This window comes from Pseudomonas sp. MWU12-3103b (genome assembly GCF_023100615.1).
In the GTDB taxonomy this organism is placed as follows: domain Bacteria; phylum Pseudomonadota; class Gammaproteobacteria; order Pseudomonadales; family Pseudomonadaceae; genus Aquipseudomonas; species Aquipseudomonas putida_A.
The window spans coordinates 1-57,671 of record NZ_JALMEY010000024.1; the positions used below are offsets into that span (position 1 = coordinate 1).

The 57,671-nt window shown below is 61.0% G+C and carries 45 protein-coding genes and 1 pseudogene (1 of these 46 running past the window's edge); 23 read left to right on the forward strand and 23 right to left on the reverse strand.

Going from position 1 to position 57,671, the window contains the following annotated elements; genetic code table 11:
• A partial coding sequence (locus M0808_RS26865) for a DUF6531 domain-containing protein (protein WP_247843049.1) occupies window positions 1-2,291 on the reverse strand: 2,291 nt, incomplete at its 3' end.
• A gap of 246 nt (window positions 2,292-2,537) precedes the next feature.
• Here M0808_RS26865 and M0808_RS26870 point away from each other — a divergent pair.
• Window positions 2,538-3,233, forward strand: a complete 696-nt coding sequence (locus tag M0808_RS26870; protein ID WP_027613306.1) for an HAD-IA family hydrolase — start codon at window positions 2,538-2,540, stop codon at window positions 3,231-3,233.
• A 78-nt stretch (window positions 3,234-3,311) separates the two neighbouring features.
• Here the strand turns inward: M0808_RS26870 and M0808_RS26875 are convergent, their stop codons facing one another.
• Window positions 3,312-4,058, reverse strand: coding sequence for a 3-oxoacyl-ACP reductase family protein (locus tag M0808_RS26875; protein ID WP_027613305.1), 747 nt, complete (start codon window positions 4,056-4,058; stop codon window positions 3,312-3,314).
• Between the two features lie 126 nt (window positions 4,059-4,184).
• On the opposite strand from M0808_RS26875, the gene M0808_RS26880 reads away from it, so the two are divergent.
• Window positions 4,185-5,111, forward strand: coding sequence for a LysR family transcriptional regulator (locus tag M0808_RS26880; RefSeq protein ID WP_247843050.1), 927 nt, complete (start codon window positions 4,185-4,187; stop codon window positions 5,109-5,111).
• A gap of 129 nt (window positions 5,112-5,240) precedes the next feature.
• On the opposite strand, the gene M0808_RS26885 is transcribed toward M0808_RS26880, so the two are convergent.
• Entirely contained in the window at window positions 5,241-5,969 is a 729-nt protein-coding gene (locus M0808_RS26885; RefSeq protein WP_139055651.1) for an aspartate/glutamate racemase family protein, read from the reverse strand.
• A 53-nt stretch (window positions 5,970-6,022) separates the two neighbouring features.
• A complete protein-coding gene (locus M0808_RS26890; protein ID WP_247843051.1) occupies window positions 6,023-7,561 on the reverse strand; it encodes an NCS1 family nucleobase:cation symporter-1 in 1,539 nt (512 codons plus the stop codon).
• Between the two features lie 440 nt (window positions 7,562-8,001).
• Between M0808_RS26890 and M0808_RS28615 the strand changes: the two are divergent.
• Window positions 8,002-8,118 (forward strand): annotated as a pseudogene (locus tag M0808_RS28615) (DUF4381 domain-containing protein); the annotation flags it as partial.
• A 23-nt stretch (window positions 8,119-8,141) separates the two neighbouring features.
• Here M0808_RS28615 and M0808_RS26900 read toward each other — a convergent pair.
• Window positions 8,142-8,876, reverse strand: a complete 735-nt coding sequence (locus M0808_RS26900; RefSeq protein WP_003223260.1) for a phosphoadenylyl-sulfate reductase — start codon at window positions 8,874-8,876, stop codon at window positions 8,142-8,144.
• 163 nt (window positions 8,877-9,039) lie between these two features.
• Between M0808_RS26900 and thrH the strand changes: the two genes are divergently transcribed.
• Window positions 9,040-9,657 (forward strand): bifunctional phosphoserine phosphatase/homoserine phosphotransferase ThrH, encoded by a 618-nt coding sequence (gene thrH, locus M0808_RS26905; protein WP_247843052.1) that lies wholly within the window; start codon window positions 9,040-9,042, stop codon window positions 9,655-9,657.
• A gap of 109 nt (window positions 9,658-9,766) precedes the next feature.
• Here thrH and pabB read toward each other — a convergent pair whose 3' ends face one another.
• The 4 genes from pabB to M0808_RS26925 all read right to left on the reverse strand — a co-directional run bounded on the left by pabB (window position 9,767) and on the right by M0808_RS26925 (window position 14,429).
• Complete coding sequence (gene pabB / locus M0808_RS26910) at window positions 9,767-11,110, reverse strand: aminodeoxychorismate synthase component I (RefSeq protein ID WP_247843053.1); 1,344 nt, start codon at window positions 11,108-11,110, stop codon at window positions 9,767-9,769.
• A 255-nt stretch (window positions 11,111-11,365) separates the two neighbouring features.
• Complete coding sequence (locus M0808_RS26915) at window positions 11,366-12,352, reverse strand: alpha-L-glutamate ligase-like protein (RefSeq protein ID WP_098967945.1); 987 nt, start codon at window positions 12,350-12,352, stop codon at window positions 11,366-11,368.
• Entirely contained in the window at window positions 12,352-13,887 is a 1,536-nt protein-coding gene (locus M0808_RS26920) for an inactive transglutaminase family protein (RefSeq protein WP_007960894.1), read from the reverse strand. Before M0808_RS26920 ends, M0808_RS26915 begins: the two co-directional genes overlap by 1 nt.
• Before the next feature lie 5 nt (window positions 13,888-13,892).
• A complete protein-coding gene (locus M0808_RS26925) occupies window positions 13,893-14,429 on the reverse strand; it encodes an ATP-dependent zinc protease (protein WP_025110318.1) in 537 nt (178 codons plus the stop codon).
• A 290-nt stretch (window positions 14,430-14,719) separates the two neighbouring features.
• Here M0808_RS26925 and M0808_RS26930 point away from each other — a divergent pair, with 290 nt between their 5' ends.
• From M0808_RS26930 to prpD, 6 genes are all read left to right on the forward strand, one after another.
• Window positions 14,720-15,442, forward strand: a complete 723-nt coding sequence (locus M0808_RS26930; RefSeq protein WP_174377155.1) for a GntR family transcriptional regulator — start codon at window positions 14,720-14,722, stop codon at window positions 15,440-15,442.
• A complete protein-coding gene (gene prpB, locus M0808_RS26935; protein WP_007960897.1) occupies window positions 15,439-16,332 on the forward strand; it encodes a methylisocitrate lyase in 894 nt (297 codons plus the stop codon). Before M0808_RS26930 ends, prpB begins: the two co-directional genes overlap by 4 nt.
• Window positions 16,333-16,468: 136 nt before the next feature.
• Window positions 16,469-17,596 carry a 2-methylcitrate synthase gene (prpC, locus tag M0808_RS26940; protein WP_134785841.1) on the forward strand — a complete coding sequence of 376 codons (1,128 nt, stop codon included), beginning with the start codon at window positions 16,469-16,471 and terminating at the stop codon, window positions 17,594-17,596.
• A 206-nt stretch (window positions 17,597-17,802) separates the two neighbouring features.
• A complete protein-coding gene (gene acnD, locus M0808_RS26945; protein WP_247843054.1) occupies window positions 17,803-20,397 on the forward strand; it encodes a Fe/S-dependent 2-methylisocitrate dehydratase AcnD in 2,595 nt (864 codons plus the stop codon).
• 54 nt (window positions 20,398-20,451) lie between these two features.
• Entirely contained in the window at window positions 20,452-21,654 is a 1,203-nt protein-coding gene (prpF, locus tag M0808_RS26950) for a 2-methylaconitate cis-trans isomerase PrpF (RefSeq protein WP_247843055.1), read from the forward strand.
• A 681-nt stretch (window positions 21,655-22,335) separates the two neighbouring features.
• Complete coding sequence (gene prpD, locus M0808_RS26955) at window positions 22,336-23,820, forward strand: 2-methylcitrate dehydratase (protein ID WP_247843056.1); 1,485 nt, start codon at window positions 22,336-22,338, stop codon at window positions 23,818-23,820.
• Between the two features lie 9 nt (window positions 23,821-23,829).
• Here prpD and M0808_RS26960 read toward each other — a convergent pair whose 3' ends face one another.
• Window positions 23,830-24,564, reverse strand: coding sequence for an alanyl-tRNA editing protein (locus M0808_RS26960; RefSeq protein ID WP_247843057.1), 735 nt, complete (start codon window positions 24,562-24,564; stop codon window positions 23,830-23,832).
• Window positions 24,565-24,630: 66 nt separating this feature from the next.
• Window positions 24,631-25,551, reverse strand: coding sequence for an EamA family transporter (locus M0808_RS26965; RefSeq protein WP_247843058.1), 921 nt, complete (start codon window positions 25,549-25,551; stop codon window positions 24,631-24,633).
• Window positions 25,552-25,642: 91 nt separating this feature from the next.
• On the opposite strand from M0808_RS26965, the gene M0808_RS26970 reads away from it, so the two are divergent.
• Window positions 25,643-27,052, forward strand: a complete 1,410-nt coding sequence (locus M0808_RS26970) for a PLP-dependent aminotransferase family protein (RefSeq protein WP_247843059.1) — start codon at window positions 25,643-25,645, stop codon at window positions 27,050-27,052.
• Window positions 27,053-27,164: 112 nt separating this feature from the next.
• Here the strand turns inward: M0808_RS26970 and M0808_RS26975 are convergent, their stop codons facing one another.
• Window positions 27,165-27,983 (reverse strand): pyruvate, water dikinase regulatory protein, encoded by an 819-nt coding sequence (locus M0808_RS26975; protein ID WP_007960912.1) that lies wholly within the window; start codon window positions 27,981-27,983, stop codon window positions 27,165-27,167.
• Between the two features lie 174 nt (window positions 27,984-28,157).
• Here M0808_RS26975 and ppsA point away from each other — a divergent pair, with 174 nt between their 5' ends.
• The 8 genes from ppsA to M0808_RS27015 all read left to right on the forward strand — a co-directional run bounded on the left by ppsA (window position 28,158) and on the right by M0808_RS27015 (window position 36,420).
• Window positions 28,158-30,533, forward strand: a complete 2,376-nt coding sequence (gene ppsA, locus M0808_RS26980) for a phosphoenolpyruvate synthase (RefSeq protein WP_096797095.1) — start codon at window positions 28,158-28,160, stop codon at window positions 30,531-30,533.
• A gap of 187 nt (window positions 30,534-30,720) precedes the next feature.
• Window positions 30,721-31,710: an alpha/beta fold hydrolase gene (locus tag M0808_RS26985; RefSeq protein ID WP_027613293.1), complete on the forward strand. Its 990-nt coding sequence runs from the start codon at window positions 30,721-30,723 to the stop codon at window positions 31,708-31,710.
• A 226-nt stretch (window positions 31,711-31,936) separates the two neighbouring features.
• On the forward strand, window positions 31,937-32,428 hold the full coding sequence (gene rraA / locus M0808_RS26990; RefSeq protein WP_047599043.1) for a ribonuclease E activity regulator RraA: 492 nt from the start codon (window positions 31,937-31,939) through the stop codon (window positions 32,426-32,428).
• A gap of 22 nt (window positions 32,429-32,450) precedes the next feature.
• The gene (locus M0808_RS26995) at window positions 32,451-33,446 is read left to right on the forward strand and encodes a zinc transporter ZntB (RefSeq protein ID WP_027613291.1); all 996 of its coding nucleotides are present in this window, start codon (window positions 32,451-32,453) and stop codon (window positions 33,444-33,446) included.
• Between the two features lie 63 nt (window positions 33,447-33,509).
• Window positions 33,510-33,758, forward strand: coding sequence for a hypothetical protein (locus M0808_RS27000; RefSeq protein WP_003223293.1), 249 nt, complete (start codon window positions 33,510-33,512; stop codon window positions 33,756-33,758).
• 2 nt (window positions 33,759-33,760) lie between these two features.
• Entirely contained in the window at window positions 33,761-34,585 is an 825-nt protein-coding gene (locus M0808_RS27005; protein ID WP_007916401.1) for a mechanosensitive ion channel domain-containing protein, read from the forward strand.
• Window positions 34,586-34,672: 87 nt separating this feature from the next.
• The gene (gene sigX, locus M0808_RS27010; protein ID WP_011333251.1) at window positions 34,673-35,263 is read left to right on the forward strand and encodes an RNA polymerase sigma factor SigX; all 591 of its coding nucleotides are present in this window, start codon (window positions 34,673-34,675) and stop codon (window positions 35,261-35,263) included.
• Between the two features lie 107 nt (window positions 35,264-35,370).
• Window positions 35,371-36,420 (forward strand): OmpA family protein, encoded by a 1,050-nt coding sequence (locus tag M0808_RS27015; protein ID WP_027613290.1) that lies wholly within the window; start codon window positions 35,371-35,373, stop codon window positions 36,418-36,420.
• 62 nt (window positions 36,421-36,482) lie between these two features.
• On the opposite strand, the gene cobA is transcribed toward M0808_RS27015, so the two are convergent.
• The 8 genes from cobA to M0808_RS27055 all read right to left on the reverse strand — a co-directional run bounded on the left by cobA (window position 36,483) and on the right by M0808_RS27055 (window position 48,216).
• Window positions 36,483-37,247 carry a uroporphyrinogen-III C-methyltransferase gene (cobA, locus tag M0808_RS27020; RefSeq protein WP_096797092.1) on the reverse strand — a complete coding sequence of 255 codons (765 nt, stop codon included), beginning with the start codon at window positions 37,245-37,247 and terminating at the stop codon, window positions 36,483-36,485.
• Between the two features lie 13 nt (window positions 37,248-37,260).
• A complete protein-coding gene (locus M0808_RS27025; RefSeq protein ID WP_247843060.1) occupies window positions 37,261-39,972 on the reverse strand; it encodes a nitrate reductase in 2,712 nt (903 codons plus the stop codon).
• Window positions 39,972-40,289, reverse strand: coding sequence for a nitrite reductase small subunit NirD (nirD, locus tag M0808_RS27030; RefSeq protein ID WP_027613287.1), 318 nt, complete (start codon window positions 40,287-40,289; stop codon window positions 39,972-39,974). Before nirD ends, M0808_RS27025 begins: the two co-directional genes overlap by 1 nt.
• Window positions 40,286-42,739: a nitrite reductase large subunit NirB gene (gene nirB / locus M0808_RS27035; RefSeq protein ID WP_223009198.1), complete on the reverse strand. Its 2,454-nt coding sequence runs from the start codon at window positions 42,737-42,739 to the stop codon at window positions 40,286-40,288. Before nirB ends, nirD begins: the two co-directional genes overlap by 4 nt.
• Window positions 42,740-43,158: 419 nt before the next feature.
• Window positions 43,159-44,829 carry a bifunctional protein-serine/threonine kinase/phosphatase gene (locus tag M0808_RS27040; protein WP_247843061.1) on the reverse strand — a complete coding sequence of 557 codons (1,671 nt, stop codon included), beginning with the start codon at window positions 44,827-44,829 and terminating at the stop codon, window positions 43,159-43,161.
• Between the two features lie 7 nt (window positions 44,830-44,836).
• Entirely contained in the window at window positions 44,837-46,048 is a 1,212-nt protein-coding gene (locus M0808_RS27045) for a nitrate/nitrite transporter (RefSeq protein ID WP_027613284.1), read from the reverse strand.
• 365 nt (window positions 46,049-46,413) lie between these two features.
• Window positions 46,414-46,989: an ANTAR domain-containing protein gene (locus M0808_RS27050; RefSeq protein WP_115985797.1), complete on the reverse strand. Its 576-nt coding sequence runs from the start codon at window positions 46,987-46,989 to the stop codon at window positions 46,414-46,416.
• A 15-nt stretch (window positions 46,990-47,004) separates the two neighbouring features.
• Complete coding sequence (locus M0808_RS27055; RefSeq protein WP_247843062.1) at window positions 47,005-48,216, reverse strand: CmpA/NrtA family ABC transporter substrate-binding protein; 1,212 nt, start codon at window positions 48,214-48,216, stop codon at window positions 47,005-47,007.
• A 222-nt stretch (window positions 48,217-48,438) separates the two neighbouring features.
• Here M0808_RS27055 and M0808_RS27060 point away from each other — a divergent pair, with 222 nt between their 5' ends.
• Window positions 48,439-49,458: a quinone-dependent dihydroorotate dehydrogenase gene (locus M0808_RS27060; protein ID WP_123587775.1), complete on the forward strand. Its 1,020-nt coding sequence runs from the start codon at window positions 48,439-48,441 to the stop codon at window positions 49,456-49,458.
• Between the two features lie 286 nt (window positions 49,459-49,744).
• Here the strand turns inward: M0808_RS27060 and M0808_RS27065 are convergent, their stop codons facing one another.
• The gene (locus M0808_RS27065; RefSeq protein ID WP_003223300.1) at window positions 49,745-49,960 is read right to left on the reverse strand and encodes a ribosome modulation factor; all 216 of its coding nucleotides are present in this window, start codon (window positions 49,958-49,960) and stop codon (window positions 49,745-49,747) included.
• Between the two features lie 532 nt (window positions 49,961-50,492).
• On the opposite strand from M0808_RS27065, the gene rlmKL reads away from it, so the two are divergent.
• The gene (gene rlmKL / locus M0808_RS27070; protein WP_097087615.1) at window positions 50,493-52,763 is read left to right on the forward strand and encodes a bifunctional 23S rRNA (guanine(2069)-N(7))-methyltransferase RlmK/23S rRNA (guanine(2445)-N(2))-methyltransferase RlmL; all 2,271 of its coding nucleotides are present in this window, start codon (window positions 50,493-50,495) and stop codon (window positions 52,761-52,763) included.
• Between the two features lie 148 nt (window positions 52,764-52,911).
• Window positions 52,912-55,299 (forward strand): diguanylate cyclase, encoded by a 2,388-nt coding sequence (locus M0808_RS27075; protein WP_135295308.1) that lies wholly within the window; start codon window positions 52,912-52,914, stop codon window positions 55,297-55,299.
• 37 nt (window positions 55,300-55,336) lie between these two features.
• Here the strand turns inward: M0808_RS27075 and dacB are convergent, their stop codons facing one another.
• Window positions 55,337-56,797 carry a D-alanyl-D-alanine carboxypeptidase/D-alanyl-D-alanine-endopeptidase gene (dacB, locus tag M0808_RS27080; protein WP_139055672.1) on the reverse strand — a complete coding sequence of 487 codons (1,461 nt, stop codon included), beginning with the start codon at window positions 56,795-56,797 and terminating at the stop codon, window positions 55,337-55,339.
• Between the two features lie 235 nt (window positions 56,798-57,032).
• Between dacB and M0808_RS27085 the strand changes: the two genes are divergently transcribed.
• On the forward strand, window positions 57,033-57,377 hold the full coding sequence (locus M0808_RS27085) for a YggL family protein (protein WP_007952029.1): 345 nt from the start codon (window positions 57,033-57,035) through the stop codon (window positions 57,375-57,377).
• Window positions 57,378-57,414: 37 nt separating this feature from the next.
• On the opposite strand, the gene M0808_RS27090 is transcribed toward M0808_RS27085, so the two are convergent.
• A protein-coding gene (locus M0808_RS27090) for a benzoate/H(+) symporter BenE family transporter (protein ID WP_098967966.1) crosses the window boundary here: on the reverse strand, window positions 57,415-57,671 show its end. The gene runs 940 nt beyond the window's last position; the window shows 257 of its 1,197 coding nt (coding positions 941-1,197); its start codon lies off the right edge, out of view; the stop codon is at window positions 57,415-57,417.

The following is a 57,671-nucleotide window of genomic DNA, read 5'->3' on the forward strand; positions in this document are numbered from 1 at the left end:
GCGTCGTCGTAGCGGTATTCGGTGACCGCGCCCAGCGGATCCTGCTCGGCGATCAGCCGGCCCTGATCGTCATAAGCCTTGAGGTGCTCACCGCCATCGGCCTCGACCTTGCGCACCAGCCGTGCGCTGTCATCGTGGACGTAGGTTTCTTCGCTGCCATCGACGTAGTGCACCGCGACGCTGCCGTCATCGGCCCAGACGTAACGGGTGTCCATCTGCGCGAACGACGCCCAGTGCCGCATGCAGCGCGCCGCCTTGCCCGAGCGCTCCCACTCCCAGAAAAAGCTCGCGCCACCAGTCAACTGCCGCTGCAGGATGACGTGCTGATCGTCGTAGTCGTAACGCTCACTGTCACCGACCGCATTGGTCGCGGCCAACAACCGCTGACGCGCGTCGTAGCAATAACTGACCAGCGTTTGCTCGGTGCGCCAGCCATCAACCTCAAGCACCTGGTAATCAACCGCCACCAGATGCGCCCGGTCATAGCGCAAAAGCAGCGACCGACCCGCGCCATTGTCCAGGCGGACAATCCGCTGCTGATGATCGCGAGAAACGCTCAGACGATTGCCATACGCATCACTGACCGTCACCAACCGCCCGGCACGAAAGTGATAAAACCGCGCCGCATCCCCGGCCAGCGCGAGGATCAGTTCCTCCGGCTCATCGCCGAGAAAAATCGCCGCCCGCGACAGGCTGTTGTGAATCGCCGGGCGCTCAACGCTGGGCAACGGAAAACGCGTGCGGCGGTTCTCGTGATCGACCCAGATCACCGCCTCGCCATCGAACTCCAGCCGATGCGCCAGCGAATGACTCCAGCCAAACCCCAGCCCGACATCGATCTCCACCGCGCTGGTGCGGTACAGCCGGGTGAATTCGAACGGCAACACCCCATCGAGCGTGCCGTCGGTCAGGGTCAGCAATTCTTCACCGGTGACCATCGACACCGGACAGCCATTGGTGCAGGTCAGCGGTGCGCAATCGGCGCTGTCGCCGTTGGGGTTTTTGGCCTGGTTCGAAGCATCGTCGCGGGGTTCGTGACGCTCCATCCGGGTGGTGTTCCGCGACTTTTCCCGCGCCATCGGCGCCGGATTCGGCACACTCAGCACGACCGAGTCGGCCTGGCGAATGTTTAGAGGGATCGCTGGTGTCGGCTTCAAAGACACATTGCGTGCATTGACCATCAATGGCTTCAACGCGCCCGCGTGCTTGCTCAGATCCGCAGTGGAGGTCAGTTCGCTCAGGCGCAACGCCGATGCGGCCAGCCATTGCCGCGCCCGGGGCGACTTGATCTTGCTCAGCACCTTGCTGCTCAGTCGCACGGGCACGCCAACGCCGCCGGAAACCCGCATCAGCAGAAAACTGATCAACAACTCGACCCGGACTTCGGCCACTACTTCTGCCAGATACTGCGGCGGCAGCATCTTCAGCCAACTGGTGAACGCTGCCAGATGGATAAACAGCAACGGCTCGTCACTAAGGATCAGCAAGCCATTGGCGATAGCCTCGCTGGAGGCGTCGAGTAGCGCTTGCAGCTCGACATCGCTCAGGTACTGCAACAGTTTTTCGCTGTTGGCCTGCAGGTCGGCGAGCAGGGCAAACAGCTGTTTAACGTCATCCCAGATGTCGTGCAGGGCTTTCTCGAAACCGCGCCAGTCGGCCTGTTGCAACTGCTGGTAACGATCAGCCAAACCGGCGCCGGAAAACTCCGCCCACAGCGGCTGAAACCCGTCCCACTCCTGGCGAAGCCAGACCTCCATCCCGTCCAGAATCTCTTCATAGGAGGCGTACAGCGCTTGGATATGGTCGGTGGAAACATCAGGAAAGAAGGTGATGCGATAACGCTGGCCCCGGTCGCAGTCGCTGACTTCCAGAATGCCGCTCGGGCCGATGGTATGGCGCAGTGGTTCACCGAAACTCAATACCCCGTCGACCTCGCCGATTACTGGCTCGAGCATCACCGGCGTATCGCCGATCGGTACGAAGCGCGCCGCCTCGAACAGGTGCACCAGGGTCAACGGGCCGCTCGCGGGGCACATGACCACCGAGGTCTGGATCGGCTGGCGGGATTTGACCGGATCGCTGAGGTGCACGTCGTCGCCGACCTTGAACACCTGCTCGACATCCAGTGCCGTACCCGTCCAGAGCTGCTCGGCCCAGGCCTCGTAGTTGTTCAGGCACAGGCGGAACTCGCGGATCAGCGTTTCGAAGTCCGGGTGTTGCGGGTTCAGGGCGGCAACCACCAGCAGGCCGATGCTGTTGTTCAGGGCCAGGAGCCGATCGGTTTGGAACATTCGCAAGCACTCGCGCACATGAAAGAGGTGCGCGGACTTTGCGGGGGATCAACATGGAAAGAAGTCGGGAAAGTAGGCGTTATCTGTAGGGCATTTCGCTAAATGTCAGCGAGTCATTCCACCGCCCGTAAACATTGCCCGTTGCTCAATGTCCGCTGGCCTCGCTATGCTGCTGAACCCATTAATCAGATCCGTGTAGCGGCGCCGTTTGGGCCGCCCGGGATGTTTTTGATAACGGATCCGATGATGAATGCACCGATGAAGACGTTTGGCCCGATCAAGGCCGTGATTTTCGATATGGACGGTTTGCTGCTGGACACCGAAGGCATCTACACCGAGGTCACCTCGCTCATTGCCGAGCGCTACGGGCGGACCTTCGACTGGAGTGTTAAACAGAACATCATCGGGCGTGGCGCCAATGATCTGGCGAACTACGTGGTGCAGGCGCTGGATCTGCCGATCAGCGCCGAAGAGTTTCTGCTGATCCGCGAACCGCTGATGCGTGAACGCTTCCCCAAGGCCCAGGCCATGCCGGGTGCGGAGGAGCTGATTCGTCACCTCAAGGCGCACAACATTCCGATCGCCGTGGGCACCAGTTCGTCGCGGCAGTCGTTCGGCCAGAAAACCACCTTGCACCGCGACTGGTTTGCCCTGTTCGATTTCATCGTCACCGCCGATGACCCGGAAGTTGGCGCAGCGAAGCCGGCGCCGGACATCTTTCTCACCGCCGCCCGGCGTCTGGGTGTAGCGCCTGAAGACTGTCTGGTGTTCGAGGATTCGCCGTTTGGCGTCACCGCCGCGAAAGCGGCGGGAATGACTGCCATTGCGATTCCCGACGCGGCCATGGCCGATGAAAAATACGCGCATGCCGACGGGATTTTGCGCACGCTCAAGGCGTTTACCCCGAGTGCCTGCGGTTTGCCGGCGCTGGAGTGGGCTTGATCAGCCAATAAGCGCCGATAAAAAACGCCGCCCTCTGCAAAGAGGTGCGGCGTTTTTTGTATCCGGGATTCAGCGCAATCAGGCGCCAAAACCACCGTCGATGGTCAGGCTGGCACCGGTGATGTAACCGGCTTCCGGGCCGACCAGATAAGCGACGAAACCGGCGATTTCATCGGCGGTGCCGTAACGACCGACGGCCATCAGCGGGATCAGGCTCTCGGCGAAATCGCCATGGGCCGGGTTCATGTCAGTGTCGACCGGGCCGGGCTGCACGTTGTTGATGGTGATGCCGCGCGGGCCCAGATCACGGGCCAGGCCTTTGGTCAGGCCGACCAGTGCCGATTTGCTCATCGCATACACACCGCCACCGCCGAAGGGCATGCGGTCGGCGTTGGTGCTGCCGATGTTGACGATGCGCGACCCTTCGCCCATGTGCTTGGCGGCTTCCTGAGACGCGATGAACACGCTGCGCACGTTGATCGCCAGGGTCTGGTCGAAGTCTTCCAGTTTGAAGTCTTCCAGCGGCGCGATGGCCAGGACGCCGGCGTTGTTAACCAGAATATCCAGGCGGCCAAAGGCTTCGACAGTGGCGCTGACAGCATTGCGGATTGCGGCTTCATCGGCGCTGTCGGCCTTGATCGCCAAGGCTTTGCCGCCGCTGGCGGTGATGCTGTTCTGCAACTCTTCGGCCTTGGCGGTGGAGCTGACGTAGGTGAATGCGACAGCGGCGCCTTCGGCGGCCAGGCGTTTGACGATGGCGGCGCCGATACCACGGGAACCGCCTTGAATCAGAGCGACTTTGCCGCTGAGGTGTTGAGTGGTCATGTTCGATCTCCAGAAAATTCAAGGCAGGGTGCCTTGTTGTTGGAGCCGAGTATCGGCCTCGCATCGACAACCGTGTAGACCATGATTGCTATAGTCTGTGTAAACCAGAAGTTTATAGTGGCGATCATGGAAACTTTCAGCAGCATCGAATGCTTCGTGCGCAGCGCCGAAGTCGGCAGCTTTGCCGAAGCCGCCCGGCGCTTGAGCCTGACCCCGGCCGCCGTCGGCAAGAGTGTGGCGAAGCTCGAGGTGCGGCTCGGTGTACGGCTGTTCCAGCGTAGTACACGCAGCCTGACCCTGACCGAGGCCGGTCAGCTGTTTTTGAGTCAGGTCAGTGGCAGTCTGACGACGATTCAGAATGCGGTGGCCAATCTGGCGAGTGTGGAAGGGCTGCCGGCGGGGACGTTGAAAGTCAGCATGGGCACGGTATTCGGGCGCTTGTACATCGTGCCATTGCTGCAAGAATTTTTACGTCGGTTTCCGGCGATCAACCCTGATTGGCATTTTGATAACCGTCAGGTCGATTTGATAGGGCAGGGTTTCGATGCGGCGATTGGCGGGGGCTTTGAATTGCCCCAAGGCGTGGTCGCACGCAAGTTGACACCCGCACATCGCGTGTTGGTGGCGTCTGCTGACTATCTGCAAAGGCACGAAGCGATCGCCGAACCTGATGACCTGCAACGTCACGATGGCATCCTGATTCGTTCGCCGCAGACCGGTCGAGTGCGCTCCTGGCAGTTGATCAGTGGCCGCAGTCAGCTCTGTCAGCCCTTGAGCCTCAAGACGCGAATGACCATGAGCGACTCCGAAGCCGCCTGCGCTACGGCAGCACAAGGGCTGGGCATCGCGCTGGTCAGCATGCCGTTTGCCGTGGGTTACCTCGAGGCGGGCACCTTGCAGCGCGTGCTGCCGGACTGGTACATCGATGACGGCAACATTTCGATCTACTACGCCGAGCATAAATTGTTGCCGGGCAAGACTCGGGCGTTTGTCGATTTTGTGATTGAGCAGTTTGCGCAGCAGGGGTTGGCTCGGCGGTTCAGTGCTTTCTGAGCAAGACGTGGCACCGAGTTGACCCATTCGCGAGCAAGCCCGCTCCCACATTGGATCTGTGGCGTTCACAAATCCAATGTGGGAGCGGGCTTGCTCGCGAAGGATACGACTCGGTATTCGTCTGTGAACTCAGCGAGCAAACCGCTCCGCCCAGCCAATGATCTGTTTCGGTCGTGGCGTCGCATAGGTCCGCACCTTGGACGTCGACAACCCCAGCCGCACCAGCGATTCAGCAATGGTCACCGCCGCCGTCACGCCATCCACCACCGGCACCCCGGTGCGGCGACGAATCTGTTCATCCAGCCCGGCCATGCCGCCGCAGCCCAGGCAAATCACCTCGGCCTTGTCCTGAGTCACCGCCAGCTCCGCCTGCTGCACGATGGCTTCCAGTGCGCGCTGTGGTTCGTGCTCCAACTCCAGCACCGCAAGACCACTGGCCCGCACCGAGGCACAGCGATCCCACAGGCCCGAGAGTTTCAGTCGATCCTCGATCAGCGGCACGGTGCGATCCAGCGTGGTCACCACCGAATAGGCGTGGCCGAGAAACATCGCGGTACTGGCGGCGGCGTCGGTGATGTCCACTACCGGCACGTTGAGCAGTTCCTGCAAACCTTCGCGACCGTGTTCGCCGTAACCGGCCTGAATCACCGCGTCGAACGGTTGATCGTAGGACATCACCCGGTCCATCACGGCGATGGCCGCCAGGTAACTTTCGAAATTGCCTTCCACCGAGTCGGCGCCGAAGAACGGTGTCAGGCCGACGATCTCCGTACCGGCAGACGCGACGGCCTGCGCCGAGCGGGCGATGGCCTGGGTGATGGATTCGGTGGTGTTGACGTTGACCACAAGAATACGCATGGGAAGTCCTTATTGCGGGCAGTTCAGCGGCCCAAACCCGGGCCGCAAGGAAGTTAATGGCTGACGTTGTCGACGGCGATCGATTCGCCGCTGACGTCGGCGTAGTGCGGCTGACGTTTGGCGATGATCAGGTAGAGCATCGCGGCAATGCCGGCGCCCACCAGCCAGGAGAACGGCGAGATGCTGTGGAAGCCCGGCACCAGCGCTAGGACGATGGCGATCAGCGCTGCCGGAATGAACGCCGCCACCGCGCGGAAATTCACTCCACGGCTGTAGTAATAGGCGCCGTTGGGGTCTTCGCTGTACAACTGCGGGACGTTGATCCTGCCTTTGCGGATCAGCCAGTAGTCGACCATGATCACCCCGTACAGCGGGCCGAGCAGGGCGCCGAGGCCGGAGAGGAAATACACGATCACCAGCGGGCTGTTGTAGAGGTTCCACGGCAGGATCAGCACGGCGATGGTCGCGCTGATCAGCCCGGCGCGGCGGAAGGTCAGGTACTTCGGCGCCAGGTTGCTGAGGACGAACGCCGGGGCGACGAAGTTGGCCATGATGTTCACCGCCACGGTGACGATCAGGAACGCCAGGCAACCCAGTACCAAGAAAAACGTGTTGGGGATCGAAGCGATGATTTCGGTCGGGCTTTCGATGATCCGCCCGTTGATCTGAAATTGCGCACCGCAGAGCAGGACGGTGATGGCGGCGAATACCAGTATGTTCACCGGCAGGCCCCAGAAATTGCCGACCTTGATGGTGTTGCGGCACGGCGAAGAACGGGCGAAGTCGCAGAAATTCAGGATCAGCGTGCCGTAGATCGCCAGCCACAAGGCGCCGCCGGCAAAGATGTTGCGCCACATTTCGCCACCGCTCAGCGGTTCGCGGATCGACCAGGCGATGGTTGCGTTGGCCTGGGTGTACATCCACGCGGCGAGGGCGGCGACGGTCAGCAGAATCACCGGGCCGGCAAAAGCCTCGTAACGGCGAACCATTTCCATGCCGTAGGCGAGAATCGCCAGCTGCACGAACCAGATCGCTACGAAGCACACCCAGCCCAGCGTCGACAGGCCGAGAATCGAGTTGTGGTCGTAATCGGCGAAACCGGGGTGAATCGCTGTCAGCAGCACGCGAAACACCACCGACGCCAGATACGTCTGAATCCCGAACCAGGCGATGGCGATCACCGCGCGAATCAACGCCGGAATCTGCGCGCCGTGGATGCCGAAACTGATCCGGCTGATCACCGGAAACGGCACCCCGGTTTTCTGCCCCATGTAGCCGGACAGGTTCATGAAAAAGTACACCAGCGCCGCGCCGATCCCCAGCGACAGCAGAATCTGCCAGCCCCCCAGGCCCAACGCATACAGCCCGATGGCGAACGAGTAGTTGGCGATGTTGTGCACATCGTTGGTCCACAAGGCGAAGATGCTGTATTTGCCCCAGCGCCGACCTTCGGCGCGGGTCGGTGCCAGGTCGCTGTTGTGCAGGCGCGGGCTGAGTTGTAACGGTTGAGCCAGACCCGCGTCGGGCAATGGCTGGTCGAGGGCAGAGGCGGGCAGATTCAGCGCGATGTTGTTGGAGAGACTTGTACGCATTCCGGCAGGCTCCTGATGGGCGGGGCCGCGATGACTGTGCATGAGCTCAGTGCTCGACAAATCTTCGTCGCGGCCAGCAGACATCACTGGTTACGGGGCATCTGCAGCCTGTACGGGATAGGACGCTTCAGGCTTGCGGATCGAAAGTGTGGATTGATGTTTTGCAGTTTTGTATACAAAACATGTATGCACCAAAGCCAGATCTGTGCCAGTCAGCGATCTATGGAGCGCTGTGCTCATTTCGAAAAGTTATCGATGAGCGCTAAGTGTTTGAAAATAATTGGTTATAAATTGACCGATTGAACAGGTATTTATTTTTTGCGGGGGATTTTGCGGAGGTGGCAGAGCGCAGGGGAATTCAGCAGGGATGTAACTTTTCAGGGCGTGAAAGCAAAAAGTGCACACATAAATGGCACCGATGGTGACATTCGTGTGTACACATTTTTTCATGGCACCACGAAGCAAATGTGGGAGCGAGCTTGCTCGCGAAGGCATCTTCCCAGTCAACAAATTCGCTGACTGACAGACCGCTTTCGCGAGCAAGCCCGCTCCCACAGGGGGGACATCATTGGGGCGATATTTACGCCTTGCTGATGATATTCCCCGCATGCAGCCCGCACTCTTTCTGCGTCGCTTCTTCCCACCACCAGCGGCCTTCGCGCTCGTGCTGGTTCGGCAGCACCGGGCGGGTGCACGGTTCGCAGCCGATGCTGATGAAGCCGCGTTCATGCAGGCTGTTGTACGGCAGTTCGAGCATGCGGATGTAACCCCAGATCTCTTCGCTGGTCATCTGCGCCAGCGGGTTGAACTTGTACAGGGTGCGTTCGGGCGTGGAGAACGCGGTGTCGATCTCCAGCACCGCCACGGCGCTGCGGGTGCCCGGGCTCTGGTCGCGGCGCTGGCCGGTGGCCCAGGCTTTGACGCCGGACAGTTTGCGCCGCAGCGGTTCGATCTTGCGGATGCCGCAGCATTCGCCATGGCCGTCCTTATAGAAGCTGAACAGGCCTTTTTCCTTCACGAACGGTTCCAGTTTCGTGTAGTCCGGTGACACCAGTTCGATATCGATCTTGTAGTGCTCGCGCACCTGATCGATGAAACGGTAGGTCTCCGGGTGCAGGCGGCCGGTGTCGAGGCTGAACACCTTGACGTTCTTGTTCAGCTTCCAGGCCATGTCCACCAGCACCACATCCTCGGCGCCGCTGAAAGATATCCACAGCTCGTCACCGAACTCGGCGAACGCGAGTTTCAGGATGTCTTGGGCGGATTTGTTGGCATAGGTCGTGGCGAGTTCCACGACATCGAACGTTGGGCTCATCAGGGCGGCTTCCTACAGGTCGGTGGCGCTGGGCGCTCTATATGGCGGCGATGGTAACAAAAAGCGGCGGAGTAGGGTGTGCCCGCTGCGTTGCGCGGTGGCGGGGGAGTCGCTAGAGTTCGGGCTCGCTCGACTCAATAATCACTACAAACGGGAGTGTCTTGTGGAAATTGCTTGCCTGGATCTTGAAGGGGTACTGGTGCCGGAAATCTGGATCGCCTTCGCCGAAAAAACCGGAATCGAATCCCTCAAGGCCACCACCCGGGACATTCCCGATTACGACGTGTTGATGCAGCAACGCCTGCGCATCCTCGACGAGCACGGCCTGAAGCTCTCGGACATCCAGGAAGTGATCGCCACCCTCAAGCCGCTGGACGGCGCGGTGGAGTTCGTCGACTGGCTGCGCGAGCGCTTTCAGGTGGTGATTCTCTCGGACACCTTCTACGAATTCTCCCAGCCGCTGATGCGGCAACTGGGCTTCCCGACCTTGCTCTGCCACCGCCTGATCACGGACGACAGCGGGCGAGTGACCAGCTATCAATTGCGTCAGAAAGATCCCAAGCGTCAGTCGGTGCTGGCGTTCAAGAGCCTGTACTACCGGGTAATTGCGGCGGGAGATTCGTATAACGACACGAGCATGCTGGGTGAGGCGGATGCGGGGATTCTGTTCCATGCGCCGGACAACGTGATTCGCGAGTTCCCGCAGTTTCCGGCGGTGCATACGTTTGCCGAGTTGAAGCAGGAGTTCCTCAAAGCCTCAAACCGGGATTTGAGTTTGTAATTACAACATTGTGGCGAGGGAGCTTGCTCCCGCTCGGCTGCGCAGCAGTCGTAAGATTTTGGGGAGCGCTTCGCACTCCAGCGGGAGCAAGCTCCCTCGCCACAAAAAGTTATAGGTTTTGCAGGGTATCGAGGAGGATTCTGACCTTGGTAATCGACTCCTGATACTCCGCCTGCCAGTCCGAATCGGCCACGATCCCGCCGCCACCCCAGCAGCACACCTGCCCATCCTTGACCAACAGACTGCGAATCGCGATGGAGCTGTCCATCTCGCCGCGTACGTCCAGGTACAGCAACGAACCGCAATACAAACCGCGCCGGGTCGGTTCCAGTTCATCGATGATCTGCATCGCACGGATCTTCGGTGCGCCGGTGATCGAGCCGCCGGGGAAGCTGCCAGCAATCAGATCCAGCGCATCGCGATCCTCGGCCAGTTCGCCGGTCACGCTGCTGACCAGGTGATGCACGTTGGGATAGCTTTCCAGGCTGAACAGCTCTGGCACTCGCACCGAACCAATCCGGCAGGTGCGGCCGAGGTCGTTGCGCAGCAGGTCGACGATCATCAGGTTTTCCGCGCGATCCTTGGGGCTGGCCAGCAGCTCGGCGGCGTTGGCGGCGTCTTCGGCAGGTGTCAGGCCGCGCGGGCGGGTGCCCTTGATTGGGCGGGTTTCCACCTGACGCTGGCTGACTTTGACGAAGCGCTCCGGCGACAGGCTCAACACCGCATCGCCGTCGGGCAGGCTCTGAAACCCGGAAAACGGCGTCGGGCAGGCCTCGCGCAACGCGCAATAGGCCAGCCACGGATCGCCCTGACACGGTGCGCGGAAACGCTGGGCGAAGTTCACTTGATAGCAGTCGCCGGCCTGGATGTATTGATGAATGCGTTCCAGCGCCTGGCGATAGTCATCGGCCGACAGGTCGGCGGTCATCGGCGTGTCCAGCTTGAACGGCGTCAGCGGCGCTGAAGTCGGTTGGCTGAACAGCGCGATCAGCCGTTGCCGTTCGCTGTCGGCCAGTGACGGGTGAAATATCAGTTGGCTGGTGGCGGTCTGGTGGTCGCTGATCAGCGCCCAGTCGTACAGGCCGAACCGCGCGTCGGGCAATTGCAGATCATCCCGGGCCTGGCTCGGCAGGTGTTCCAGATGCCGGCCAAAGTCGTAGCTCAGGTAGCCGATCAGGCCGCCGGCGAATGGCAGGTCATATTCGCCAGGCAGCTGCGCCTCGCCCAGACGGCTCAGATTATCGCGCAGGCGTTGCAGGAAAACGCTGCCGCTTTCGTCGGGCAACACCGCCAGTTGTTCCAGCGGCCAGGCGCTGAGCAGATCATAACGGCCACGGTCGGCGCTCGGCCGGCCGCTGTCGAGCAGCACGGCGCCGGGTGCATGGCGGATGGCCGCGAAGTAGTCGGCGGGGTTGGCGCGGTAGGGCAGCGGGTGTACGGAACAGGTCAACATGGGCGGGGCAGATCGGCCATCGAGGCGGGGTGGGGATTGTAGTCCTCTCGGCTGCCAGATCAAAATCAAAAGCTACCCCTTCACCCCAGCCCTCTCCCCCAAGGGGGCGAGGGGGAAAGGGGGCGGATCTTCATGCTTTTCAAGTTCTGAGTTCGACTCGAACTTGCAGGTCGATGTACTTCGAGCATCCAACACGGTCAGTCCCCTCGCCCTCCGGGAGAGGGCTAGGGTGAGGGGCTCTTCAGCTTTTCAGCTTCAGCCCTCGACCGCCGGAATATGCCCAAACATCTCCTGAGTAAACGCCACCCGCTCTTCAACTGACTCCGTCACCCCACGCGCCTTCAGGTCTTCCAGATGCGCCTCGACCGCATGCGTACGCTGGGTCAGCCCGCAATCGTTGGCAATCTGGATATTCAGACCTGGCCGCGCATTCAGTTCGAGAATCAGCGGGCCTTTCTCCTGGTCCAGCACCATGTCCACGCCGATGTAACCCAGGCCGCACAGCTCATAACAGCCGGCGGCGAGTTTCATGAAACCATCCCAGTAGGGCAGTTGCACGCCGTCCACCGCGTTGGTGGTGTCGGGGTGTTTGTTGATGATGTTGTTCAGCCAGGTGCCGCGCAGGGTCAGGCCAGTGGCGAGATCGACACCGACGCCGATGGCGCCCTGGTGCAGGTTGGCCTTGCCGCCGGACTGGCGGGTCGGCAAACGCAGCATGGCCATCACCGGATAGCCCATCAGCACGATGATGCGGATGTCCGGCACGCCTTCGTAGCTGATGCTCTTGAAGATCTGGTCCGGAGTCACCCGGTATTCGATCAGTGCGCGGTCGCGGTGACCGCCCAGCGAATACAGGCCGGTGAGGATGCTCGAGATGTGGTGTTCGAGTTCTTCATGGGCAAGGATCTTGCCCGAGACCGTGCGATAGCGGCCCTCGAAGCGGTCAGCGATGACGATGATGCCGTCACCGCCGGCGCCCTGGGCCGGCTTGATCACGAAGTCGTTGTGCCCGCCGATGATCGCGTCGAGCTTGTCGATTTCCTTCTCCGTGGAGATCACGCCGTACAGCTCCGGCACATGAATGCCGGCAGCGATGGCGCGCTCCTTGGTGATGATCTTGTCATCGACGATCGGGTACAGGCTGCGCTTGTTGTATTTGAGCACGTAGTCGGCGTTACGCCGATTGATGCCCATGATGCCCCGCGCCTCCAGCGCCTTCCAGGTCTTCCAGAAACCGAACATCAGGCGTCAGCCTTCTTCAGGAAAGCCTTGAAGCGCACCAGTTCAGTCAGGCGGTAGCCGCGATAGCGACCCATCGCCAGCATGAAGCCGACCAGAATCAGCAGGATCGCCGGGAAGGTGAACACGAAGTACACCAGCTCGGGCACGGTCATGATCAGGTGTGCCAGCGAGGCGGCGAACAGCGTGCCGATCGCCACTTTCATGGCATGGCTGGCGCCACGTTCTTCCCAGGTGATCGACAGGCGTTCGATGGTCATGGTCAGAATCACCATCGGGAACAGCGCCACCGACAAACCGCGCTCCAGGCCGAGTTTATGGCTGAACAGACTGATGGCGGCAATCAGCACCACCACGAAGGTCAACACCACCGACAGGCGCGGCAGCATCTGCAGCTTCAAATGTTCCAGATACGAACGTAATGACAGGCCCAGCGCGGTGATCACGGTAAACAGCAGGATGCCGAAGCCCAGTTGCGTTTCGCGGAAGGCCAGGGCGATCAGCACCGGGGTAAAGGTGCCGAGGGTCTGCAGGCCGATCAGGTTGCGCAGGATCAGGATCACCAGCACGCCGATCGGGATCATCACCATGATCATGAACGTTTGCTGGGTCTGCAGCGGCAGGCCGTACAGCGAGTATTCGAGGAAGTTGGCGTCGGTGTTTTCGTCGGTCAGCTTGGCCAGACGAATCGCGTTCATCTCGCTGTTGTTCAGGCTGAAGGTCACGTTGGCTTTCTTCGCGCCCTCGATGGTGATCAGGTTTTCATCACCGGTCCACCACAGCAGGCGGTCGGTCGGCAGGCCTTGTTCGCCGGTTTCCGGGTTGAAGTACAGCCAGTCGTTGCCGTTGAAACTGCGCAGCCACAGTTCCGGGGTTTGCGGCTGATCGGCGACGAGGCGGATGGTGTGGACTTTTTCTACCGGCACGTGAGCGATCGACAGCAGCAGTTCGACGATCTTCGCCTTGTGCGGCGTCGACGGGTCGCCGGCCAGCAGCAGTTTGACGTTGTCATCGTTGGCGTTGTTGACGCGTTTGATCGCTTCGCCGATGAAGGTTTCGACGTCGGCCGAGTGCTGGCGGATCGGCGCGAGCAGAGCTTCGGCGGCGATTTTTTCCGGGCCTTCGATGGCGATGCTGTCGCGGAAGGTCGGGCCTTTGATCTTGGATTTTTCCGCGGTGTAGCGCTTGGTCAGCACCAGACGGTAATAAAGGGTCTGGTTGCCCTTGGCCCGGCGCGCCGACCAGGTGACCTTGCGGTTGCCGTCGACACGGTTGACCGCTACGCCGTAATTATTGGAGATAAAGCTTTCGTTGAGGCTGACGTAATCGCGGCTCAGCGGTGGCACGAACATCTGCACCTTCACCGGGTCCTTGGTGCTGGCGACGAACTCGACTTTGGCGTCGATGTTCCACAGGTCGTCGGTGGCATCTTCGGTCACCGGGATGCCGAGCACGAAAATCTGATAGGCCGTAACCGAAACGCCCAGGAGCACCAGAATGGTGATCAGGATTTTCAGGTGGAAGGTTAGAGAACGCATGGAAATTACTCGGCGGTATGAGCGGCGATGGTGCAGGCAGGTTTGCCGGCAGCGTATTTAAGACTGGGGTCGACCAGCGCGTCGAAGCGTTTCAAGGCTTCGGAGCCGATCAAAAGCGGGTATTGGAACGCACTTCGGTCGGTCAGGTTCACTTCGATGCTGCGCAACGCCGTGCCCATGCAGATATCCAGCTCGATCACCGGGCGCGCGGTGTACTTTTTACCTTCTTCCGGGTCGTAGTCGCCGGCGCGGCGCTTGATCTTGCTGACCCGGGCCAGCGGCCGCTCGATCGGGTGCGAATGCGCCGCGTCGATCGCCAGGTAGAAACGCACCCAGGACTCGCCGTTGCGTTTGAAGCGTTTGATGTCGCGGGCACTCAGTGAGGCGGTTTTGGCGCCGGTGTCGAGTTTGGCCGCGACTTGCAGATTGATGCCGTCAAGCGATGCGTATTCGTTGAGGCCGTACACGGTTTTTTCCCCCGCCGCGGCGAGGCCGGGCAGGCAAAACAGCGCAAAAAATGTGGGGAAGGGCTTGAGTCTCATAAATCCTGGTGCGCAGCGTTCCGTTTTCGGTTCAGGTTCCTGGCAATACTGCGCAAGCTCCTTCGTGTGCCTATCAGCTTTTTATGACAAGCCGTACAAATGGCCAGCAAATGCGGGCGGCATTCTAGCACGGTGGTTTTATGGCGCCAGCGCCCGCACCGGTCTATAACCCTTGGGGTAGTCAAGGAGGGTTATTAGACGATTGTCGACAATGTGTATTTATCCTTTGACTGATGTGGGCGAATTGGCTAGTTTTTGCCGCATTGGATTTAAAGGTGTCGACAATCATGCTGGATCAACTCGATCCCCCGGTCATCAGCGGCGACGATTCCGAGACGCTCTCGGAAAACGTCTTCCGGCGCATCCAGGCGGCCATCGTCAAAGGCGAGATCGCCCCAGGCAGCAAGATCTCCGAACCCGAGCTGGCGCGCACTTATGGCATCAGTCGCGGGCCGCTGCGCGAGGCCATTCATCGGCTTGAAGGCCAACGGCTGTTGGTGCGCGTACCGCATGTCGGCGCGCGGGTGGTGTCGCTCAGCCACGCCGAATTGCTCGAACTCTACGAAATCCGCGAATCCCTTGAAGGCATGGCCTGCCGGCTGGCGGCCGAGCGCATGAGCGTCGAAGACATCGACGAACTGCGCCGGGTGCTGGAAACCCACGAGCGCGACGCGGCGTTCCAGGCCGGGGTCGGCTATTACCAGCAGGAAGGCGATTTCGACTTTCACTACCGGATCATCCAGGGCAGCGGCAACCGCACGCTGACCCAGATGCTCTGCGGCGAGCTGTACCAACTGGTGCGCATGTACCGCATCCAGTTTTCCACAACGCCCAACCGCCCGCGTCAGGCCTTCGCCGAACACCACCGGATTCTCGATGCCATCGCCGACCGTGACGGCGAACTCGCGGAATTGTTGATGCGCCGCCACATCGGCGCCTCGAAACGCAACATCGCCCGTCATTACCAGGACGGCGCCGACAATAAGACAGCCACTGAACGAGGTGAGTCATGAGTTCCAAGCAGAACACTCCAGGCCAGCGTTTCCGCGATGCGGTCGCCAGCGAGCATCCATTGCAGGTGGTCGGCGCGATCAACGCCAACCACGCGCTGCTGGCCAAGCGCGCCGGTTTCAAGGCGATCTACCTGTCCGGTGGCGGGGTGGCCGCAGGCTCGCTCGGCGTGCCGGACCTGGGCATCACCGGCCTGGATGACGTGCTCACCGACGTGCGGCGCATCACCGACGTCTGCGACCTGCCGCTGCTGGTGGACGTCGACACCGGTTTCGGCTCGTCGGCGTTCAACGTGGCGCGCACTGTGAAGTCGATGATCAAGTTCGGCGCCGCGGCGATTCACATCGAAGACCAGGTCGGCGCCAAGCGTTGCGGCCACCGTCCGAACAAGGAAATCGTCAGCCAGCAGGAAATGGTCGACCGCATCAAAGCCGCCGTCGATGCCCGTACCGACGACAGCTTCGTGATCATGGCGCGTACTGACGCGCTGGCGGTGGAAGGTCTGGAGTCGGCACTGGATCGCGCCGCGGCGTGCATCGAGGCCGGCGCCGACATGATTTTCCCGGAAGCCATCACCGAGCTGGAGATGTACAAGCTGTTCGCCAACCGGGTGAAAGCGCCGATTCTGGCCAACATCACCGAGTTCGGCTCGACGCCGCTGTACACCACCGAGCAGCTTGCAGGGGCGGATGTGTCGCTGGTGCTGTACCCGCTGTCGGCGTTCCGCGCGATGAACAAGGCAGCGGAAAACGTCTACACCGCGATCCGCCGCGACGGCACACAGCAGAATGTCATCGACACCATGCAGACGCGCATGGAGCTCTACGATCGCATCGACTACCACACGTTCGAGCAGAAGCTCGATGCGTTGTTTGCACAAAAGAAAGGCTGAATTAAACCCTGTGGGAGCGGGCTTGCTCGCGAAGACGGACTGATATCCAACATTGATGTCGACTGATCCAGCGCTTTCGCGAGCAAGCCCGCTCCCACACGTTTCCCCTACAAATTCAAGAAAATAGGAGACAGCAATGGCCGAAGCAAAAGTACTCAGTGGCGCCGGGCTCCGTGGCCAGGTTGCCGGGCAAACCGCACTGTCCACCGTGGGCCAGGCCGGTGCCGGGCTGACCTATCGCGGCTACGACGTGCGTGAACTGGCAGCAGACGCGCAGTTCGAAGAGGTGGCGTACCTGTTGCTCTACGGCGAGCTGCCGACCCAGGCGCAACTCGACGCCTACCAGCAAAAGCTGAGCAAGCTGCGCGACCTGCCGCAAGCACTGAAAGAAGTGCTCGAACGCATCCCCGCCGACGCCCACCCGATGGACGTGATGCGCACCGGTTGCTCGTTCCTCGGCAACCTCGAGCCGGAGAAAGACTTCTCCGAACAGCGCGACAAGACTGACCGCCTGCTCGCCGCGTTCCCGGCGATCATGTGCTACTGGTATCGCTTCAGCCACGACGGCAAACGCATCAACTGCGTCAGCGACGAACCGACCATCGGCGGCCACTTCCTGCACCTGCTGCACGACAAGAAGCCGAGCGAACTGCACGTCAAAGTGATGAACGTGTCGCTGATCCTTTACGCCGAGCACGAATTCAACGCCTCGACGTTTACCGCTCGCGTTTGCGCATCGACCCTGTCCGACCTGTACTCCTGCGTCACTGCGGCTATCGGTTCGCTGCGTGGCCCGCTGCATGGCGGCGCCAACGAGGCGGCAATGGAAATGATCGAGCGCTTCTCGTCGCCGCAAGAGGCGATCAAAGGCACCCTCGGCATGCTCGAGCGCAAGGACAAGATCATGGGCTTCGGCCACGCGATCTATAAGGACAGCGATCCGCGTAACGAGGTGATCAAGGGCTGGTCGAAAAAACTCGCCGACGAAGTCGGTGACAAGGTGCTGTTCCCGGTCTCCGAAGCCATCGACAAGACCATGTGGGAGCAGAAAAAACTGTTCCCCAACGCCGACTTCTACCATGCCTCGGCGTACCACTTCATGGGCATCCCGACCAAGCTGTTCACGCCGATCTTCGTCTGCTCGCGCCTGACCGGCTGGGCCGCGCACGTGTTCGAACAGCGCGCCAACAACCGCATCATCCGTCCAAGCGCCGAGTACATCGGCGTCGAACAGCGCAAGTTCGTGCCAATCGAACGTCGCTGAATGGTGAGGCTGCCACACGGGTAACTGGATAAACCGGGAGCCAATGTGGGAGCGGGCTTGCTCGCGAATGCGGTGTATCAGTCGACAAATCCGTTGAATGACACTCCGCATTCGGGAGCAAGCCCCCTCCCACAGTTGACCGAGCCCATTTCAGTACCAGTGTCGGCCCCACCCTTTGAAACTACCGTGACCCGAGTCCTGACCCGATGAACACAGAATTCCGCAAAAACCTGCCCGGCAGTTCCCTGGATTATTTCGACGTCCGTGCGGCGGTCGAGGCGATTCAGCCCGGCAGCTACGACACCCTGCCGTATACCTCCCGCGTGCTGGCGGAAAACCTCGTGCGTCGCTGCGACCCGGCCACGCTCACCGATTCGCTGAAACAGCTGATCGAGCGCAAGCGCGACCTCGACTTCCCGTGGTTCCCGGCGCGCGTGGTGTGCCACGACATTCTCGGCCAGACCGCGCTGGTCGATCTCGCCGGCCTGCGCGACGCAATCGCCCTGCAGGGCGGTGACCCGGCGCAGGTCAACCCGGTGGTGCCGACGCAACTGATCGTCGACCACTCGCTGGCGGTAGAAGCGGGCGGTTTCGACAAGCAGGCCTTTGAGAAGAACCGCGCCATCGAAGACCGCCGTAACGAAGACCGTTTCCACTTCATCAACTGGACCAAAAAAGCCTTCAAGAACGTCGACGTGATCCCGCCGGGCAACGGCATCATGCACCAGATCAACCTGGAGAAAATGTCTCCGGTGATCCAGGTGCGCGACGGCGTGGCATTCCCCGACACCTGCGTCGGCACCGATAGCCACACCCCGCACGTCGATGCGTTGGGCGTGATCGCCATCGGTGTTGGTGGCCTCGAAGCCGAGAGCGTGATGCTCGGCCGCGCCTCGTGGATGCGCCTGCCGGAAAGCGTCGGCGTCGAACTGACCGGCAAGCTGCAACCGGGCATCACCGCCACCGACATGGTGCTGGCGCTGACCGAATACCTGCGCAAACAGAAAGTCGTCGGCGCCTGGCTGGAGTTCTTCGGCGAAGGCGCGTCCGCGCTGACCCTCGGCGACCGCGCGACCATCTCCAACATGGCCCCGGAATACGGCGCCACGGCCGCGATGTTCTACATCGATCAACAGACCATCGACTACCTGAAACTCACCGGTCGCGAAGACCAGCAAGTGCAGCTCGTCGAGCAGTACGCCAAGCTCAACGGCCTGTGGGCCGATAGCCTGAAAGGCGCGCAATACGAGCGCGGCCTGAGCTTCGATTTGTCTTCGGTGGTGCGCAACATGGCCGGCCCAAGCAACCCGCATGCACGCGTCGCGGTGTCGGATCTGGCCGCCAAAGGCATCTCCGGGCAGTGGGATGACGTACCGGGGCAGATGCCCGACGGCGCGGTGATCATCGCTGCCATCACCAGTTGCACCAACACCAGCAACCCGCGCAACGTGATCGCCGCCGGCCTCTTGGCGCGCAATGCCAACAAGCTGGGCCTGACCCGCAAACCGTGGGTCAAATCCTCGCTGGCGCCGGGTTCGAAAACCGTGGCGCTGTACCTCGATGAAGCGGGGCTGACCACCGAGCTGGAGCAACTTGGTTTCGGTGTCGTCGCGTTTGCCTGCACCACCTGCAACGGCATGTCCGGCGCCCTCGATCCGGTGATTCAGCAAGAGATCATCGACCGCGATCTGTATGCGACTGCCGTGCTCTCCGGCAACCGCAACTTCGACGGCCGCATTCACCCGTACGCCAAACAGGCGTTCCTCGCGTCGCCGCCTCTGGTGGTCGCGTACGCCATCGCCGGGACCATCCGTTTCGACATCGAGAAAGATGTGCTGGGCGTGGTCGACGGCAAGGAAATCCGCCTGAAGGACATCTGGCCGAGCGACGAAGAAATCGACGCGGTGGTGAAGTCGTCGGTGAAGCCGGAGCAGTTCCGGCAGGTCTACATTCCGATGTTCGCCATCCACGAAGACACCGGCCCGAAAGTCGCGCCGCTGTACGACTGGCGCGAAATGAGCACCTATATCCGCCGGCCGCCATACTGGGAAGGCGCGCTGGCCGGCGCGCGGCCGCTGAAGGGTATGCGCCCGCTGGCGGTGCTGCCGGACAACATCACCACCGATCACCTGTCGCCCTCGAACGCGATCATGCTCGACAGCGCCGCCGGTGAATACCTGGCGAAAATGGGCCTGCCGGAAGAGGACTTCAACTCCTACGCCACGCACCGTGGTGACCACTTGACCGCGCAACGCGCGACCTTCGCCAACCCGAAACTGTTCAACGAAATGGTTCAGGAAAACGGCAAGGTCAAGCAGGGCTCGCTGGCGCGGGTCGAGCCGGAAGGCCAGGTGATGCGCATGTGGGAAGCCATCGAAACCTACATGGAGCGCAAGCAGCCGCTGATCATCATTGCCGGCGCCGATTACGGTCAGGGTTCGTCCCGCGACTGGGCGGCCAAAGGCGTGCGTCTGGCAGGTGTCGAAGCGATCGTCGCCGAAGGTTTCGAGCGCATCCACCGCACCAACCTGGTGGGCATGGGCGTGTTGCCGCTGGAGTTCAAACCGGGCACCGACCGTCACACGCTGGCCATCGACGGCAGCGAAACCTACGACGTGATCGGCGCCCGTACCCCGCGCGCGGACCTGACGCTGGTGATCCATCGCAAGTCCGGCGAGCGCGTTGAAGTGCCGGTGACCTGCCGTCTGGACACCGCTGAAGAAGTGTCGATCTACGAGGCCGGCGGCGTGTTGCAGCGCTTCGCCCAGGACTTCCTCGAAGAGTCGGCGGTTGCCGTTTAAATCTACTGATACAGGCGTGAGATCGCCATCTCACGCCTGTGGTTAAGGAGCATCATGGCTCACGCAGCTAATTTCGCACCGCAGATCAAAATCCCCGCCACCTACATGCGCGGCGGTACCAGCAAAGGCGTGTTCTTCAGCCTCAAGGATCTGCCCGAAGCCGCGCAGGTTCCCGGCCCCGCCCGCGATGCTTTGCTGCTGCGGGTGATCGGCAGCCCCGACCCGTACGACAAGCAGATCGACGGCATGGGCGGTGCCACCTCGAGCACCAGCAAAACCGTGATCCTGTCGAAAAGCAGCAAGGCCGATCACGACGTCGATTATCTGTTCGGTCAGGTCTCCATCGACAAGCCGTTCGTCGACTGGAGCGGTAATTGCGGCAACCTCTCGGCAGCGGTCGGTTCGTTCGCCATCAGCAACGGTCTGGTGGAGGCCAGCCGCATTCCGCACAACGGCGTGGCGGTGGTGCGCGTGTGGCAGGCCAACATCGGCAAGACCATCATCGCCCACGTGCCGATCACCAACGGCGAAGTGCAGGAAACCGGTGATTTCGAACTCGACGGCGTGACCTTTCCGGCCGCCGAAGTGCAGGTCGAATTCATGGACCCGGCGGCGGAAGAAGAGGGCGGCGGCGGTTCGATGTTCCCCACCGGCAACCTGATCGATCAGCTTGAGGTGCCGGGTGTCGGCACGTTCCAGGCGACCATGATCAACGCCGGGATCCCGACGATTTTCGTCAACGCCGCAGACATCGGCTACACCGGCACCGAGCTGCAAAGCGCGATCAACAGCGACCCGCAAGCCCTGCAGATGTTCGAAACCATCCGCGCCTACGGTGCATTGCGCATGGGCCTGATTTCCAATCTGGACGAAGCGGCCAAGCGACAGCACACGCCGAAAGTCGCGTTCGTCGCCAAGCCTGCGGATTACGTGGCGTCCAGCGGCAAGGCGATTGCCGCCGCTGATGTGGATCTGCTGGTGCGTGCGTTGTCGATGGGCAAGTTGCACCACGCGATGATGGGTACGGCGGCGGTGGCAATCGGCACGGCGGCGGCGATTTCCGGGACTCTGGTGAATCTCGCGGCGGGCGGTGTCGAGCGCAATGCTGTGCGCTTCGGCCATCCGTCCGGGACGCTGCGCGTAGGCGCCGAGGCGAGTCTGGAAAACGGTGAGTGGGTAGTGAAAAAGGCCATCATGAGCCGCAGTGCGCGCGTCCTCATGGAAGGTTTCGTCCGTATCCCTGGCGACTCTTTCTGATCCAGTATCGATGCCCTCACCCCAGCCCTCTCCCGGAGGGAGAGGGAGCAGACCGAGTTGTAATTGGATGTCCTGCGACCTGAAGCATCTTGGCGATTATGGATTCACGGGAGAGCTTTCAGGTCGACGTATGTGTTGAATATCACCCTAGCCTCTCCCGGAGGGAGAGGGAGCAGGCCGAGTTGTAATTGGATGTCCTGCGACCTGAAGCATCTTGGCGATTATGGATTCACGGAAGAGCTTTCAGGTCGACGTAAGTGTTGAATATCACCCTAGCCCTCTCCCGGAGGGAGAGGGAGCAGACCGAGTTGTAATTGGATGTCCTGCGACCTGAAGCATCTTGGCGATTATGGATTCACGGGAGAGCTTTCAGGTCGACGTATGTGTTGAATATCACCCTAGCCTCTCCCGGAGGGAGAGGGAGCAGACCGAGTTGTAATTGGATGTCCTGCGACCTGAAGCATCTTGGCGATTATGGATTCACGGAAGAGCTTTCAGGTCGACGTATGTGTTGAATATCACCCGGTCGGTTCCCTCTCCCTCCGGGAGAGGGCTAGGGTGAGGGAAACAATCCACTGACGAAACATCACAAAGCAGACACCACGATCTGCTCTAAACAAAAAACCAACCAGCCCCTGAGGAAGACCACCCCACTCATCATTCCCCACCAGGAGAACCGCAATGAGCGCCAACGTCGACCAGAACAACCGCCCCGACTACGACCGTGTCCTGCAGGACATCGCCGATTACGTCCTCACCTTCAACGTCGAATCTGCCGAAGCCCTCGACACCGCCCGCAACTGTCTGATGGACACTCTCGGTTGTGGCTTGCTGGCGTTGCGTTTTCCCGAGTGCACCAAACACCTTGGCCCACTCGTCGAAGGCACCGTGGTGCCGTTCGGGGCGCGAGTGCCGGGCACTTCCTATCGCCTCGACCCGGTGAAAGCCGCGTGGGACATCGGCTGCGTCGTGCGCTGGCTCGATTACAACGACACCTGGCTCGCCGCCGAGTGGGGGCATCCGTCGGACAACCTCGGCGGAATTCTCGCGGTGGCCGATCACCTGTCGCAAAAACGCGTTGCCAATGGTGAGAAGCCGCTGACGATTCGCGATGTACTTGAAGCGATGATCATGGCCCACGAGATCCAAGGCGTGATCGCTCTGGAAAACTCGTTCAACCGCGTCGGCCTAGACCACGTGCTGCTGGTGAAAGTCGCTTCGACCGCCGTCACCGCCAAACTGATGGGGGCCAATCGCGAGCAACTGCTGTCGGCGTTGTCCCATGCGTTTGCCGACGGTCAGGCGCTGCGCACCTATCGCCATGCGCCGAACGCCGGATCGCGCAAGTCATGGGCGGCGGGGGATGCGACCAGTCGTGGCGTGCGTCTGGCCGACATCGCCCTGCGTGGCGAGATGGGTATTCCCGGGGTGTTGACGGCCAAACAGTGGGGCTTCTATGACGTGTCTTTCAGCCACACCAACAATGATCTGGCGCTCAAGCCCGAAGGCAAATGCACCTTCAGTTTCTCGCGGCCCTACGGCAGTTACGTGATGGAAAACGTGCTGTTCAAGATCAGCTTCCCCGCCGAATTCCATGCGCAAACAGCCTGCGAAGCGGCGGTGACCTTGCATCCGTTGGTGCGCAACCGCTTGCATGAAATCGACCGCATCGTCATCACCACCCATGAGTCGGCGATTCGCATCATTTCCAAGGTCGGGCCGCTGGCCAACGCGGCGGATCGCGACCACTGCCTCCAGTACATGACCGCCGTGCCGCTGGCATTCGGCAATCTGCTGGCCGAGCAATACGAGGACGATTTCCACGCCGCGCACCCGATCATCGATGTGCTGCGCGAGAAGATGGTCATCGTCGAAGACCCGCGTTTCACCCGCGAGTATCTGGAGGCCGACAAGCGCTCGATTGCCAACGCGGTGCAGGTGTTTTTCAAGGACGGGTCGAGCACCGAGAACGTGGTGGTGGAATACCCGATCGGCCACCGTCGCCGCCGCGCCGATGGCATCCCGTTGCTGGAGGACAAGTTCAAGGCCAACCTGGCGACGCGTTTCACCGGCCAGCGCAGCAACGAGATCTTCACCCTGTGCAAGGATCAGCAAGCGCTCGAAGCCACGCCGGTCAATCGCTTCGTCGATCTGTTGGTGATTTAGACCGGTCATTCAGGCTTTTTCAAAACGCAGGATCACGCGCCGGTGGGTACTGCTCTTCTTCTCGATCTTTTCGCAATACACCCGGCCGATTTCCCGGGTGTTGTGCACGTGGGTGCCGCCGCAGGGCTGGATGTCGACGCCGCTGACCTCGACCATGCGCAAGTCACCCTGAATGACGGGCGGCTTGACCGTCTTGTTGCCCGTCCTCTCCAGCAAGGCGGGGTACTCGGCGGCCGGCATCGACAGGGTATTGACCGTGCAGGCCTGTTCGATCAGCGCGTTGAGGTCGCGGGTGATGCTGTCCTTGTCGAGGGTCATTTCCGGCAGATCGAAATCCAGTCGGCCCTTGTCGGCGCTGATGCTGCACCCGGTGACTGGCGCATTGATCAGCGCACCGAGCAGATGCAGGCAGGTATGCATCTTCATGTGCTGATAGCGCCGCTCCCAGTCGAGACTGGCGTTGACCAATGCGCCGGTACACAACTGCGGCGGACACTCCTGCACCTGATGCCAGATGATCGACGGCAGCAGGGGATCGCGCACCGTCCCGGTGACTTCGATCCGCGTACCATCCACCAGACTGAAATGCCCGGTGTCACCCGGCTGCCCGCCACCGGTTGGGTAGAAAAGGGTGTGTTCCAGCACGACGGCCTGATCGACCACTGCGATGACTCGGGCACCAAAGGCGCGCCGGTAGGGTTCGCTGTTAAACAGGCTGAGGGTTTCCATGGTGTGTACCGACATTTGAACCTCCGATGTTCAAAGTTGAGTGGTGTGTGAGCCCTTGTGCTCACGTCGGGTCGTGGGCTTTCAGCGTTTGAGCGGTAGCTTGGTGATCGCGAAACCGGCGAGAAGGATTGCCGAGTACAGCATCAGGTCTCGCGAGATCGGCGTGCCTTCGTACCAGGCGCCGATGAGCAGGGCGAATACCGGGAAGATAATGAACACGAACGACAACAGCACCGGGCTCAGGCGTTTGAGCAGGATGAAATACACGATAAAGCCGCCCACTGACGCCACCAGTCCGAGGTACAGCAGAGCGCCCCATGAGCGCGCGGTCACGTCCTTGAATACCGGTGCTTCCACGTTCAAGCCGACAATAAATAACATCAGCCCGGCGATGCCGATCGGCAGGGTGTTGTAGGTGATCACGCTGATCGCGCTGCCGTGCTTTTTAGTCACCACGTAACACAGCGCATGCAGGATCGCCGCGCACAGAATCGCCAATACGCCGAGCCATTCCGCCTGATCCAGATGCAGGCCCTGGCTGCGAATGATCATGAACAGACTGGCGAAACCGATGGCGATACCGAGCATCTGTGTGGGGAGGATTTTCTCGCGCAGGAACAGCGCGGAAAACATCAGGATAAACACCGGCATGCAACTGAACAGCAGCGCTGTCAGACCGGAAGAAACGTGCATCTCGCCGTAGTTGAGCAGGTAGTACGGCAGGCTGAAGTACGACAGCGTGACGAACACGAAAAACCAGCGGCTCTGTCGCGGGAACAGCAGCGGTTCCCTGCGCAGTGCGGCGAAGCTCAGGAACAGCGGAAAGGCGATCAGAAAGCGCAGGCCCGCGGCGGTCAGTGGCGGCACGCTTTCCACGGCAATCTTGATCCCCAGCCACGTAGTGCCCCAGCTCAGGCAGACGATCAGAAACAAGGTGCTGGTGAGCAATCCGGCGAGCCAGGGTTTGCTGATGTTCAGCGGTGCGCTGATGGCAGTCGACATGCTTGGTGCTCCGCAGCAAAGGAATTGACCCGGTTGTTGAAAAGGGCTATCCCTGATTGAACCTGTTTTCAGCACGCTATTCGGGGCGACAATGACTGTCAAAGTAAGTATTGCCATGGTGTCAATCCTCCGCGACGGCCTCGCCAACGGGGTGGGGGTGAAGTACAAGCGCCTGGCGGATGCGGTGCAGCAGGCCATCGCTGAAGGCGTGATTGCGGCGGGAGCGAAATTGCCGCCGCACCGGCTGTTGGCCGATAGCCTGGGTGTGACCATCGGCACCATCAGTCGCGCCTATGGCGAACTGGAGCGGGTCGGTCTGGTGGTGGCCCGGGTCGGCGATGGCACGTATGTGCGTGAGCGCGGGATGGAGCGGCCGCAGGACAAGGGTTTTCGCAATGTCAGCGATGAGCCGCGCGCCTGTTTCGACATGAGCCGCAATCAGCCGATCCCTGGGCAGGAAGCGGCATTCATGAGCCAGACCCTGCACAGCCTCGCCAGTGATCCGCGCGGCTTGCAGCAGTTGGCCGGTTACACCGTCGAAAGCGGTTTGCTGCGGCATCGGCAGGCGGGGGCGCGCTGGTTGAGTCATGGCGCGTTTCAGCCGCACGCCGATCAGGTGTTGTGCGTCAATGGCGGCCAGCATGGCTTGCTGTGCGCCTTGATGGGCCTGCTCAAGGCCGGCGATACGCTGGTTACCGAGCATCTGACCTATCCAGGCCTGATCAGCGTCGCGCGCCAGTTGGGGATCAAACTCATCGGTGTCGCAATGGATGACGAAGGGCTGCTGCCGGCAGCGCTGGACGACATCTGCCGGCAGCACCGTGTCTCGGCGCTGTACTGCACGCCGACGATTCAGAACCCGACGGCAGCAGTCATGTCGGTGCCGCGGCGCGAAGCGATTGCCGACATCTGTCGCCAACACAATCTGCTGATTTTCGAGGACGACGCACATGCGGTGCTGGCCCGCCAGCGACCGTTGCCGCTGAGCCATTTCGCCGCCGAGCGCGCGGTGTTGATCGGCAGTCTGAGCAAGGCCGTTTCAGCCGGTCTGCGGGTCGGTTATCTGCATGCACCGCAAGCGCTGATCGGGCGCCTGAGTGCGGCTATTCGCGGCACCTGCTGGATGGCTAATCCGCTGGCGATGGAGTTGGCGAGCCGCTGGATCGACAACGGCATGGCCGAGCGTTTGCTGGATGAGCAGATCAGCGAAATCGGCCGGCGCAAGGCGCTGGTCGCACCGGTGTTGGCGGGGCTCAATTACAAGGCGGATGCGCATAGCCCGCACTTCTGGATTGAGGTGCCGGAGCTGTGGCGCGCCTCGCAGATTGCTGCGGAGCTGAAGGAAAACAACTACCTGGTGGCCACCGCCGAGGCCTTTGCGGTCGGGCATGCGGCGGTGCCGCAGTTCATTCGCGCGAGTGTATGCAATGCGGTGGGAGATGATCGGTTGCTGCTGGGAGGGTTCGAGGCTCTGGCGCGGGCATTAACGGAAATCGTGTAATCGTTCTTCGCGAGCAAGCCCGCTCCCACATGCGATTGCATTCCAACTGGAGGAGCTCGATCAACCTGTGGGCGCGGGCTTGCTCGAAGGCGTCGGAACAGACGCCACAAATCTATTTGAACCGCCGCTCCACGCCTTTCTCCACCAGAATCTTCGCCGAAATCTCTTCCACCGAAAAATGCGTGGAGTTGATGTGCGGGATGTTCTCGCGGCGGAACAGGTTTTCCACTTCGCGCACTTCGAATTCGCACTGGGCGTAGCTCGAATAACGGCTGTTGGGCTTGCGCTCGTTACGGATCGCGGTGAGGCGGTCCGGGTCGATGGTCAGGCCGAACAACTTGTGCTGATGGGCGCGCAGGGCGGTCGGCAGGGTCAGGCGCTCCATGTCGTCTTCGGTCAGCGGGTAGTTGGCCGCGCGGATACCGAATTGCATTGCCATGTACAGACACGTCGGCGTCTTACCACAACGCGACACGCCCACTAGTATCAGGTCGGCCTTGTCGTAATAGTGGGTGCGCGCGCCGTCGTCGTTGTCGAGGGCGAAGTTCACCGCCTCGATGCGCTCCATGTAATTGGAGTTATGCCCGATCGAGTGGGACTTGCCGACGGTGTAGGAAGAATGCTCGGTCAGTTCCTGTTCGAGCGGGGCGAGGAACGTCGAGAAAATGTCGATCATGAAACCATTGGAGGTTGCGAGAATCTCACGGATGTCCTGATTGACGATGGTGTCGAAGATGATCGGACGGAAGCCGTCGGTTTCGGCGGCTTTGTTGATTTGTTGTACCATGGCCCGCGCTTTGTCCGCGTTGTCGATATACGGCCGCGTGAGCTTGGTGAAGGTAATGTTTTCGAACTGCGCCAGAAGGCTTTGACCCAGGGTTTCGGCGGTAATGCCGGTGCCATCGGAGATAAAGAAAGCAGATCGTTTCATTTGCACCTTGGGCCTTAAGCTAAAGAGTATTTCTGGATATGATAGGCGCGATTTGCCGGCCGCCATTGGCCCGCATTCTCACTTATTTTCCAGGTCCAGGCCATACAGCCGGCCCACGCTCCCCCGAGCCGCCGGTTTCTGAGCTTTTCCAACACAGTTAGTGGAGAGATCACCTTGGTAGAGTACGTAGTTTCCCTCGATAAGCTCGGCAAACACGATGTTGAGCATGTGGGGGGCAAGAACGCATCCCTGGGCGAGATGATCAGCAACCTGGCGGGTGCCGGTGTGTCGGTCCCCGGCGGCTTTGCCACCACCGCGCAGGCCTATCGCGACTTTCTCGAACTGAGCGGCCTCAACGACCAGATCCACAAGGCTCTCGACGCCCTGGACGTCGATGACGTCAATGCGCTGGCCAAGACCGGTGCGCAGATCCGTCAATGGATCATGGACGCCGAATTCCCTGAAAAACTCAATACCGAGATCCGCACCGCGTTCGCCGCGCTGTCGGCCGGTAACCCTGACGTGGCCGTGGCCGTGCGTTCTTCCGCCACCGCCGAAGACTTGCCGGACGCCTCGTTCGCCGGTCAGCAGGAAACCTTCCTGAACATCCGTGGTGTGGAAAACGTTATCCGCGCCGCCAAAGAGGTGTTCGCTTCGCTGTTCAACGACCGGGCGATTTCCTACCGCGTGCACCAGGGCTTCGACCACAAACTGGTCGCCCTGTCGGCTGGCGTGCAGCGCATGGTGCGTTCGGAAACCGGTACCGCCGGCGTGATGTTCACCCTCGATACCGAATCCGGTTTCCGTGACGTGGTGTTCATCACCGGCGCCTACGGTCTGGGCGAAACCGTTGTTCAAGGCGCGGTCAACCCCGACGAATTCTATGTACACAAAGGCACGCTGGAGGCTGGTCGTCCGGCAATTCTGCGCCGCAACCTCGGCAGCAAGGCGATCAAGATGATCTACGGCGACGAGGCCAAGGCCGGTCGTTCGGTGAAGACCGTCGATGTCGACAAGGCCGAACGCGCGCGTTTCTGCCTGACCGATGCTGAAGTCAGCGAGCTCGCCAAGCAGGCGATGATCATCGAGAAGCACTACGGCTGCCCGATGGACATCGAGTGGGCCAAGGACGGTGACGACGGCAAGCTGTACATCGTGCAGGCCCGTCCGGAAACCGTGAAAAGCCGCACCCAGGCCAACGTCATGGAACGTTACCTGTTGAAAGAAACCGGCACCGTGCTGGTGGAAGGTCGTGCCATCGGCCAGCGCATCGGCGCCGGTAAAGTGCGGATCATCAAGGATGTCTCGGAAATGGACAAAGTCCAGGCCGGCGACGTGCTGGTCTCCGACATGACCGACCCGGACTGGGAGCCGGTGATGAAGCGCGCCAGCGCCATCGTCACCAACCGTGGCGGCCGTACCTGCCACGCGGCGATCATCGCCCGTGAACTGGGGATTCCAGCGGTCGTGGGTTGCGGCAACGCCACCCAACTGCTGAAGGATGGTCAGGGTGTGACCGTGTCCTGCGCCGAAGGCGACACCGGTTACATCTTCGAAGGCGAGCTGGGCTTCGACGTCAAGAAGAACTCCGTGGACGCCATGCCGGAGTTGCCGTTCAAGATCATGATGAACGTCGGCAACCCGGACCGCGCCTTCGATTTTGCGCAGCTGCCGAACGCCGGTGTGGGCCTGGCCCGTCTGGAATTCATCATCAACCGCATGATCGGCGTGCACCCGAAAGCGCTGCTGAACTACGACGGCCTGCCGCAGGAAATCAAGGACAGCGTCGACAAGCGCATCGCCGGTTACAACGATCCGGTCGGTTTCTACGTCGAAAAACTGGTGGAAGGCATCAGCACCCTCGCTGCTGCGTTCTGGCCGAAGAAGGTTATCGTGCGTCTGTCGGACTTCAAGTCCAACGAATATGCCAACCTGATCGGCGGCAAGCTGTACGAGCCGGAAGAAGAAAACCCGATGCTCGGCTTCCGTGGCGCTTCGCGTTACATCAGCGAATCGTTCCGTGACTGCTTCGAACTCGAATGCCGCGCGTTGAAACGCGTGCGCAACGAGATGGGCCTGACCAACGTCGAAATCATGGTGCCGTTCGTTCGTACCCTCGGCGAAGCCAGTCAGGTAGTCGATCTGCTCGCCGAAAACGGCCTGGCCCGTGGCGACAACGGCCTGCGCGTGATCATGATGTGCGAACTGCCATCCAACGCGATCCTGGCTGAAGAATTCCTCGAGTTCTTCGACGGTTTCTCGATCGGTTCCAACGACCTGACTCAGCTGACACTGGGCCTGGACCGTGACTCCGGGATCATCGCGCACCTGTTCGACGAGCGTAATCCAGCGGTGAAGAAGCTGCTGGCCAACGCGATTGCCGCTTGCAACAAGGCCGGCAAGTACATCGGAATCTGCGGCCAGGGCCCTTCGGACCACCCGGATCTGGCCAAATGGCTGATGGAGCAGGGCATCGAAAGCGTGTCGCTGAACCCGGATTCCGTACTGGAAACCTGGTTCTTCCTCGCGGAAGGTCAGGCCCAGGCTTGATCCATATGTGAACGGCCATCCTCCCCTGTGGGAGCGGGCTTGCTCGCGAAGACGGAATGAGATCCGCCACAAATGTTGGCTGATACACCGCTTTCGCGAGCAAGCCCGCTCCCACAAAGGTCGGGGGCTTTGAGATTGAAGTAGGGCGGGCTCCTGTAGATGCCGCCCTTTTTTGTGCAAGAGCATTATGCAAAGCAGCAGCAACCTGTTTCCTGTCGCCCTGATCAGCGCCGAACGTCGCGGTGATCTGAGCGAAGATGTGTATCGACTCAAACCCGGCAACAGTCCCGACTGGTCCGTGGAAATCGCCGTGACCCGCTTGGGCATGGCCGACGACACGACACCACGCGGCGTGCCGGTGATTTTGTTGCACGGCAGTTTTTCCAATCGGCGCTTCTGGTTTTCCCCCAAGGGCCTCGGGTTGGGTGCGTACCTGACCCGTCTGGGCTTCGACGTGTGGATCCCGGAGATGCGCGGTCACGGCTTGTCGCAGCGCAACGAGGACTACCGGCGCAACCGCGTGGCTGACTACGCCCGTTACGATCTGCCGGCGATTGCCGCGTTCGTCCGCGAGCAGAGCGGGCAGGTGCCGCACTGGATCGGCCATTCGCTGGGCGGCATCACGCTGGCGGCGGCGCTGGGTGGCGAATACCTCGGCGAGCCGGCCGTGGCCTCGGCGGCGTTTTTCGGCACGCAGGTCAGCCGCACGTACTGGCCGCTGAAGATTCCACCGGTGGAGTGGAGCGGGCGCTTCATTCTCAAGCGTTTCGCGCAGTTGTCCGGCTCACGCCTCAAGCGCGGCCCGGAAGACGAGCCGATCGGGCTGGCGCTGGAAAGCATGCGCTGGTATGGCTTGTTCGGGCGTTTTGGCGACAAGGACAAGGACTGGTGGGCCGGCCTGGCCGAGGTTCAGGTGCCGGTGCTGGCAGTGACTGCGGCGGGCGATCATCAGGATCCGGCATGGGCCTGTCGCAAACTGTTCGAGCAGATCGGCTCCGAGCACAAACAGTTCGTCAATCTGGGGCGCGAGCAGGGTTTCAGCGACAACTTCGGGCATGTCGAGATGTTGGTGAGCAAGGCGGCACAGGCCGAGGTCTGGCCACTGGTGGCACGCTGGTTGAACGATCAGCAGACGCCGTTGCTCGGCGATAAGCCGGATCTTGCCGCTGCGGTCTGAGTCCGAGGCTCTGAAAAGGGCATTTCGTTCAGGTCGGCTTGCGGCTAAGATATGACGCATTGTGCGGTTCTGGTCATATTTGGTGGCTGTTTAGCTATTACGTTTCAGCGTTTGTTCAGGTTCGTTCAGCGACCATTGCATGAACTAAGGTAAACAGCGACCGCCGGGACTCGTTTCAAAAGAGTGCGACATCCTTGATCGTCTTCCTTTTTACAGGAGTTTTTCGATGAACCATTACCTCACGCCTGACCTGTGCGACGCCTATCCGGAGCTGGTGCAGGTGCTGGAACCGATGTTCAGCAATTTCGGCGGCCGTGATTCCTTCGGCGGCGAAATCGTGACCATCAAATGTTTCGAAGATAACTCGCTGGTCAAAGAGCAAGCCGAACTCAAGGGTAACGGCAAGGTGCTGGTGGTCGATGGCGGCGGCTCGCTGCGTCGCGCGCTGCTGGGCGATATGATCGCCGAGAAAGCCGCGAAAAACGGCTGGGAAGGGCTGGTCATCTACGGTTGTATCCGTGACGTCGACGTTATTGCCCAGACCGATCTCGGCGTTCAGGCGTTGGCCAGCCATCCGATGAAAACCGAAAAGCGCGGTATCGGCGATCTCAACGTACCGGTGACTTTCGCCGGCGTGACGTTCCACCCGGGCCACTACATCTATGCGGACAACAACGGCGTGATCGTTTCGCCAAGTCCGCTGCAGATGCCTGAATAAGTTTTTCGACAAAGGGATGCGGATGTTCGAGGAAGAAAACGCGCAGTGGGGGCTGGTGCATGCCCTGGTGCTGGACGGTAAAGGCGGTGCGCGTTCGATTGCCCGGACTGAGCTCGACGATCTGCAACTGCAGGCCCATGAGAGCCTGTGGCTGCATTGGGATCGCAGCCATCCGCAAACCCAGACCTGGCTGCGCAAATCCAGCGGCCTGAATGAATTTGCCTGCGACCTGCTGCTGGAAGAGAACACCCGGCCACGCCTGTTGCCGTTGCCGGATGCCGAACTTCTGCTGTTTCTGCGCGGGGTCAACCTCAACCCCGGCGCCGAGCCGGAAGACATGGTCTCGGTGCGGATTTTCGCGTCGGCGCAACGGGTCATCTCGCTGCGTTTGCGTCCGCTGCGTGCCACCGATGAGCTGCTGGCGCTGCTAAGCGAAGGCAAAGGCCCGAAAACCTCATCTGAACTGATCCTGTATCTGGCGCAATTCCTCACCAACAAGGTGCAGGATCTGGTCACCTGCCTGTCGGAACTGGTCGATGAAGAGGAAGAAAAACTGGATGCCGACGAACGGTATACCCCCGAGCATGGCTCTATTTTGCACATCCGCCGCCGGGCGGCCGGACTGAAGCGTTTTCTGGCACCGCAGCGGGATATTTTCGGACAACTGACCCGGATAAAACTGCCGTGGTTTGTCGACGATGACGCTGACTACTGGAACGAATTGAACAACAGCCTGACGCGCTATCTCGAAGAGCTGGAATTGACCCGAGAGCGCATGGGGCTTGTGCTGGAGGCCGAAGACCGGCGTTTGAACGTGCGCATGAATCGCACGATGTACCGCTTCGGCATCATCACCTGCATCTTTTTGCCGATGAGTTTTCTCACCGGCCTGCTGGGCATCAATGTGGGCGGCATTCCGTTCTCGAGCAGCCCTTATGGTTTCCTGATTGCCTGTCTGACGGTGCTGGCGATGGCCTTCGGTCAATGGTGGTTGTTCCGCCGTTTGCGCTGGGTGTGAAGATGCAACATGTGACCCGACCAAATTTGCCCGCGTCTTTCACAGACATCACGAGAGGTGCGTATGCACGATCCGTTTGAACAGTCTTTGCGCGACATGCTCAACGCCTCGCCGTCCAGCCGTGACGACGACGCATGCCTGGGTCGCGTACTCAAAACCGCCAACCGCCAGGTGGGCGCCGGTGATCTGTTCAGCCTGCTGGGCCGCTGGCTGCCCGCGCTGATGATCGCCCTGAATAACGGATCGGCCCACGTCTCGCCGGTTTCCCGTCTTCGTAAAACTACTGCACGCACTGCTGATAAGGCTGATTGAATATGGAACTTGATCTCTGGACTCAGAGCCTCGTCACTGCAATGACTGCGTTGTGGACCAAAGTCGCCAACTTCATCCCGAACCTGTTCGGCGCACTGGTGGTGCTGCTGTTGGGTTTCGTGGTGGCCAAGCTGCTCGATACCTTGCTGTCCAAATTGCTCGCCAAACTGGGCCTTGATCGCCTGATGGGCGGCACCGGTCTGACCAAGTTGATGTCGCGGGCCGGCCTGCAAGTGCCGATCTCGACCTTGATCGGCAAGATCGTTTATTGGTTCGTTCTGCTGATTTTTCTGGTTTCTGCGGCAGAGTCCCTTGGACTTGAGCGAGTTTCAGCTACGCTGGACATGCTGGCGTTGTATTTGCCGAAGGTTTTCGGCGCCGCGCTGGTGTTGCTGGTCGGTGTTTTGCTCGCGCAATTGGCCAACGGCCTGGTGCGCGGAGCGGCAGAAGGCGTAGGGCTGGACTACGCTTCGGGTTTGGGCCGAATCGCCCAGGGGCTGGTGATCATCATCAGTATCTCGGTCGCGATCAGCCAGCTCGAGGTAAAGACTGACCTGCTGAACCATGTGATTGTCATCGTATTGATTACCGTTGGTCTGGCCGTTGCGCTGGCCATGGGTTTGGGAAGCCGGGAAATTGCCGGTCAGATTCTTGCGGGAATCTATGTGCGTGAGTTGTATCAGGTTGGGCAACAAGTGCGTGTTGGCGAGGTCGAAGGCCAGATCGAAGAGATCGGCACGGTTAAAACCACATTGCTGACCGATGAGGGTGAGCTAGTCTCACTCTCCAATCGGATCCTGCTGGAACAGCATGTGAGTAGCCGCTAACCCGGCAAACCCTGCTAATGTATGCCGCCGCAAAATGCCCTGAGAGGGGTGCGGCGGACATTGACCTGACTGTCGGCACGACTTGTTTTGAATAAAGCCCAAACGCTATCCACGCGCTATGACCCCCGTGAGCTCTCTGATGAGGAGTTGGTCGCGCGCTCGCATACCGAGCTGTTTCACGTGACGCGCGCCTATGAAGAGCTGATGCGGCGTTACCAGCGAACATTATTTAACGTTTGTGCGAGATATCTTGGGAACGATCGCGACGCAGACGATGTCTGTCAGGAAGTGATGCTTAAGGTGCTGTACGGCCTGAAGAACTTCGAGGGGAAATCGAAGTTCAAAACCTGGCTCTACAGCATCACGTATAACGAATGCATCACGCAGTATCGGAAGGAACGGCGAAAGCGTCGCTTGATGGACGCCTTGAGTCTGGACCCGCTGGAAGAAGCGTCGGAAGAAAAGGCGCCGAAACCCGAGGAGAAGGGCGGACTCGATCGCTGGCTGGTGTATGTGAACCCGATTGACCGTGAGATTCTGGTGCTACGATTTGTCGCAGAGCTGGAGTTTCAGGAGATCGCAGACATCATGCACATGGGTTTGAGTGCGACAAAAATGCGGTACAAACGTGCTCTAGACAAATTGCGTGAGAAATTTGCAGGCATTGCTGAAACTTAGTTCAGCGCAAATATCTCTTACGTGTAGGCAAGTTCTGATAGACTTGCCGCCGAGTTGTCCCCCGGTTTGCGGGACTGCTTCACAATCACCAGATGGGGATTTAACGGATGAAACTGAAAAACACCTTGGGCTTGGCCATTGGTTCTCTTATTGCCGCTACTTCGTTCGGCGCACTGGCACAAGGCCAAGGCGCAGTTGAAGGCGAGATCAACTACAAGAAGCAGTACAACGACAGCATTGATCATGTCGAAGACGGCTTCAACCCAGGCGCCAAAATCGGTTACTTCCTGACCGACGACGTCTCGATCAACTTCGGCTGGGATCGTAACAACCACACCCGTTCGAACGACGGTACCGGTAGCCAGAAACTGCGCGGTGACAACTTCGGTCTGACCGCTCAGTACCACTTCAACAACGCTGGCGACGCTCTGCGTCCTTACGTTGAAGGTGGTGTCAAGCACGGCAACCTGACCAACGTAGCTGCTGACGGCCACACCGGTCGCGACCAGTCGACTTTCCTGACTGCTGGCGCTGGCGTTAAGTACTACTTCGCTGAAAACTTCTTCGCCCGTGCTGGCGTAGAAGCTGACTACAAACTGGACAACGGCCGTTGGGACTACGCTCCATCGGTTGGTCTGGGTGTGAACTTCGGTGGCGGCGGCAAGCCAGCTGCTGCTCCAGTTCCAGCTCCGGCTGAAGTCTGCTCCGACAGCGACAACGATGGCGTTTGCGACAACGTTGACAAGTGCCCGGACACCCCAGCCAACGTAACTGTTGACGCTGATGGCTGCCCAGCAGTTGCTGAAGTTGTTCGTGTAGAGCTGGACGTGAAGTTCGACTTCGACAAGTCGGTCGTCAAGCCAAACAGCTACGCTGACATCAAGAACCTGGCTGACTTCATGAAGCAGTACCCAGCCACTCACACCACTGTTGAAGGTCACACTGACTCCGTCGGTCCTGACGCTTACAACCAGAAACTGTCCGAGCGTCGTGCAAACGCCGTTAAGCAGGTTCTGACCCAGCAGTACGGTGTTGAGTCGTCCCGCGTTCAGTCGATCGGCTACGGCGAATCCCGCCCAGTTGCTGACAACAAAACTGAAGCTGGCCGTGCTGTTAACCGTCGCGTAGAAGCGCAGGTTGAAGCTCAAGCTAAGTAATTAGCTGCCGCTACGAGAAAAGCCCGGCTCAGGCCGGGCTTTTCTTTGCCTGCGATTTGGCTTTACAGGGCGTACACAGTTCCCATGGGGGAGCTGCCGGAGACTGCGATCCTTTGCTCTGCAATGGCAGCCACTGCGCCGATGACGAGTATGGCCGGGCTCTTGAGCTCAAACCGGCAGGCATCGTCACTCATGCTCATCAGATCAGTGCGGCACTCACGCTGTTCTGGCAGAGAGGCATTCTCGATCATCGCCACCGGCGTATCTGCCGCCATCCCGCCGGCCAATAGCTGATCGCGAATCTCGCCAAGCTTGGCCACCCCCATATAAATCACCAGTGTCGTCCCACCTCGCGCCAACGCCTGCCAGTTCAATTGACTGTCGTCCTGGGTGTGCGCGGTCACCAGCGTCACCCCGCGCGCCACACCGCGCAACGTCAGCGGAATATCGCATTGCGTCGCGCCGGCGAGTCCGGCGGTAATACCGTTGACCAACTCGACCTCAATCCCACGTTCGCGTAACCACTGCGCCTCTTCGCCGCCACGACCGAAAATGCACGGGTCACCGCCCTTGAGCCGCACCACGCAGTTGCCTTGGCGCGCATAACGCAACATCAGCCGATGGATGAACGCCTGCGGTGTCGAGCGACAGCCGCCGCGTTTGCCCACGGCAATGATTCGCGCGGTGGGGCAATGCTCCAGCACCGCGGCATTGACCAGATCGTCAATCAACACCACCTGCGCTTCACGCAATGCGCGCACCGCTTTGAGCGTCAGTAGTTCGGGATCACCGGGACCTGCACCCACCAGCCAGACTTTTGCATTCATGGTGTTTTCCTTATCAGCTGGATACCGGCTGCAGATCGGCCGCCAGCAATCGTTTGATTTCCGGGACGCACGAACCGCATTGCGTGCCGCATCCCAGTTGTTGTTTGAGGCCTTGCAGATCGAGACCCTGGCGAATCCCGGCACACACCGCGCGGTGGCTGACGTTTTGGCAGTTGCACAGGGTTTTTCCCGGATTGGCCTGCAAACTGGCACTGCCCGGCGGCGCACTCATCGGCGCCAGCAGCCAGCGTCGCAGTTGTTCATCGGCGCGCCCCTCCAGCCATAGCCCCTGCAGCCAATGCCGGGCTAGGGTTTCGCCGGCCAGGCGGATCGCGGTGATGCGGCCGTTTTCGATGCGTACCCGTTTGCCGATGGCGCGACGCGCGTCGTCGTAGGCCAGTACCGGCCCGTCGAGCAGCGCCAGACACTGATCGATATCGCGCAGCAGTTGCGGCTCCGGCGCCGTGGCGCTGGCAGCGCGTATCAGCAGCGCGGGCCGTTCACGTCCGGCAAGGCTGAGGCTGACGTAGGAAAACGCCTCACACAGGGGTCGTAGTGTCTCGAAATGCCGTTGAACATCGCCCTCGATGAGTGCGAAGAGCTGCCATGGCAGATTCACCGGTTCCAGACGCACGCCGCTGTGCTTGAGTTCGGGCTGCTTCGACAGCGGGTCGAAGGCCGCCAGGGTCAGGCTGTTTACTCCGCCCTTGAGAAAGCGCTCGCCCCAGTGCATCGGCAAAAAAGCCTGACCCGGACGCACGCCGTCGTCGCTGCCGACAGCCACAATCACCGCACCGCGTCGACTCTTCAGATTGACCAGATCTCCCGGCTGCAAACGATGACGGCGCATTTCGTCCGGATGCAGGCTCAACAGCGCTTCGCTGACATGCCCGAACAATTGCGCTGCGGTGCCGGTGCGGCTCATACCGTGCCATTGATCGCGCAGACGGCCGGTGATCAGGGTCAGCGGAAACCGTGCATCGCGTTGTTCTTTGGCCGCGCGATAAGGATCGGCAACGAATTGCGCACGACCGTTGGCCGTGGGAAAAATCCCGTCGCCATACAAACGCGCGGTGCCTTGTCGGGCGCCAGTGGGGAAGGGCCACTGCTGCGGTCCCAGTTCATCGATCAATTGATGGCTGATGCCCGACAGGTCCAGATCGCGTCCACGGGTCAGTTGCTTGTATTCGTCGAACAACTGCGCCGGATGCTCGAAAGCAAACAGGCTTGGTTGTTGCGGACGCAGACGTTGCTCCAGCCGTTGTGCGAAATCTATGGTAATCGCCCAGTCCGGCCGCGCTTCACCGGGTGGGAGAATGGCCTGGCGCACGTGGGAAATGCGCCGTTCGGAGTTGGTCACCGAGCCTTCCTTTTCGCCCCAACTGGCAGCGGGTAACAACAGGTCGGCGAAGGCGGCGGTTTCGGTGGTGCGGAAGGCTTCTTGCAACACCACGAACGGGCAGGCCTGCAGCGCCTCGCGAACCGCGTGTTGATCGGGCATGGACTGTGCGGGGTTGGTGCAGGCAATCCACAGCGCCTTGATCTGGCCGCTGCGCATCCGCTCGAACAGCTCGATGGCGCTCAGTCCAAAGTTTTCAGGCAGTTGATCGACGCCCCAATAGGCTGCCACTTCGGCGCGGTGTTCGGGGTTGGCTGCCTCCCGGTGACCGGGCAGCAAATTGGACAGGCTGCCGGTTTCCCGCCCGCCCATGGCATTTGGCTGACCGGTCAATGAGAAAGGTCCTGCGCCTGGCCGGCCGATCTGCCCGGTGGCCAGGTGCAGATTGATCAGCGCGCTGTTTTTTGCGCTGCCAGCGGTGGACTGATTCAGGCCCATGCACCACAGCGACAGGAAACTCGGCGCCGTGCCCACCCATTCCGCGCACTGCTGCAATTGCTCGACACTGATCCCGCACAGTTGCGCGACCATTTGCGGGGTGTAATCGCGCACCCGATTTTTCAGTTCAGGCAAACCGTCGGTGTGCGCCTTGATGAAGTCGCGGTCGATCCGGTCTTCCCACAGCAGCAGATGCAAAATCCCATGGAACAGAGCGACATCGGTGCCGGGCAAAATCGCCAGATGCAGGTCCGCCAACTCACAGGTGTCGGTGCGTCGGGGATCGATGACGATGACCTTCATCTGCGGTCGGCGCGATTTTGCCTCTTCAAGGCGTCGGAAAAGAACCGGGTGGGCGTAGGCCATGTTACTGCCGGCGATCATCACGCAATCGCTGAGCTCCAGATCTTCATAGCTGCACGGCGGCGCATCGGCGCCGAGGCTGCGCTTGTAACCGACCACCGCTGACGACATGCACAGTCGGGAATTGCTGTCGATGTTGTTGGTCCCGACCAGCGCTCGCGCCAATTTGTTGAAGGCGTAATAGTCCTCGGTCAGCAACTGTCCGGAGATGTAAAACGCCACGCTGTCCGGGCCGTGTTCGGCGATGGTCTCGGCAAAGACCTGGGTCGCGTGATCCAGCGCCGTATCCCAGTCGCAACGGCTGCGGGCCAGGCTTTTGCCCAGACGCAGCTCCGGGTACAGCGCCCGGGCGGCCAGGTCGCCCGTCAGGTGCAGGGTCGAGCCTTTGCTGCACAATTTGCCGAAATTGGCTGGATGCGTCGGATCGCCGCTGACACCGAGAATGCGCTCGCCGTCATGCTCGATCAGCACGCCGCAGCCGACGCCGCAGTAGCAGCAGGTCGAGGCGGTCGTCTGGCGGTTCATCAGACCGCATCCCGCAGTGCCAACTGCACGCGGCCGTTTTCGACCCGGGCCGGATGATGGTGCGCGCAGCCGATGTCCGGTGCCTGAGCCTCGCCGGTTTGCAGGTCGATCTGCCAGTTGTGCAGCGGGCACGCCACACGTTTGCCGTAGATCAAACCCTGTGACAACGGCCCGCCCTTGTGCGGGCAGCGGTCGTCGAGGGCGAAAACTTCGTCGTCGCTTGTACGGAAAATTGCGATGTCACCTTTCGGCCCGGCAATGATCCGCGAACCGAGGGCATTGATCTCTTCCAGGGCACAGATATCGAGCCAGTTCATGCCGGCACCTCCAGGTTTTTCACAGGGATCACCTCGAATTCTTTCTTCAGTTGCGGCTGCGCCAGACGCTCTTTCCACGGGTCCTGTTCGAACGACAGGGAGAACTGCAGACGCTCGTTCAGGGCCTTGCGCCGCTCCGGGTTTTCGAGCACGGCTTGCTTGATGTGCTCCATGCCGACCCGTTGCAGGTAGTGCACGGTGCGTTCGAGGTAAAAGGCTTCTTCGCGATACAGCTGCAGGAACGCGCCGTTGTATTCACGAACTTCCTCGGCGGTTTTCAGCTTGACGAAGAACTCGGCGACTTCGGTCTTGATCCCGCCGTTGCCGCCGATGTACATCTCCCAGCCGGAGTCGACACCGATGATTCCTACGTCCTTGATCCCCGCTTCCGAGCAGTTGCGTGGGCATCCGGAGACAGCGAGTTTCACTTTGTGCGGCGACCACATGTTGAACAGGTCGTGCTCAAGCTCGATACCCAACTGCGTCGAGTTCTGCGTGCCAAAGCGGCAGAACTCGCTGCCGACGCAGGTTTTCACGGTGCGAATGGATTTGCCGTAGGCGTGGCCGGAGGGCATGTCGAGGTCTTTCCAGACGCCCGGCAAGTCCTGCTTCTTGATCCCCAGCAGGTCGATGCGCTGACCGCCGGTGACCTTGACCATCGGTACGTTGTACTTGTCAGCCACGTCGGCGATGCGGCGCAGTTCCGAAGGGTTGGTCACGCCGCCCCACATCCGTGGCACCACCGAATAGGTGCCGTCCTTCTGAATGTTGGCGTGGGCGCGTTCGTTGATCAGGCGCGATTGCGGATCGTCCCTGGCTTCGCCGGGCCAGGTGGAAATCAGGTAGTAGTTCAGTGCCGGCCGGCAGGTGGCACAGCCGTTCGGGGTGCGCCAGTTGAGGTAGCTCATGGTGCCGGCGATGGTCAGCAGATGCTGTTCGCGGATCGCCTGGCGGATCTGCCCGTGGTTGAGGTCGCTGCAACCGCAGATGGCTTTTTCGCTTTTCGGTTTGACGTCCGCCGCGCCGCCGACGGTGTTGATCAGGATCTGCTCGACCAGCCCGGCGCAGGAGCCGCAGGAACTGGCAGCCTTGGTGTGCTTCTTCACGTCATCGACGCTGAACAGGCCGTGTTCCTGAATCGCCTTGACGATGGTGCCTTTGCACACGCCGTTGCAGCCGCAGACTTCGGCAGTGTCGGCCATGCTCATGGCTTTGTCCTGGCCCTGATGTCCTACGTCGCCGATAGAATTTTCACCAAACATCAGGTGATCGCGGATCTCGCCGATGGCGTGATTCTCACGAATCTGTCGGAAATACCAACCGCCATCTGCCGTATCGCCGTACAGACAGGCGCCGACCAGCACGTCATCCTTGATCACCAGTTTTTTGTACACGCCGCCGATCGGGTCGGAGAGGGTGATGGTTTCGGTGCCTTCGCCGCCCATGAAATCACCGGCGGAAAACAGGTCGATGCCGGTGACTTTCAATTTGGTTGAGGTCACCGAGCCCTGATAGCGGGCGAAACCCAGTTGTGCGAGGTGATTGGCGCAAACCTTGGCCTGTTCAAACAGCGGCGCCACCAGGCCATAGGCGATGCCGCGATGGCTGGCGCACTCGCCGATGGCATAGATGCGCGGATCGTAGGTTTGCAGGGTGTCGTTGACCAGAATCCCGCGGTTGCAGGGGATGCCGGCGCGTTCCGCCAGTTCGGTATTGGGGCGGATGCCGGCGGCCATCACCACCAGATCGGCGGGGATGATCTCGCCGTTCTTGAACTGTACCGAGCCGACCCGGCCATTGCCTGCGTCGTGCAGGGCCTGCGTCTGTTCGCACAGGCGAAAATGCAGGCCACGGGCTTCGAGCGCCGTTTGCAGCAGTTGGCCGCTGGTCTTGTCCAGCTGTCGCTCCAGCAGCCATTCGCCGATGTGCACCACGGTGACGTGCATGCCGCGCAGCATCAGGCCGTTGGCGGCTTCGAGGCCGAGCAGGCCGCCGCCGATGACCACCGCGTGCTTGTGGGTTTTGGCGGTGTCGATCATCGCCTGGGTGTCGGCGATGTCGCGGTAGCCGATCACACCCTGCAAGTCATTGCCCGGAATCGGCAGGATGAACGGCGTCGAGCCGGTGGCGATCAGCAGGCGATCATATTCAGCCTCGGTGCCGTCCTCGGCGATCACCCGGCGTTTGACCCGGTCGATCTGCACCACCTTGCGGTTGAGCAGCAACTTGATGTGGTTTTCCAGGTACCAGTCGAGGTCGTTGAGCACGATCTCTTCGAAGGTCTGTTCACCGGCCAGCACCGGCGACAGCAGGATGCGGTTGTAGTTGGTGTGCGGTTCGGCACCGAAGACCGTGATGTCGTACAGCTCGTTGCTCAACTTGAGCAGTTCTTCCAGGGTGCGAACCCCAGCCATGCCATTGCCGATCATCACCAGTTTGAGTTTTTTCATCAGGTTCTCCGGGGAGCGGTGGCTGGCCTCTTGTGGGCAGTCAGGCCGTGCTCGACAAATGTTGCGCAAACAAAAAAAGGCGTCCCGCTAGTTGCCTAGCGAGGACGCCTTTGTCCTGGTCCCGTTCTCTCGGGAAGCGCAGCCTTCGTCGTTGAAGGTTGGGCTTTATGTATGGTGAAAGGGGTAATGCAGTGGTTGTGCCAAGTGTGGGGGTGGCGGGTTTATTGCGTTTAGTCAGCGTTTATCAAGGTTTTTTGCACCTTATCGAAGCGGGCTGCCCATTCGTGGAGCGTTCAAACAGAAGGATTTGTAGTGATTGGACGGACGCCTTCGCGAGCAAGCCCGCTCCCACAGTGGAACCGAGTCGTTCACAAATCCCCTGTGGGAGCGGGCTTGCTCGCGAAGGGCGCGACGCGGTATCAGCGATGAAACAACACCACCAGCAGCACCAGATTCCCCAGCAAAGCCAGCAATGCTACCGTCCGCCAGACCGTCAACGGCTCACGCTCCAGCAAAGGCCTGGGTCGCACACTCAAACTGCGCCGCTCGCCTTTTTCCAGCACCAGCAACCATTCCTCAGCCGTTTCAAAGCGCTGTTGCGGATCCGCCGCCACGCCACGCTCCAGACTCTGCGCAATCCATTCCGGCACGTCCGGGCGGTAGCGACCGGCACTCACCGGTAGGCCAAATCGCGGCCGCTGGAACGCTTCGACCTCGCCATAGGGAAAATGCCCGGTCAGCAGGAAAAACAGGGTCACGCCCACCGCGTACAGATCCTGTTGCGCACTCGGTGGCTCGCCGCGAAAGGCTTCCGGGGCGATATAGCTGGGCGTTCCCGGCAGCGTTGACGGGGTGTCTTCGGACAGACCGGGGCAGTACGCCAGACCAAAATCCAGCAGGCGCAACTCGCCATCGTCACCCAGATGCAGGTTTTCCGGCTTGATGTCGCGGTGCAGAATCTGCCGCCGATGCAGCAGGCCTACCGCCCGCAGCAAACGCTCGGCAATCTCCTGCCACTGCGCCAGCGGCAACGGGTTGCTGTGTTGAAACAGCTGCGCCAGAGTCATCCCGGAATATTCGCGCATCACGTAGTACAAATGCTGACGCTGAGTGCCGGCATGGATTTCAGGAAAATGCCGCCCGGCGACACGCTTGAGGAACCATTCTTCCGACAGCAAGGCTTGCCCGGCCTGGGGATCATCGGCCAGCCGCGCCGGCAATGTTTTCAACAACCAGCCCCGGCCTTGGCCATCCAGCACTCGATACAGCAGCGATTGCTGGCTCTGAGCGACAACGCCCTGCACCTGCCAGCTTTCGAACATCTGCCCGGTTTTCAGCGCTGGCGGCAACGGCCATTGCTGTAAGTGAATCAGCGCATCGCCGATGTTCGCTTCGCCGAGCGCGTCGACCCGCACCAGCAGCGCACTGGCATTATCCTGACTGCCGGCCAGATGCGCAGCGTTGACCAACGTGTGTGCGGCGCTATCGAGATCCGGCTGATCGCGCAGAATCGCCGCGATTGCGGTATCGCCCAGCGACGACCACACGCCATCGCTGAGCAGCACGAAACATTCGCCCTCGCGTAATTCACCGTCGAGAAAATCCAGCACCAGATGCTGATCCAGCCCCAGCGCGCGTTTGAGCACGTGCTGCATGCCCGGCTGCTCCCAGACATGATCCTGCGAAATCCGCTGCAAAGCGTCGGCCTGCCAGCGATAGACCCGGCAATCGCCGACGTGGGCCAGGGTGAAACGCCGACCGCGCAGGACCAGCGCGCTGACCGTGGTCAGCAACGGTTGCCCGCCGCCATTGGCCTGTAACCAGCGATTTTGCGCGAGCAGCAGGCGATCCAGCGCCTGGGCCACGCTCCAGGTTTGCGGCGTGGCGTAGTAGTCCAGCGCCAGTGCCTGCAGGGTCGAGCGTGCGGCCAGGCCGCCGTCGGCGCATTGGCTTACACCGTCGGCAATGGCGACCAGATAGCCTTTGCTGGCGGCCAGCGCCGGGGCGGGCGTCACCAGGCGCATTGCGTCCTGATTTTCCGCGCGCGGGCCGGTGGCGCTGGCCTGGGCAAAGCTCAGTTGCAGGGGCATGAAGGCTTCAGACCCGCGCAGCGGTCACTGCGGCCGAACCCCAGGTGGTTCTCCAGCGACGTTTGACCCCGTGCAGACCGAACCACGCCAACACGCCGAGGCTGGCGAACAACCACAGCGCCAGTTGATAGCTGCCGGTGCTTTGCTTGATCGCGCCCATGCCGGCCGCCAGGGCAAAACCACCAATGCCACCGGCCATGCCGATCAGCCCGGTCATCACGCCGATCTCCAGGCGAAAACGTTGCGGCACCAACTGGAACACCGCGCCGTTGCCGGCACCGAGACCGAGCATGGTGCAGACGAACAGCGCCAGTGCAGCGTAGGAGCTGGGCAGGTTGAAACCGACAGCGGCGATGCAGATTGCCGCCACGGTGTACATCGCCAACAAGGTGCGGATGCCACCGAAGCGATCCGCCAACGCACCGCCGAGCGGACGCATCAGGCTACCACCGAACACGCAGGCAGCGGTGTAGTAACCCGCCGTGACAGGACTCAGGCCGTATTGGTCGTTGAAGTAGCCGGGCAGGGCGCTGGCCAGGCCGATGAAGCCGCCGAAGGTCACGCTGTAGAAAAACATGAACCACCAACTGTCGCGGTCGCCAAGGGCCTTGAAGTAGTCGGCCATGGCTTTGGCTTTGGGCCGCTGCGGGGCGTTTTTTGCCAGCCAGGCGAACAGCACAAGCGTCAGGATCAATGGAATCAGGGCGAAACCGAAGACGTTGCTCCAGCCGAACGCCGCAGCCAGCACCGGGGCGATCAGCGCGGCGAAAACGGTGCCGGAGTTACCGGCGCCGGCGATGCCCATGGCCTTGCCCTGATGCTGCGGCGGATACCATTGCGAGGCCAGCGGCAGGGCCACAGCAAACGAAGCACCGGCCATGCCGAGGAACAGTCCCAGAATCAGCGCCTGTTCATAACTGTGGATGCCGAGTTTCCACGCGCCGAACAACGCGCAGATCACGATCACCTGACCGATCAGGCCAGCGGTTTTCGGCGACAGACGATCGGCCAGCATGCCCATCACAAAGCGCAGCACCGCGCCGGCGAGAATCGGTGTCGCCACCACCAGACCACGTTGTTGTGTGGTCAAGTGCAGGTCGGCGGCGATCTGCACCGCCAACGGGCCGAGCAGGTACCAGACCATGAAGCTCAGGTCGAAATACAGGAACGCTGCGAACAGGGTCGGGGTGTGGCCGGATTTCCAGAAGCTTGAATTCATCGCGCACCTCAGCTGAAAAGAATCTCGAAAGGAGTCACAGCAGGTGGCGCGCCGCCACGGCCGCACCACCGGCCCCGGGCTGTGGGGCCAAAACGCAAAAACGCCGCTACCTGGTTCGCCGATGTGGGCGAGCGGGGTGAGCGACGTCTTTGTCGTGGGTGGGGCAACCGCCGTTGGTTACCTGTGCGGAATACTTAGCGAGATTTGTGCCAATAAGTGAAATGGCGTCGCGGCCTTCGCGAGCAAGCCCGCTCCCACAGGGAATGCATTTCAAAGTGGAACCCCGACCTGCTTCACAGGAGATTGCGTTCCAAATGTGGGAGCGGGCTTGCTCGCGAAGGGGCCGGGAAAGCCAGCGCAGGCCGTCAGCCGAGCAACTCACTCATGGCAATGATCTGCTCCGCCACCTGAATCAGCTTCTGCTGGCGGCTCATGGCCTGGCGGCGCATCAGGGTGTAGGCCTCTTCTTCGTTGCAGTCCTTCATTTTCATCAGCAGCCCTTTGGCCAGTTCGATGCGTTTGCGCTCGGCCAATTGCTGGTCGCGGGCCAGCAGTTGCGCGCGCAAGGCCTGATCGCTTTCGAAACGCGCCATGGCCACATCGAGAATCGGCTGCAGGCGCTGGGCGTGGATGCCCTCGACGATGTAGGCACTGACCCCGGACTTGATCGCCTGACGCATCACCCCCGGGTCATGTTCGTCGGTGAACATCACGATCGGCCGGGGCTGGTCGCGGCTGACCAGCACCACTTGCTCCATGACATCGCGGCTCGGCGACTCGGTATCGATCAGGATCACGTCCGGGCGCACCGATTCGACGCGGGCCGGCAGGTCGATGGTCAGACCGGACTCATCGATGACCTCGAAACCGGCCTCGGTCAGCGCGGCCTTCAGGCGCCCGACTTTTTTCGCGGTGTCGTTGATTAGCAGAATGCGCAGCATGTTGGCGGCCTCCTGTCAGCGGCGGGCGAGAAGGGCAGTGCTGTCGCTCAGGGCGTGCAGCTTGAAACTGCGGGCGTAACCAGCCGGATCGCTGCCGTCCCAGACTTTGCCATCGAGCAACTGGCTGCTGCGCATCTCCTTGCCCCACGCGGCGACACCGACGGCGGTGGCTGCTTCGCGGTAAATGTCCAGTTGCTGAACCTGGCGGGCCACCGCGAGGTAGTCGGGATCCTCGCGTAACAGGCCCCAACGGCGGAATTGGGTCATGAACCACATGCCGTCGGACAGGTACGGCAGATTCACCTCGCCGTTGCCGTGAAAGCGCAAGGCGTGCGGGTCCTGCCAGCGATTGCCGAGGCCATCGGCGTAATCACCGAGAAAACGCGGTTCGATGCAGGACAGCGGGGCGTCGAGGTATTCCGGGGCGCTCAGCAGCTGCGCGGTGCTGCGGCGGTTTTCCGGGTTTTGCTCGATGAAGCGGCTGGCCTCGAGGATCGCCATCACCAGCGCCCGTGCGGTGTTGGGGTATTGCTCGACGAACACGCGGGTGCAGCCGAGGACTTTTTCCGGGTGGTCAGGCCAGATGCTCTGGCTGGTAGCGAGGGTGAACCCCAGATCCTGCTGCACGGCGGCGGCCGCCCACGGTTCACCGACGCAGAAGCCATCGATGCGCCCGGCTTGCAGGTGAGCGACCATTTGCGGCGGCGGCACCACCACGCTGTCGACGTCCTGCAACGGATGAATGCCCTGACTCGCCAGCCAGTAATACAGCCACATCGCATGGGTGCCGGTGGGAAAGGTCTGGGCGAAGGTCAGTTTTGCGCGGGTTTGGTGCGCGTGCCGATCCAGCGCTTCAGGACTGGTCACGCCCAGTTGCTGCAAACCGTGAGAGAGGTTGAGGCTCTGGCCGTTCTGGTTCAGCCCCATCAGCACCGCCATGTCGCTCGGCGCCACGCCACCGATGCCCAGGTGCACCGCGTAAATCAGCCCGTACAGGCTGTGGGCCACATCCAGTTCGCCGCTGACCAGTTTGTCGCGCAAGGTCGCCCAGGACGCCTGGCGCTTGAGGTTGATCGTCAGGCCGTAGGGCTGGGCAAAGCCCTGTGTTGCGGCCACGACCACCGAGGCGCAATCGCTCAGGGCCATGAAGCCGAGGTTGATCACGCTTTTTTCCGGAGCATCACTGCCGTTGACCCAGGCCAGCGGCCCGACGGATGAATCACTCATATAAAGCCACCCTCAAAAAAAACGCCGTCCCAGGCTTTGCTAAGGCAAAACCTGCGAACGACGCCATTGTCCGTGCCCCCACGCCGCCATTGGCCTGTGGGCTGATACCCTGAAAGTGCAAGGCATATGCCAGTCAGGCTGATTTACCTGTGTGCCTCGCGCCGGGGGACGTTGCCCGGCTATAATCGCCGCCTCTTTTCGCCGCCCGAGTCATCGCCGCCCATGTACACCCTGGCCCGTCAGCTGTTGTTCAAACTTTCCCCGGAAACCTCCCACGATCTGTCGCTGGATCTGATCGGCGCGGGTGGGCGTTTGGGCCTCAACGGCATGCTGTGCAAGAAGCCGGCGAACGTGCCGGTGACGGTCATGGGCCTGGACTTCCCGAACCCGGTGGGTCTGGCGGCCGGTCTGGACAAGAACGGCGCGGCCATCGACGGTTTCTCGCAACTGGGTTTCGGTTTCGTCGAAATCGGCACCGTGACCCCGCGTCCGCAGCCGGGCAACCCGAAACCACGGATCTTCCGTCTGCCGGAAGCCGAGGCGATCATCAATCGCATGGGCTTCAACAACCTCGGTGTGGATAACCTGCTGGCGCGGGTCGCGGCGGCCAAATACAAGGGCGTGCTGGGGATCAACATCGGCAAGAACTTCGACACTCCGGTCGAGCGCGCGGTGGACGACTATCTGATTTGCCTGGACAAGGTGTATGCCCACGCCAGCTATGTCACGGTCAACGTCAGCTCGCCGAACACCCCGGGCCTGCGCAGCCTGCAGTTCGGTGATTCGCTCAAGCAGTTGCTGGCGGATCTGGCCACGCGCCGCGCCGAACTGGCCCTGCGCCACGGCAAGCACGTACCGCTGGCGATCAAGATCGCTCCGGACATGACCGACGAAGAAACGGCGCAGGTGGCTCAGGCACTGATCGAAACCGGAATGGACGCAGTGATCGCCACCAACACCACCCTGAGTCGCGTCGGCGTCGAAGGCATGGAGCACGGTGACGAGGCGGGTGGTCTGTCCGGCGCTCCGGTGCGTGACAAGAGTACGCATACCGTGAAGGTGTTGGCGGCTGAGCTGGGTGGTCGGTTGCCGATCATTGCGGCCGGTGGCATCACTGAGGGCAAGCATGCGGCGCAGAAGATCACCGCGGGTGCGAGCCTGGTGCAGATTTACTCGGGCTTCATCTATAAGGGCCCGGCGCTGATTCGTGAATCGGTAGACGCGATCGCCGCGCTGCGCTGAGGTTTTCTGAGGGCTCTGTGGCGAGGGGATTTATCCCCGTTCGGCTGCGCAGCAGTCGTAAAATTTGCTTCCGCCGTTCGCCTGGCACACTTGGGTGGATGGATTCGGGGCCGCTTCGCAGCCCATCGGGGATGAATCCCCTCGCCACAGGGACCTGTATCGTCCGGGGCGGGCATAAAAAAGGGCTCCTCGAAGGAGCCCCTGGGCCGTAGCCCGCCGTCCGGGAAGGACGTGCATGGTAAGTCGCTAAAAATTCAGATTGTCGTGTTGCAATAAGTGCCCTGTGTCAGCCGACGGCGTGAAGTTCGTTGAGTCTGTGGATCCCCGCAGTGCCGGTCATACCGTCCCAGTTGTCGCCGCGTCCTTCTCGCCAGCCGTTGATCCAGGCTTGACGTACCGACGGTAGAGTAAATGGGCAAAGCTCGCGGGATTTGCCACCAACGCCATATTGATATCCGCGCAAAAATGCTCTTTCCAACGGATCACGCTTAAGTCTTCTCATAGGGTGTTTCCCTCACTTGTTGACTGTTTTCGTCGCGTTGACCTCAACCGAGGTCTGGCAGAAAAAACTCTGCCGTTGGGCGGCTCGCTGCCGGCGTGGCGAGCCAAGGTGTTGACGCCGTTGCGACGTCAACCTGTGGTCAGTTCTAACCAATGAGTCACACCGAGGGAATGATCGTTTTGTCATAAGGACGTAACGAAAATAGTGCTACAGCCATAAGTAACGACGGGTTTCATGAACGTTTTTTCAGCAAACCCCGGTATGATCGGCCCCGCACTGGATGATGGGGTTAATCCTTTAGTGAGAATGACCCACGTTTACGCTGGGGTAATATTCGACGAAGGGTTGCTTTGAGTCATTTTGTTTCATCAACTTTAATACCTGTCCTTGCATCTAAGCTCTTTTAACCCGAGCAGCGGGGATGGAACGGCACACCTTCGTGCCACGCGGGCGCTCTTTTAGAAAAGCGCCTGATTGAAAACCGGATCGGCAATGCGTTGCCGGTTCACTAGCCAAAGGCTCTGGAAATACCATGTCCGACCGTTTCGAACTCTTCCTCACTTGCCCCAAAGGCCTTGAAGGCCTGCTCATCGAGGAAGCCGTCGGGCTTGGCCTTGAAGACGCCCGCGAGCACACCTCCGCCGTGCGTGGCATGGCGACCATGGAAACCGCTTATCGCCTGTGCCTGTGGTCGCGTCTGGCCAACCGGGTGTTGCTGGTGCTCAAGCGCTTCCCGATGAAAGACGCCGAAGACCTGTACCACGGCGTGCTTGACGTCGAGTGGCAGGATCACATGCTCGCCGACGGCACCCTGGCCGTCGAATTCAGCGGCCACGGCTCGGGCATCGACAACACCCACTTCGGTGCGCTGAAAGTCAAAGACGCCATCGTCGACAAACTGCGTACCCCGCAAGGAGACCGTCCGTCGATCGACAAGCTCAACCCGGATCTGCGCATTCACCTGCGCCTGGATCGCGGCGAAGCGATCCTGTCCCTCGACCTTTCCGGCCACAGCCTGCATCAGCGCGGTTACCGCCTGCAGCAGGGCGCGGCGCCGCTGAAGGAAAACCTCGCGGCAGCGATCCTGATCCGTTCCGGCTGGCCGCGCATTGCGGCCGAAGGCGGCGCGCTGGCTGACCCGATGTGCGGTGTCGGTACGTTCCTCGTCGAAGCCGGGATGATCGCCGCCGACATGGCGCCGAACCTGCGCCGCGAGCAGTGGGGCTTTACCGCCTGGCTCGGCCACGTTCCGGCGCTGTGGAAAAAACTCCATGAAGAAGCGGTCGAACGTGCCGCCGCCGGTCTGGCCAAGCCGCCGCTGTGGATTCGCGGTTACGAAGCCGACCCGCGGCTGATTCAGCCGGGCCGCAATAACGTCGAACGCGCTGGTCTGAGCGAGTGGATCAAGATCTATCAGGGCGAAGTCGCGACCTTCGAGCCGCGTCCGGACCAGAACCAGAAAGGTCTGGTGATCTGCAACCCGCCGTACGGCGAGCGTCTGGGCGACGAAGCCAGCCTGCTCTATCTCTATCAGAACCTTGGCGAGCGCCTGCGACAGGCCTGCCTGAACTGGGAAGCGGCGGTATTCACCGGCGCGCCGGATCTGGGCAAGCGCATGGGCATTCGCAGCCACAAACAGTATTCGTTCTGGAACGGCGCGCTGCCGTGCAAGTTGTTGTTGATCAAGGTGCTGCCGGACCAGTTCGTCACCGGCGAGCGGCGTACTCCGGAACAGCGTCAGGCCGAGCGTGAGCAAGCAGCCTACGATCAGACCCCGAACGAGCCGCAAGAGCGCAAGTTCAACAAGAACGGCAACCCGATCAAACCGACGCCAGCCCCGGCGCCAGTGGTCGAGCAGCCGCGCCTGAGCGAAGGCGGGCAGATGTTTGCCAACCGCCTGCAGAAAAACCTCAAGGCGATGAGCAAGTGGGTCAAGCGCGAAGGCATCGACTGCTACCGCGTCTACGATGCCGACATGCCGGAATACGCCATGGCCATCGACCTGTACCACGACTGGGTGCACGTGCAGGAATACGCCGCGCCGAAGTCGATCGATCCGGAAAAGGCCTCGGCGCGCATGTTCGACGCCTTGGCGGCGATCCCGCAGGCGCTGAACGTCGACAAGAGCCGCGTGGTGGTCAAACGCCGCGAGCGTCAGAGTGGCACCAAGCAATACGAGCGTCAGGCGGCGCAGGGCAAGTTCAATGAGGTCAGCGAAGGCGGCGTCAAGCTGCTGGTGAACCTCACCGACTATCTCGACACCGGGCTGTTCCTCGATCACCGGCCAATGCGCATGCGCATTCAGAAAGAGGCCGCCGGCAAGCGCTTCCTCAATCTGTTCTGCTACACCGCGACCGCCAGTGTGCATGCGGCCAAGGGCGGTGCCCGCAGCACCACCAGCGTCGACCTGTCGAAGACTTACCTCGACTGGGCGCGGCGCAACCTGTCGCTGAACGGCTTCTCCGACAAGAACCGTCTGGAGCAGGGCGACGTGATGGCGTGGCTGGAAAGCAGCCGCGACGAGTACGACCTGATCTTCATCGACCCGCCGACCTTCTCCAACTCCAAGCGCATGGAAGGCATCTTCGACGTGCAGCGTGATCAGGTGCAGTTGATCGACCTGGCCATGGCACGTCTGGCGCCGGGTGGCGTGCTGTATTTCTCCAACAACTTCCGCAAGTTCCAGCTGGAGGAGAACCTGGCCGAACGTTACGCGGTCGAGGAAATCAGCGCGCAGACCATCGATCCGGATTTTGCGCGTAACACCAAGATCCACCGCGCCTGGAAAATCACGGCTCGTTGACGCTTGGGCGGGTTGGATCCACAGAGCCTTGATTTTTAAAGGCTCTTGGATCCGATCAGCGCTAGCCAAATTAATGGCTAATAGCTATAACTCAACTCATGGCCAATGGGGTTTTCCCCCCGAAACAATGGCGTCGTGAGTTGCCCCTATGTCGTTGCACCCCGTGCGCCCAAAGATTCTGGGTTTTATCAGCGAAGACGTCTCGGCCTGGCTGGTCGCGCTGCTGGTATTGCTCGCCGGCGGGATTCTCACGGGGCTGCTCGCCTGGGCCACCCTCAATCAGTTTCACCATCAACTGCGCCAACGCTTCCAGCTGCTGGCCAATGAGCGTTACAGCCGCATCGAAGAACGTTTCCAGGATCAGGAACAGCGTCTCGACGGCCTGCGCCGTTTCTTCGCCAACTCCGATTCGGTCTCACGCAACGAATTCGACGGCTATGCCAAACCGCTTCTATTACGCACCCAGGCCTATTCCTATGCGCCGCGGGTCAGCCGTGCCGAACGCCCGGCGGTCGAACAAGCCGTGCGTAACGAAGGCTTCAGTACCTTCACCTTTCGTGAACTGAACGCTGACGATCAGTTGCAGACCGCCGCTGATCGCCCCGAATACGTACCGGTGATCTACACCCAGAGCCTCAGTCGCTTGCCCACGCCGCTGGGTTACGACTTGCTGGCGCAACCGCTGCGCCGGGCGACGCTGGAACGCGCCGACCGCACCGGGCACATGGTGGTGTCGCAGCCATTGCATCTGGTGGGGATTGATCCGGCGTATGCCCGGGGCGTCTTGCTGATGGCGCCGGTCACTCGTGAAGGGGCGCCGAAAGGGCCGCCGCAAGGCTATGTGATGGCGGTGATCAGCATGCAGCAGTTGCTGGCCGACGGACTGCCGGAGGAGCACCAGGATTTCCTCAATGTTCGCATTCTCGACCTGTCCACCGATGAACAGCATGAAGTGCTCTACGAGTCCGCCAACCAGGCCGGGGCCAGTGATCTGTCCGCCACACGTCTGTTGCGCATGGCCGACCATGACTATCAAGTGGATATGCAGCCCAGCGAAGCGTTTCTGCAGGCCAACCATTCGTCAATCAGCAGCCTGGTGGTGCTGGGGGCGCTGCTGAGTCTGTTGCTCAGCGCACTGCTTTACGTGCTGGTCAGTCAACGCCAGCGCGCCTTGCGCATGGTCGAACTGCGCACCCAGGAACTGCACGCCCGCGAGCAGGAATTGCGCGGCACCCACGGTCAGTTGCGTGGCGTGCTGAATGCCGCGACCCAGGTGGCAATCATCGCCACCGACCTGCGCGGGGTGATCAACACCTTCAACCCTGGTGCGGAACAGATGCTCGGCTACAGCAGCGCCGACGTGGTCGGCCACATGACTCTGGAAAACCTGCATCTGCCGCGAGAACTGGCCGCGCGTTCGGCGGAGTTGAGTGCGCGTTACGGCAAGAGCATTCCGACCTGCCACGCGATGTTGGTCGAGGGCGGCGAGGTCGGCGGTCATGAGGCGCGCGAATGGACGCTGGTGCGCAGCGACGGCAGTCATCTGCCGGTGAACATGCTCGCCACCCCGGTGCTCGATGAGCAGGGTTTGTGGGTCGGGCATCTGGCGATCTGCATCGACATCACCGAGCGCAAGCGCGTGCACGAAGCGCTGGCGGCGCGCGATGTATTGCTGAAAAAGCTCAGCGCCCACGTGCCCGGCGGCATCTACCAATTCAAGATGGAGTTCGACGGGCGCTTCAGCGTGATCTACGCCAGCGACGGCATCCGCGAGATCTACGAGCTGGAGCCGGACGTGCTGCTGCTCAATGCCGAGGCGATTTTCACCCGCATCCATCCACAAGACGTCTCGCGAGTGCGCAGCTCGATCCGTGCTTCGGCAGACAGCCTCAGCCCATGGCGCGAGGAATACCGTGTGCAGTTGCCCGAGCGCGGCCTGCGCTGGGTGCGCGGCGAGGCAACGCCGGAAGAGCTGCCGGGCGGCGGCGTGCTGTGGCACGGCTACATCTCGGACATTTCCGACTTGAAACGGGTGGAAGAGGAATTGCGGGCGCTGTCGGTCACCGACTCACTGACCGGCATTCACAACCGCCGCTACTTCCAGGAACGCCTGACCACCGAAATGGCCCGGGTCGAACGCGGCGGTGGCGAGCTGTCGGTGATCATGCTCGACATCGACCACTTCAAACGCATCAACGACCAGTACGGCCATGCCGTGGGCGACCGGGTGCTGCAGGCGGTGTGCGAGCGCATCGGCCATCGTTTACGGCGGACTGATGTGTTCTGTCGTCTCGGTGGTGAAGAGTTCATGGTGCTGTGCCCAGACATCGACGGCGAGCATGCGTACATGCTGGCGGTGGAGTTGTGGCAAGGCCTGCGCAGTGCGCCGGTGGATGTGGTCGGGGTGGTGACGGCCAGTTTCGGCATCGCCAGCTGGCGCCCGGGGGAGGGCGCGGATGCGCTGCTGCTGCGCGCGGATTCGGGGGTGTATGCGGCGAAGCAGGGCGGGCGCGATCGGGTCGAGCAGATGAGCTGAGCCTTGGCACGATCTACCTGTGGGAGCGGCTGTGTTTTTACAGGGCCGAAGCCGTCTGCGGCAGGCGCGGCTGCTTGTACAGGTCCAGCAGCACCTGATCCAGCACCGACGACGCGCCGAACGGGGCCTTGTCGTTGAGGATCGCCACCACCGCCCAGGTGTTGCCGTTGACGTCGCGGCTGAAGCCGGCGATCGCGCGCACGGTGTTCAGGGTGCCGGTCTTGACGTGGGCCTCGCCGCGCATCGCGGTGGTCTTCAGGCGTTTGCGCATGGTGCCGTCGGTGCCGGCAATCGGCAGCGAGCTGATGTACTCGGCGGCGTACGGGCTGTGCCAGGCGGCTTGCAGCATGTTGGCCATCTCGCGGGCGCTGACGCGTTCGGCGCGCGACAGCCCGGAACCGTTCTCCATCACCAGGTGCGGCGCGGTGATGCCTTTCTTCGCCAGCCACTGGCGGACTACGCGTTGTGCGGCCTTGGCGTCGTCACCGTCGGCTTCGTTGCGGTACTTCTGGCCAAGGCTCAGGAACAGCTGCTGGGCCATGGTGTTGTTACTGTATTTGTTGATGTCGCGGATGATTTCCGCCAGATCCGGCGAGTAGGCGCGGGCCAGCAGCTTGGCGCTGCTCGGGGTCGCGGCGAGGCGATCCTTGCCCTGGATGCTGCCGCCCAGTTCTTTCCAGATCGCGCGCACGGCACCGGCGGTGTAGGTCGCGTGGTCAAGCAGCGACAGATAAGTCTGCGAGCTGCAGCCTTCGCCCAATTGACCGGCGACGGTCACGGTCACGCTGCCGTCAGCCTGGGTTACCGGGTTGTAGCGAACGCCACCGGTGCACTGCTTGGAGTTGAGCGCCTTGACCGTGTTTTCGATGCGCACGCTGGCAATCGGCGGCTCCACCGAGATCAGCACCCGGCCCCCGTCATTGCGCGCGACGAAGCGCAGGGCCTTGAGGTTGACCAGCAGCGAGTCGGGTTTGACCAGGAACGGCTTGTTCTCGTCATTGCCGTCGTCGTTGAACTCGGGCAGTTGCGGCTGGATGAAGAAGCTGCGGTCGAGGATCAGATCGCCGGTGACCTGGGTCACGCCGTTGGCGCGCAGGTCGCGCATCAACAGCCAGAGTTTTTCCATGTTCAGCTTCGGATCGCCGCCGCCCTTGAGGTACAGGTTGCCGTTGAGAATGCCGCCACTGAGGTCGCCGTCGGTGTAGAACTCGGTTTTCCACTGATGGTTGGGGCCGAGCATTTCCAGCGAGGCGTAGGTGGTGACCAGTTTCATGGTCGAGGCCGGGTTGACCGAGACGTCGGCGTTATACACGGTCGGATTGCCCGGGCCGTCGAGCGGAATCATCACCAGCGACAGTGCAGTCGGCTGCAGCTTGCTGGCCTTGAGGGCTTTTTCGACGTTAGGGGTGAGGGCGGTATTGATAGTGGCAGCGGCAACCGGCAGGGCCAGGGGCAGAAGAAGGCCGGCGAGAAAGAGAGGACGCAACGATTTGATCATATGAAATAAAACCCTGCAGAAGAGGGGAAAAATAACGAGGGCATGGATGAAAAAGCCCTCAGTGGTCATGAAAGTGTCGGCATTATGCCCCAAGGTGTAACAGCTTGTGCCTTGCCCGGGGCGGCCATTTCGTTATTTTTTTTACAGGCGGTCGGCCTCAGCGCCCAGAGAGTCGGGCAATTGACCGCTTAAACTGGTAAAGTGCCGGCCGTTATTACTTAAGAGGATTGTTCCAATGGCGACTAACCGTTCCCAGCGTCTGCGCAAAAAACTGTGCGTCGATGAATTTCAAGAGCTGGGTTTCGAACTGAACCTGGGCTTCAAAGAAGACCTGTCCGAAGAAGCCATTGACGCTTTCCTCGAAGCATTCATCAAAGAAGCCATGGAAGCCAACGGTCTGGGCTATGTCGGCGGCGACGACTTCGGTCTGGTTTGCCTGCAGAAGCGTGGTTCGGTCTCCGAAGAGCAGCGTGCTGCTGTTGAAGCCTGGCTGAAAACCCGCTCCGAGCTGACTTCTACTGAAATCAGCCCGCTGCTGGACGTTTGGTATCCGGAAAAGCCGATCAACGCGGCCAAGTGATACTGAAAAAAACGGCGACCTGAGGGTCGCCGTTTTTTTATGCCTGGGCTTTACGCCAATTCAAAATCAGTAACGTCAAAACCCCCGCGACAATCCCCCAGAACGCCGAGCCGATGGAAAACAGCGTCAACCCCGACGCCGTGACCATAAAGGTGATCAGCGCCGCCTCGCGTTCCTTCACTTCGGTCATGGCAATGCTCAGGCCGTTGATGATCGAACCGAACAGCGCCAGCGCGGCAATCGACAGCACCAGTTCTTTTGGCAACGCGGCAAACAGCGCCGCCAACGTAGCGC

What these genes read in the sequence shown, in the direction of transcription:
- M0808_RS26870 (WP_027613306.1), top strand. Translation starts at nt 2,538, where the DNA reads ATGAATGCACCGATGAAGACGTTTGGCCCGATCAAGGCCGTGATTTTC.
- M0808_RS26875 (WP_027613305.1), bottom strand. Translation starts at nt 4,058, where the DNA reads ATGACCACTCAACACCTCAGCGGCAAAGTCGCTCTGATTCAAGGCGGT.
- M0808_RS26880 (WP_247843050.1), top strand. Translation starts at nt 4,185, where the DNA reads ATGGAAACTTTCAGCAGCATCGAATGCTTCGTGCGCAGCGCCGAAGTC.
- M0808_RS26885 (WP_139055651.1), bottom strand. Translation starts at nt 5,969, where the DNA reads ATGCGTATTCTTGTGGTCAACGTCAACACCACCGAATCCATCACCCAG.
- M0808_RS26890 (WP_247843051.1), bottom strand. Translation starts at nt 7,561, where the DNA reads ATGCGTACAAGTCTCTCCAACAACATCGCGCTGAATCTGCCCGCCTCT.
- M0808_RS26900 (WP_003223260.1), bottom strand. Translation starts at nt 8,876, where the DNA reads ATGAGCCCAACGTTCGATGTCGTGGAACTCGCCACGACCTATGCCAAC.
- pabB (WP_247843053.1), bottom strand. Translation starts at nt 11,110, where the DNA reads ATGTTGACCTGTTCCGTACACCCGCTGCCCTACCGCGCCAACCCCGCC.
- M0808_RS26915 (WP_098967945.1), bottom strand. Translation starts at nt 12,352, where the DNA reads ATGTTCGGTTTCTGGAAGACCTGGAAGGCGCTGGAGGCGCGGGGCATC.
- M0808_RS26920 (WP_007960894.1), bottom strand. Translation starts at nt 13,887, where the DNA reads ATGCGTTCTCTAACCTTCCACCTGAAAATCCTGATCACCATTCTGGTG.
- M0808_RS26925 (WP_025110318.1), bottom strand. Translation starts at nt 14,429, where the DNA reads ATGAGACTCAAGCCCTTCCCCACATTTTTTGCGCTGTTTTGCCTGCCC.
- prpB (WP_007960897.1), top strand. Translation starts at nt 15,439, where the DNA reads ATGAGTTCCAAGCAGAACACTCCAGGCCAGCGTTTCCGCGATGCGGTC.
- prpC (WP_134785841.1), top strand. Translation starts at nt 16,469, where the DNA reads ATGGCCGAAGCAAAAGTACTCAGTGGCGCCGGGCTCCGTGGCCAGGTT.
- acnD (WP_247843054.1), top strand. Translation starts at nt 17,803, where the DNA reads ATGAACACAGAATTCCGCAAAAACCTGCCCGGCAGTTCCCTGGATTAT.
- prpF (WP_247843055.1), top strand. Translation starts at nt 20,452, where the DNA reads ATGGCTCACGCAGCTAATTTCGCACCGCAGATCAAAATCCCCGCCACC.
- prpD (WP_247843056.1), top strand. Translation starts at nt 22,336, where the DNA reads ATGAGCGCCAACGTCGACCAGAACAACCGCCCCGACTACGACCGTGTC.
- M0808_RS26960 (WP_247843057.1), bottom strand. Translation starts at nt 24,564, where the DNA reads ATGTCGGTACACACCATGGAAACCCTCAGCCTGTTTAACAGCGAACCC.
- M0808_RS26965 (WP_247843058.1), bottom strand. Translation starts at nt 25,551, where the DNA reads ATGTCGACTGCCATCAGCGCACCGCTGAACATCAGCAAACCCTGGCTC.
- M0808_RS26970 (WP_247843059.1), top strand. Translation starts at nt 25,643, where the DNA reads ATGACTGTCAAAGTAAGTATTGCCATGGTGTCAATCCTCCGCGACGGC.
- M0808_RS26975 (WP_007960912.1), bottom strand. Translation starts at nt 27,983, where the DNA reads ATGAAACGATCTGCTTTCTTTATCTCCGATGGCACCGGCATTACCGCC.
- M0808_RS26985 (WP_027613293.1), top strand. Translation starts at nt 30,721, where the DNA reads ATGCAAAGCAGCAGCAACCTGTTTCCTGTCGCCCTGATCAGCGCCGAA.
- rraA (WP_047599043.1), top strand. Translation starts at nt 31,937, where the DNA reads ATGAACCATTACCTCACGCCTGACCTGTGCGACGCCTATCCGGAGCTG.
- M0808_RS26995 (WP_027613291.1), top strand. Translation starts at nt 32,451, where the DNA reads ATGTTCGAGGAAGAAAACGCGCAGTGGGGGCTGGTGCATGCCCTGGTG.
- M0808_RS27000 (WP_003223293.1), top strand. Translation starts at nt 33,510, where the DNA reads ATGCACGATCCGTTTGAACAGTCTTTGCGCGACATGCTCAACGCCTCG.
- M0808_RS27005 (WP_007916401.1), top strand. Translation starts at nt 33,761, where the DNA reads ATGGAACTTGATCTCTGGACTCAGAGCCTCGTCACTGCAATGACTGCG.
- M0808_RS27015 (WP_027613290.1), top strand. Translation starts at nt 35,371, where the DNA reads ATGAAACTGAAAAACACCTTGGGCTTGGCCATTGGTTCTCTTATTGCC.
- cobA (WP_096797092.1), bottom strand. Translation starts at nt 37,247, where the DNA reads ATGAATGCAAAAGTCTGGCTGGTGGGTGCAGGTCCCGGTGATCCCGAA.
- M0808_RS27025 (WP_247843060.1), bottom strand. Translation starts at nt 39,972, where the DNA reads ATGAACCGCCAGACGACCGCCTCGACCTGCTGCTACTGCGGCGTCGGC.
- nirD (WP_027613287.1), bottom strand. Translation starts at nt 40,289, where the DNA reads ATGAACTGGCTCGATATCTGTGCCCTGGAAGAGATCAATGCCCTCGGT.
- nirB (WP_223009198.1), bottom strand. Translation starts at nt 42,739, where the DNA reads ATGAAAAAACTCAAACTGGTGATGATCGGCAATGGCATGGCTGGGGTT.
- M0808_RS27040 (WP_247843061.1), bottom strand. Translation starts at nt 44,829, where the DNA reads ATGCCCCTGCAACTGAGCTTTGCCCAGGCCAGCGCCACCGGCCCGCGC.
- M0808_RS27045 (WP_027613284.1), bottom strand. Translation starts at nt 46,048, where the DNA reads ATGAATTCAAGCTTCTGGAAATCCGGCCACACCCCGACCCTGTTCGCA.
- M0808_RS27050 (WP_115985797.1), bottom strand. Translation starts at nt 46,989, where the DNA reads ATGCTGCGCATTCTGCTAATCAACGACACCGCGAAAAAAGTCGGGCGC.
- M0808_RS27055 (WP_247843062.1), bottom strand. Translation starts at nt 48,216, where the DNA reads ATGAGTGATTCATCCGTCGGGCCGCTGGCCTGGGTCAACGGCAGTGAT.
- M0808_RS27060 (WP_123587775.1), top strand. Translation starts at nt 48,439, where the DNA reads ATGTACACCCTGGCCCGTCAGCTGTTGTTCAAACTTTCCCCGGAAACC.
- M0808_RS27065 (WP_003223300.1), bottom strand. Translation starts at nt 49,960, where the DNA reads ATGAGAAGACTTAAGCGTGATCCGTTGGAAAGAGCATTTTTGCGCGGA.
- rlmKL (WP_097087615.1), top strand. Translation starts at nt 50,493, where the DNA reads ATGTCCGACCGTTTCGAACTCTTCCTCACTTGCCCCAAAGGCCTTGAA.
- M0808_RS27075 (WP_135295308.1), top strand. Translation starts at nt 52,912, where the DNA reads ATGTCGTTGCACCCCGTGCGCCCAAAGATTCTGGGTTTTATCAGCGAA.
- dacB (WP_139055672.1), bottom strand. Translation starts at nt 56,797, where the DNA reads ATGATCAAATCGTTGCGTCCTCTCTTTCTCGCCGGCCTTCTTCTGCCC.
- M0808_RS27085 (WP_007952029.1), top strand. Translation starts at nt 57,033, where the DNA reads ATGGCGACTAACCGTTCCCAGCGTCTGCGCAAAAAACTGTGCGTCGAT.